We start from the raw sequence: 57,671 nt of genomic DNA, 5'->3' as shown, positions 1-57,671 counted from the left end.
TCTACAAATGCGAGGCGCTTACCGATTTCGAAGCTCCCATGCTGACTTCTATCGGGCATGATAATTTTGCTTTCTGTATTACATTACAGCACTTTAAGACTCCTATGCTCACGGCTATCGGGCGGGATAATTTTTTCGCTTGCGCGCTAACCCATTTTGAGGTACCGGAGCTAACTATTATGGAAACCGGAAATTTTGAAGAATGTGATGCCCTGACCAATGTACGATTAGGCAAGTATAATTATACTGTAAAATCAGCAGATAGAGTACTAACCATTATTGAAAAGACAAAAAAACGAAATGAAATACGAATACATACGGGGTTTATTTTTAATAGCTATAATGGAGGAGCTCCCTATCTATCCGAAACTTTTTTAGTCGAAAAAGACGGTTTTTTTGCCCATGGCGAAACGGTAAAAAAAGCAATGGAAGATTTACAGTTTAAAATCGCAGTCGAAAAAATAAAAAAAGAACCGATCTACGAAGATACCTTGATAACGGAGACGTATTATAGAACGGTTACCGGTGCCTGCGAACAGGGAATCAAAAACTGGCGGGAAGAAAATAATATTACCGTGGAATCCCTTACCGCAAAAGAACTGTTGCCGATTCTCGAAAAAACGAATGCTTATGGAATGGAACAATTCAAAGCATTAATCACTTTTGAAAGCATTTAGAATAGTTATAACGGAATTATGGAAATACAATATGGCATCTTAAAAAAAATTGATTCAGGGGATATACAAGACGGCGTACTTTATTTACCGAAATCGATACTATCAATAGGAGAAGCGGTTATTCAAAATCAGCCGGAACTGGTTGAAGTTGTTGCACCCGGATTAATGGCTCTCAAAAGTAAAAATTGTTACCAATGTCAGGCGCTAACCCGTTTTGTAGCGCCGCTGTTGGAGACTATCGGAAACGATAATTTCTATGAGTGTAGTGCGCTAACGAATTTTGTAGCGCCACTGTTGGAGACTATCGGAAACAGAAATTTCTATGAATGTAGTGCGCTTACCGACTTCGAAGCGCCTAGATTAAAGACTATTGGGACTTATAATTTCTATAAATGTAATGCGCTAACCGGGTTCGAATCACCCATGCTGATGTCTGTAGAACACCATATTTTTAGAGAATGTAACGCCTTGATTCACTTTAGCGCTCCGGTTTTGACGACTATCGGAAGTGACAATTTTGGTTTTTGTAAGGCGCTAATTTCCTTCGAAGCGCCTATGTTGATTTCCATGCGAAACGATAATTTTTATTCCTGTGATGCATTAACCGATCTCGTGATTCCGATGTTGATGGACATGGGAATCAAAAATTTTTACGAATGTGACGCGCTAATTCATTTCGAAGCTCCTACGCTGAGGGATATGAGTGACTTTAATTTTTGGTATTGTGATGCACTAACAAGCTTTAAAACACCTGAACTGAAATGGATTAGAGACGACAATTTTAAAAAATGCAGAGCGTTAACCCATTTTGAGGCTCCTATGTTGAAGACTATTGGAGATTTTAATTTTAGGTATTGTTACGCATTAACGCACTTTGAGGTACCCGAACTGGTATTCCTTGGAGACGATAATTTTATAAAATGTGATGCGTTAGCCCGTTTCGGGGCTCCCGAACTGATCACAATCGGAAATTACAATTTTAGGGCTTGTGACGCGCTAACCACAGTACAATTCGGTACGCATAATTATACTGTAAAATCTGCCGATGGATTGTTAACCATTATCGAAAACACCAAAATCTTAAATAAAATACAAATTTATACCGGGTTTATTTTCAATGAATGTAACGAAGGAATTCCTGATCTGACAGAAACCGTTTTAGTCGAAAAAGACGGTTTTTTTGCTCATGGCGAAACGGTAGAAACGGCAATGGAAGCGTTAGAACTTAAAATTGCAATACAATAAACAAAAAGGACTGAAAAAGAAATTTATAGGTTAATTGTATGCATATTGCCTTATTATTTGTTTTTTTATAAATATAAAATAGGGCAAAATACCCTAAAAAAGGGTAGGTGGTTATTATTTAATTGGTTATTTTTAAAATAATAAATGATAACCCTAAAAAAGTATATAATGAAAAAGCTTAACCTTAGAAAGAAAGTAGTTTCGGTGTTAACCGATAGCGAAAAAAGTGCTATTAACGGTGGTGGAGTAGGTCCTGCATTACCTTTTACCTACACCCAATCGGTAATGATTTGTATTGACCCGATGGGACCGCCGGAACTTACCCGAGCTTTTGGTTGTGAAGTTCCGTTGCTAACCAGAGATTGTCCTCCCTTAGAACCATAAACAAAGCTTACAATCTGCCATTGTAAGATGACAAAAACACCCTGTCGGTTTCACCACAGGGTGTTTTTTATTTATATTGGTAAACGGCTAATTGATATCGAAGAAAAAAATTAAAAAGTTTATTGAAAGAATAGCATTACATTTATATAAAAATAGCATTTATATTAAAAACAGATTGCTTAGCTATATTATGTTACAATGTAGCAATCGGATAAACAATTAAAAATAAAAGAAACAGATGCATCATATACCGCGATATGATTTTAGAATTGGATACGTTAAGGAAGCAGATCAGGGAGATTATACGAAAAAATTAGCAAAAGGAATTTTTACATTATTATTAAATCACTTTGTAGACATTCGATTCATTCCCAGGATTGAAAATATTGATGATCTAATAGATGAATATACCTATGACGATACGACCACTCAGGGAGTTCGGATGGCTTGTTTGTTTGAAAGTAAATATGTGGTTACACCCTCCGATGCTAATGAAGGAAAAAATAGAATCATTAGTAAGGCGGTTCTTGCCAAACAATTTAATGTTGCCCTAGAAGACATTGCGTCTGAAATTATCGTATTCTATGTTTCCGTTAAAACGTATAAAAAATACATTCGAGAAGTCAGAAATATATTTTATACCGATAAATATGGTGATTCTACGAATATATTTTATAGACAAAACGCTTTTATGGAAGATTTAAAAAAAGAATATAAGTTACCTGTGTTTTTAGAAAACAGGATTATTAATTCGTCTTATTTCTCAGACTACGAGTTAGCGTTTTTAGAAAGACAGCGCGATAAAGAGGGAAATGTGATTCCTAGGGTGTATTAAAATTTTGTTATACGAAAACAGGAATATAAGAAATATGAAAATAATCGAATTAAGAGAAATTCAAAACACTTCGGAAAACAGTAAACTGCCACCGCTTTATACGCAATTTCAAAAATTGCTGGAAGAATTACGAAAAAAGGAATTACCCGATGCACTTATCGAATCCATTAATCAGGATATTGAAGTGCTAAATACAACCACTTTAACGGATGACAAATTGCGAAAGCTGTTGAAAGACAAGCAGACAAAAATTGTTCAATTGGTTGAAAAAGAAGTAAAAATCGTACCGCAAAAATATTATATGACACTTTGGTTGGCCATTGGAATGTCGGCTTTTGGAATACCACTCGGAACAGTATTAGGACTGAGTTTGGGCAATATGGGCTTGTTGGGAATCGGACTTCCTATTGGTATGGCAATCGGAATTGCGGTTGGTACAAATAGGGATAAAAAAGCACTACAGGAAGGGCGGCAATTGAACGTGGTTATAAAGTATTAAATCGGTTTAACACTATTATAATTCTTACAAAAAGTTTTATTTTCGTAACATTTGTACGCGTTTTTATGTAATACGTTAATTTGGGTTGTGTATAAATACTTATTTTGTTAATTTAGTTTGTATAGTACTTGAAAAATGATTTAAGTTTGACGAATTAAACAACTCAAAAAAACAACCAGCCACCAAAAAATATAGAAACGGGAGTATCGTGTGTAACGTAATAACAATAGTACCCGATCCAAAAACGTACCACCGAAAAATTGCATGACAATACCGTAAAACCTACGATGCGTTGTTGTCTTCAGGCGCTTTTATTTTTTTGCAATGGCACTAACAATTAACTGATTTATGCCCCACAAATCAATTAAAGAAAAATTAGTGCAGCTACGTAAAGAACCCAAATTTACTATGCCGCTTTCCATTTATTATCCGGGTTTGGATAATGAAATGGTACGAGTCGAACTCAGTAAAATCATCGACCGAAGTATTTTCGAAATTTATTCAAAAATAGAGCAAGGACTCGATCGCCTGATGTTGCTGGATATCCTCCATAACACAATGGAAAAATTCAAATGTTTTCATCTCAATGACAACGATTTTATTTATATCCGGCAATACCTCAACCGGATTATCCTTATTGTAGAATGGGATTGTAACCCGGACGATCTTCGAAACCTTATTTAAAACAAATTTAAAACATAGTATGGACAACGATTTTAAGCAAGTATACGGCCAGAGTGGCAGTGAGCTTCAGGACCAAAACGAATTAAACCAAATACTGGCGGGTGAAGGAGGCAAACTCTATCCCGTTTTACGTAATGGTGACTGGATCGGTATACAAAACGGTGCCTTGTTTACACCTTTAATCGGAACGTTTGAAAACCCTAAAATTGTCATCGCATTAGCGCATGATATGCCAAATAATTTAGTTTACGTTCCTTATAAAACAGGGACGCATTATGAGGAGCTTAACAAGATGTACGACGAAGCACAAGCAAATCTGGAAGCCATAAAAGTTCCGTATGAAGTATTCCAATACAACGACCATTTTGAAGTGAATGCCTGCGGACATGAGTTTAGCAGTGAATTTTTATTACACAAGCCATTTCTTAACGAATTGCACACCCTATTAAAATCGGATGAGATATTAGTAGCCGTTCCAAGACGGGGTTACTTTAAAGCGATTGCAAGCAATACATCAAGAGATTTATATAACGGTTTTATCGAAGAGTATGAATTTGCATTCCATAATGACGCCAGTGAAAAGCCGCAAATTACCAATGGTGTTTTTGTAATAAAAGACAGTGTTATAGTACAACGCGGAGAACTGGAAAAATACTAAACCGAATAAAGCTATTATTTTAAAGCATATTATAAAAAGAGAAACTGGTTTTCTCTTTTTTTTTGGACAAAGGCTAACGATGGTTCTAAACGCGACATAGTAGATTTGTAATCCGTAATGATAAAATATGTTGTTACAGAACACTATTGTAATCAGATAATCGTGATAATTTTTAACTTGGCGCGTATTTGAAAAATAAATAGAGATTCGGTTAAAAAATATCAAAATTATTATTTTAAATTTCGCATGACTGAGAGAAAATAAAGTAACAACCATGAATTATTCAATAGAAAACATAAAAGAATTTATTTTAAAATTTTTAGATAAAGAAGCCGAATGCTGGACAAAACGCCAATTAATAGATTTGGATGATTATAACCAATCCATTAAAGCGCTATATGCTATGGCTATTGACGATCTTGACGAAGGTTTGGGAATTTATTATAAGAAGGAATTAGTATTAGATGATAACCCAGTAACATATAAACCACGTCATTTATTTAAACTCAGTAGTTATCAAAATAAAATTTATGGAGATATATGGGTAGCGTATGTTTCAATAACTAATCCAAGAAATGAAATCAATACAAGTCGTATTGTAGATGGTTTTATTATAAGTGAAATTGATAACGAATTTAAAATCATTGGAATAATGGAGGTAAAACTAAGTCGTTCAACTATGGCTGTTATGGGCTGGACAGGAAGTGTTTATAATCCTTCTGATTTAGATATTAAAAAATTGGGCAAATTTGTTGCAACAGAGCGTTATTCTGAACCGAATAGTCAGGATAATTTTTCACTTAAAGAGTATTTGAAAGATAAATAATTAGTTGAATTAATTATGGAAATAAACAAGATACATTCAGATTTAAAAAAAAATATACCAGGACAAAAAAGAGAGCGACCGTGCATTTCTCTTCAAATTTAAGAATGAGGATGAAAATGAAAAACTCATTACTCTTCTGAAAATGGGATTTTGGTCGGTTGCCCCTTTGGGCTTTTATTCGGATAATATATTAGCCATTCGATTAACGCCCGAAAAGCCGTTAAAAAAATCTCCGATAGTGTTTTATAATGGTACCTACCAAGAATGTTATACATTCGCACCAAATTTACAGGCCATCATTCCGATGTCGTACTTAAGATTTATGGGCAAACCAAAACTTATAGCAGAACTTCAGGAAAAGATAGAAGGAGCCGTTACTCTATCGAAGCCTTTTTTTGATTATCTGGGCGGCTGAGACCTCGATTTCCTAAAGCAGTTCTTGCTCTCGGAAGCTAATCAGGAACGGTTGAAAGACGCGGCCAATTTTGAGGATGCGTTTTTCAAAGAATTTTGGGATCATTATTATGATACGCCCGAACAAAAGAAGGCTTTTGAACTGTTTGAGAAATTGAAGGAAAAAAGAACCTATTTTCCCAGTTATGAGCATGCCGATTATGGTCTTTGGAATGAATATGTAGGAAACGTTCTGGCCCAAAGAGGATATGAACTACTCAACATGGAAGATGAATATAAATGGCCACATTATTGGCATTGTGTCAAGTTACCCCATGGTTTCGATTGTGACACTAACGGGTTTCATAAGTATGTGATAAGCTTAGGGAATTCTGGTTCTTTTGTTCGGGATATTGCTGAGGTGTTTGATTCCGAATGGGAAGACAAATATGCCATGTTTCCGGAAGAAGTACAAAAGCACCCACTTTTTGAAGCGACAGAAACCATCAAGTTTGAGGGATACTATGACTATACAGGCGAAAAGCACTTTGCCGCCGCTACGCGCCTGGAAGAAGAATACAAAGACCCTGTTGCGGCATGGAATGCCTTGTTAAGTGCGAGTTATTGGGGCGGAAGGAGAGAACGTTTGGATATTGTAGAAAAAGCATGGCAACAGGCAATCGACCTGTCAGAAAAACAGGGTTGGACAGCGATCAATGAAGTTTTAAAAGAGCAACTAGAGTTTTACAATCATTACAAGGATAACGTTTAATACATGTCGATATGATATCAGAGTGTAAGATGTTGAAATGGGAGCAGAAGTATATCCCACTAATGTGAGTGTAGGAATTGTTAATGGTGACGTAAAAATTATATCCTCAAGAGGGCTTGACTTTGAAAAAAGAAGAAATGAAGAAGTTATCGAATGGGTTTATAACCAACGATCGAATGTCTATATAGACGACATCACGATTAAAAAAGAGGGTACATTAGTAGAAACGCTACGAGTTTTTGAACCGGAGCATCCTACCTGGTTAGCAGATTACAACAAAGGATAATCGTTTTGATTTTAATAATCCGCGACATCGTGAGAATCACCAAGGTTGCACATAAAATATGACAAAAAAATAATACCTACATGGAAGACATTAAAAATTTTATTGAATCTTTTATTAAGGATGAATATGCTTGCAATAAAGCAAATTATGATTTTTCTATTTCTGATGAGGAATATGAAAATATGAGATTAAAATTGGAAGATCATTTTCATACCGTGAATATTGATGAATATTGGAGGGCTTTGGAGGAAGATGATGTGCAAGAGCTTACTATTGAAATGAAGGATTTATATTTTCAAAATGTAGTAAGAGCAATACCGCGTACTTTATTTCAAATTAAGCAATACAAAAATCCAAAAGTAGGAGAAGGATTAGAAAGATGGCTGGTTAATGATGAACTTTTTGCATGTTATACGAGTTATACAGAAAATAATGATTTACCTCTTGATTATGCTACAGTGTTTTATGTAGCACAAACAAATGAAGGTTTGAAAATTATCTATAAAATACGCTATGAAAGTGATGTCCCTGAATGGCGCCACTCACACGATTTAAAAATAAATCAGGTAAAAAATCCGGGCAATCTCATAGCTGTTGAAAAATATCAGGCTCCGGAGGAAACGAATAGTTTAGCGGATTATAATGCTGAATAGAATCCGCGACATCACGATAATAAATTAAAAAGACAGATTCCTAAGAAACGGAACACTAAAAGTAGTTTAAAATGATACATCAACGTTTTAGTAACGTATTAGGAGAACCTAAAATAATTGGCAAAATAGACATCGCCATATTAAAAGAAAAATTTGAACAGCAATTAAGCCACTTTGAAGACAGTGCCGTTCTTTTAGACTATCTGGAACACTATGGAGAAGCTGTTTATCAAGAAGGTTTTTTTGCTTTTATAAATCCTATGGATTATGAAATCCCATTAAAGAAATTTCCAAAATTAAAAGCGCAGTCAATTCTGCCATTTGCAAAAACGGCTATGGGAAACTTTTATTTAATTGGCGAAGTAGACGACGAAGTTTGTCTCGCTTTCTATAACATTCATACAGAAGAATATAAATATGTTGATTATGAGTTCACGTTATTTTTTACAACATTGGCAGGAAATAAATATCATAGTGAGACAGAGGCATATGGACTGATCGAAATTCCAGCATTAGAAAAATACGGACCAGTAGCCATAGACGAGTGCTTGACATTTATTCCCGCCTTAGTTCATGGTGGGGATGAAGATATTAGAAACATCCAAAAAGTAAAATTAAAAGCGAATTTAGAACTACTGGCAAACGCTTTTGGTTAAGCCATTCCTATCCTTTTTTAAAACGGAATTTCTATTTTAAAAGTTTCGTTTCAGGTTTTAAACACAATATTATCAAACCCATAAAAATACGAATTTAATGAGCACGGTTTCCAATCAAAATATACCTATTTATTCCATTTCAAACCTTTATCCGTTGTTTGAATATATGCACCATCAAATTGGTCTTTCTTCCGATCGGTTTAAAGAGCAGAATGAAATAGCACGTACAATCTGGCTGACAATACGAATCGACGGGGAAATTAAAAATGGAGGCATTGAACAGCTTTTCTCCAATCTGGGCGAAGGGTTTACTACTGATTATCTGATTGAAGTGCTGCAAAATATCAAAAGTGAAAAAGGCTTGGAAATTGTACAAAAGTTCCTTGATTTTATTCACCAGACAGACAAACACAAAACATCCTTTTATAGCGACTATGCTTATGTGAGTGGTTTTGATAAAACGCTAAAAAAGTTACACAATGAATTGAGCGACGAATATTATACGCTGGATCCAAGTGTGGAAGCCTTGATTGTGCAATATGCGGAGGAAAACTGGAATGATGCGGCTTTTCAGGAGGCTATAAAAAATGTTGTTTTTAAATCCAATGAAAAAGACGAATCCGCATTAATTGGCGATTTAAATGCTGCAATCGAAAGTGGAAATGTGACAACGATTAAGAAAATTTTAAAGAAGCTAACCACGGTCAATCAAGCTTGCAAATATGGATTTGTACCCCTACTTGAATTAGCACAAGTATCCAATAACGATAAAAAAATAGAAATCTGTCAGTTGCTTATTGATCATGGAGCTGATCTTACTTTTAGAGATCAATACCAGAACTCGGTACTGCACAAAGCGGTTGAAAAGGATAACAGCATTCCGTTTATTGCGTTTTTGCTGGATCAGGGAATGGATATCGAAATCAAAGATAATTTTGATGATACACCGATTTACGGTACCGATACCAATCCTGAAAATTGCAGTCTGTTAATCAGTCGTGGTGCTAATGTGAATGTCAAAAACAAAATGGGTAACTCGCCTCTGACCAGAATGTTGGTTCGTTATTGCAGCTGGAATGGAAATGAGTATGGAAAAGGCTATCAGCCCCAAATAAAGAAAGTTATAGACCTGTTGTTGGCTGCCGGAGCTACTTTTGATACCGAAATTTTAAACATGGAAACTACAGAACTTGCCAAGTTTGCAGAAGATCCAAAAATGTTACAGTACCTGCTAAAACAGAAATCGGTTAAAAATGCGCCTGAGTTTAATCCCAACTACCAAAAATGGTCGGCTGTTTTCGAAGCCAGTTTGAAGGGAAATCTCGAATGTTTAAAATTATTATCTGAAAAAGGAGCTTTTTTAAACCAAACATTGGAGAGGCCGCATTACGAAACCAAAACCTTTAGCGGAGGAACGCCGTTAAATGTAGCGTTGAATGATGAAACACGTGCCTTTCTGACAGATCATAACGTCGTACTTGGAAATAGAAGCAACTATTCTTTATTTCTCGAAACAAGAGGGAATGACGTAGCAGCGGTCGTTGATTTGATTCAGCAAATAAAAAAGATAGACCAGAAAGAAGCCGTACGATTCTTTCACACCGTTAAAAAGGAAATGGATGAAAGCTACGAAAGAATAGATGGGGAGTTTATTTTTTACAAACCGTTGTTTTTGACCAGTGCCGAGAGTGAAGAAGACATCAAAGCGATTGCCTTACAATTCAAGAAGTTCGATTGCGAAATGACCGTTATTTAAATGGTTAACACTTTATTGACAACTGATAAGAAAAACATTAGCAATACTTAAAATGAATATCACATCTGAATATAGTCCGCTTACCTTGGCAGAAATAAAGCAATGGGAACGTAGCAATAGTACGATTCCAGAGCCATACAAAGCTTTTTTGCTACAACAAAACGGAGGAAGTACCGGTGCTAAAAATACGTTTAAAGTTAAAAAGATGTCCGGCGAGTTTGGTTTTCATGCCTTTTTTGGCATTCATGAAGGATTACGTGGTCTGGACTATATACAAACTACCTATACCAAAAGAAATCGCTTCCCAGGTCATTACTTTGCGATTGCTTCCGACGTATCGGGAAATCTCATTCTGATGGGACAAAACGAAAAGAAATTGGGCAAAATCTATTTTTGGTACCACGAAGGCGAAGTCAGTGAAAATGAAAAGCCCTGGGAGAAAAACATTTATGAAATCGCTAAAAATCTGGAGGGTTTTCTGGATTCACTATATGAAGAACCCATAGATGATAAAGAGGATCTGTTGGATTTATTTGGCGGGAGCGATTCCCAAAAACAAATAGCGCTCATCAACAGCGATTGGGATGTCAATAAACCATTAGAGGATTCTACGCAAACCGCTTTGGAGCGGGTTGCTAATTTCGGAAACGATAGTACCGTTTTACAGGCATTATTAGATAAAGGGGCCACCATTGGAAGAGCGATGGATCATGTACGAAACAACCATTCGGATTCGGCTGTCCTTTTTGCAAAAATACTACTCGAAGCAGGTGCCAATCCCGATTATGCCGATGAAAAAGCCAGAGAAGATAAAAATACATTACTCAAATCTGCAGTAAATAAACCCTTACCTAAAATTGAATTAGCAAAGTTGCTTATTCATTACGGGGCAGATGTAACGGTAGAAAATGAGTATGGATGGACCGCATTAAAGGTAGCGCAACGTACATTGGAAGGTGGCGTTCCTGAAATGCAGGAAGTAATAGATTTAATCCATGAAAAAAGTCGTTTCGTATAGTAGGGGTTGAAGACAACCTTAACCGCCAAAAAAACACTAAATTGAACTATGAAAAAAACAATACTACTCCTTGTATTCCTGCAAGTCTTCTTTTCCTGTAACGGACAAAGTACGAAAAGTCCTAAAACTGACTATGTTCAGAAAATGGAATTCGGACTCGAAGGCTCTGTAAAAGAGGCAACTACGTATGTCTGTAAAGTAGAAAATGGAAATATTCCGACAGATAAAACGAAATACTACGGAAAAATGATAAAACAATTTGATATTCAAGGTAATGCACTGAAAATACAGGATCAATGGGATATGGGGGAATTGGGCAAATCGGAGTCATTGAGCATTTATTCCGGTAAAGGGAGAGCTATTTCTTTCAAAGATATAGTGCATTTTAAAGAGGAAGCAGCAACGGAATTGAATTATAAATACGATTGGTCGGATAATTGCCATTATACTATTGCCGCTACAGATAAAAGCCCTTATTTAACCTTTATTACTTTAGATAAAGACTACAGACTAAGTAAAATCGTATTTAAAAATGGAAATGAAATTCAGGTAACACAGGAATTTGAACGGATTTACAAAGAAAATAAAGTATGGGAAATTAAGGAAACGATAACCGATTACAACGATGGAGAAAAAACGATTACGTATCAAATACAGGTAGTGCAAAAATATGATCAATATGGAAATCCTACTGTCGTTTATAGTTACAACGGTCTTGACAAACAACAATTTGAAAATGTATTATTTACGGAATATCAATATTACGAGAAGTGAAAAAATAGAGCGTTACCAGGAAGAAATAAAATCTTCTTTACAGTCTGAATTATAAATAAAAACATGGCATTTAAAATAACCGAACGGTTTCAAAATTTAGAAACAACAACAAAATCCGATTCTTTAGAAGATGTAAATATAAACGCTAAAATCTTTATTCCTGATGAGGAGACGGTTGCCTTTAGGATTAAGAAGTTTACCAAACTGGGTTACGAACACGTGTCGGAGCGTTTTATGGATGTTTTAAATATTGATAAGATTCATTTTCATGCGTGGTTTGAAGTAGCTGATTTTGCTTCTCAGTTGGAGTTTCATATGGAAAATCTGTATTCCGGTTTATCGCTATTAGAGTATGATGAAAAACTTTGGTTTAAAGGACAAACACCCGAAGAAATAGCACTGTGGAAGACATTTCGTATATTCGATACGCGTCCGGAAATTGGCAATGGTAAATTGGCCGTTTACAGTATTCAAAAGGGTGTTGCACCACCAAATGAACCGACCATTTATTATATCAATAGAGCGTTGGCGTATAAAACCAATCTAACCTTGAACGGCTATTACGAAGCGGTTTTGGATCTCTTAGGTATAGCCGATTGGCAGTATCTTTTTACCGAAGTATCCGCAGACGATTTAAAAGCAGACGGTATTTATCAAAACCTTCAAAGAGCATTGGTAGCCTTACAAAAAGCATTTCCGGATAAAGACTATAACCGTTATTTTAAACTTTTAGAAGAAAGATAAAACGAAAAATAATCGTTTAAGCCATGAAAAAATTAGTGTATTACAGCCTTCATGAGGCTACGGAAAGGGAAAAAGTGGGCTGTTGGCCACAATTGGAACCGCCGAGACGTTATTGGAAAGTCGCGAATAATTATGATAAAGTATTGGATTTCCGGAAATTTCCGGAAGAGGTACCTAATCTTGATAATTTTACATTAAAAAACATAGCGAAACGGACAGATGTACTCAGTGCGGAGATGCCGGGTGTTGGTGGAAATGTCGGTATGTTCGTAAATGAAAAATTTAAAACGCTTATAGGGAATTTTGCCTTAAAAGATTGTCGGTTTTACGATTGTAAGCTACTTGCTCCGTTCGATGAAAATTTTAAAAAAAGAAAAGAACCGGAAGTATTTCAGTTTTATTATCTGAATTTGATTCATAAAACAGATCTTGTCGATTTTAAGCAATCGGTATTTGAAGATTTAAAGACAAGTCAAATGGTTACTGTAGAAAATGAAGAGCAAAGGGATCCGTTTTTACGCCCCAGAAAATTATGTCTAAAGGAAGCTCCGGATTTATTTTGTGCTCCTTATGATATCAATATTCTGGTTTCCGAACAACTCAAAACAGCCATAGAAGCAGCCGGAATTACAGGTGTTTGGTTTGATGACCGCATCGTCTGTGAGTTTTATACGAACGAATAAATCGTATAATATACCCGATGAGGTTCAAGCAAAAATGATTTTTTTAATATAAACAAAACCAAAAAATGACTCTGGAAGGATTGAATACCGAAGGCGTACTTATTTTCGCCAATATTACCAAGTGTAAAGCGTATTATTCGGATAAAGAATTTGATTATAATTATCCGGAAGGATTATCCGAATTAGTACAACAAGGAATAGTACATATTATTACCACAGATGAAGCTGTTGAAGTAGTAAATTTTGCCTTTGATACGGATGAAATCGATCTGGATATGTGGGACTATCACGATTCGTACAACTATTTAAAAGTAGACGAAGGGGATGAAATCCGGGCAATTTCTCATGCCGATTTTACGCAAATGTGCCATCATTATAAAGGGGATTTAGAAGCATTCGTAGACAGCTCGTTGACACTTAAAAATATTTTAAACCCGGGCTTCGAGAAAACCAAAGAAGAATATTTTAAATATGAATTACCTTTGATAGCTCTACCGGTTGGCACGTGGAAAATAAATGTTTATTCGCTTAAAGACGAAAACGTACTGGGTTGGATGGAATTCTATATGCACTTAGAAAAAACGGTTACCATTGATGTAGCAAAAATTGCACTAAAACCACTTGAGATTTACGCGTAATTACACATACGATAAATCCATGACATCAGGTGTGTTAGAAACTATTTTACCAAACATCAGAAACGCGAATAAAAATTATGGGACACTATAAAATAACAGAATACGGAGAATATATTCACAATTCAATAGCGTCATTTAATTATGATTTAAAAATTACAGATTATGATCAAAATGTAAAAGGTATTTGTTTAAATCAAGATGCAGATAATATCAATCTGCTTTCAAATTTTAAGTCAATTGAAACCATAAAATGTTTTAGAATTACAAATGATCAAATTAATGAGTTTCCGTTACTTTCATCCGTAAAGTATTTAATGATCAATTGTAACGATTGTTCGTCTTTGGATTTTCTCATCAAATTTCCAAACCTTATCTATTTAAATATTGATGGATTTGATAGTTTAGAATCATTAGAAGGTATAAAAAACCTTAGGCATTTAGAATACCTATCGTTACTAAATAACAAAAAACTGGTTCATTACGATGAAATAGAAACGCTTACGACCTTAAATAATTTAAGAATTGAAGGTGGTGTTTCCAGTAGCTATAAAGTAGGGAATTTAAATTTTTTAAAAAATTTAAACCTTTTCAGATTGGATTTACAAAATGTTTCCGTTAATAAAAATAACTTACTATTAATTGCAAATCTCAAAAACTTACAAAAGCTTGGTTTGGCAATAAACTTTAAAGTAGAGGAAATAGCCTATCTAAAAGGTGCTTTGCCAAATGCCAAATGCTATGACTTTGAACCCTATCATATTGCATCAGATAAGTATGATAACATAATGAAATGTACCGTTTGTAACGAAAATATGATAAAGCTAACCGGAAAAGTAAAACCACAAACAATTTGTCCGAAATGTGATGTCGATACCTTAAATTCACATCTTAAGACTTTCAATACATCGTTTGAAAAAGGTCAAAAACATATAGTAGTCTAGAACCGATGTCGCGGATTTACTTCGTCTGTTGCGCTAAATCCAGATGTCGCGGATTTGCAATCCGTGACAATACTGATAGTGCGGATTTACTTCGTCAGTTCAGCTAAAGCCTCGGGTGTAATCCGTGACATCAAGAAAACCATCTATAATTAAAAAAAATACACTGTTAATGAATAAAGTACTAACTTTTATTCCCATTCTAGTACTACTATCTTGTGGAGCAACGCAAACAACCATAATCGAAAACGGAAAAGAAGCCAAAGGGCATTTAAAAAACGGACTAAAAAACGGAACGTGGACGTTTTATAAAGCGGGAAAAGTAGATGCTGTTGGAACGTTTGTAAAAGATCAGAAAAATGGCGATTGGAGCTATTTCTACGATAATGGGAAGTTGCATCAAAAAGGGGAATTCCGAAACGGCAAACAAAATGGAATTTGGCAGTATTATTTCGACAACGGATCATTTATGGGAATGGGAGAACTGGTCGATGGCAAACAAAACGGAGTATGGAAATGGTACCATAAAAACGGAAATTTATATACCGAACGTTGGTATGTCGATGGTAAACTGATGGAAATAAAATCGTGCTTCGACAGCCGTAAAAATGTACTGGATTGCGGAACAATCAGCAATGGAAATGGGACGATGCTTTTTCACGATATAGAGAACGAATCCGATACCATTCAGGAATTTCAATATAAAAATGGCGTAATAAAAAACGAGTGATGCCAAAGGTTTTATAAAATGGTACGTAAATTGTAAATTTTGCACTTGTCTTTTGAAAGGATGTTATCTGAGAACGTTTTTACTATCGCAATCAAAATCAACTAAATAAAAATCAGAAATGAAAAAGGTTTACTTTATAGTGCTGTTTTTTTTCTTGTTGAATGCTGTTTTCAGTCAAAATAATGCGGCGTTTTCTACTGAAGAATTACGTTTCCAAAATGTTGAAACATTAGGGAAATCCATACCCGTAAATGAAATCCATACTTACAAAATAATTGATTCCATATCGAAGCCTGAAGCGTATTTAATACGAAATTTTGACAACAAAATAGGAACACTATCCATTGCGATTAAAAATAACGAAGTGTTCCACGTCTATGAACTCTTTTCAAATGGTTATGTTATGGATACTTTAAATGCAAAGGAGAAAAGTAAGGCGTATAGGATGATAACCGAACCATCTCTGGAAATTGTTGACGTAAAAAGATGTAAACTCGACAACTTTAAAAGTGAGGAATTAATTGTAAAATTTTCCTATACAAGAGTGGGTTGTCCCGATTGTAATCAAACGCAGGCGACAATAATAAATGGCTATATTCTATTTGATTTTGATAAGCTTCAGCTTTTAAAGCTAATCAATTTAGATAGGACAACTTTAGTACAAAATCTAATAAACTTGAAAAACTTAGAGGGTTTTAAAGTTGAATTTATGGATGGCTATATAAAAATGAAAAAAAGAAAATATTACTATAAAGACAACAAATTAATTGCGGACTAAACTACACGATCTCGCGTATTTGCAATCCGTGACAACCAGATGTCGTGGATTTACTTTGTCAGTTCGGCTAAAGCCTTGGGAGCAATCCGGGACAATAAAATAGAAAAATTATTTTTAGATAACTATAAAATAAAAAGCCTGCTCCGATAAATCGAAACAGGCTGTGAGAGATTCTTATGCTATTACAAATCGGTAATAGCAGTCAAAGATAGTATAAGTGGTATTTGTAAAATAGGAACATAGGCATCGGTAACCGAATAAGCTGTAAGTGTAAAGCTAAAGATACCGTTATTCTGTTGCGGACTGGTACTATTCATCCAGTTTGTAATACCGTCGGTTAGCATATTGGCTATGTTAGCACCATGCGCGGTTACATCTACTGCGGTTGGCGTTAACATCACCACCGGAACATCGATCGTAAAGGTTGTTCCCGGTATGCTATAGGTATAATCGCATTGCATTTTGATGTTAAACGCGGTAATCGAAGCATCAATATTGAGTGTTAAAGCGTCAAATAAAGCCAGCAACTGATTCTGTAACGTTCGACTTGGTGCTGCCGGATAACTTGGTGTTGTGATTTGAGCGATATTGATCGCGTTATCGGTATTCAACAACGGAATAAGTTTGTTGTAGAACATCACCTGCGGCGTCTGGTAAATAAACAACGGATTGGTCGTTTGCCAGCTACCATCTTTATTTTGAAGTAATTCTTCATTTCGGATTACAGCAACGCTACTCCATGCATTTTGCGCACTCAGAATATCCAGATTGTCCAACACTACATTTCGCGAAGGATTGGTGTTTCGGTCTTCATACAACAGATAAACACGCTGTCCGTTGTTATCCAGTTGGTAATAACGATAGGCAAGTGTATCACCCGGAATCAATTCGTTAGTATAATTATCGATCGTCACGGTGATATTGGCATCCGCTGATTTCTGATCTTCCGGAATAATGGTTATAATCAGATAATCGGTTTCTTCCTCATAACTCTCGGTAATTGTATAGCCTAATGTATACGGCGGTGCCGGAGTAAAGTCCGCTTGCATAGCCTTGTTAACCGTTTTTCTTGGATTTACCTGGTTGGTAACCGACCATTGTGCAGCGACCTGATTGATGATGTCAATAAAGGCAAGCATGGCATAACGGGCATCCTGAGCCAGTTCCGAATTTGCATCCATGGTGGCAGGCGTTAGCATCGCAAGACAGTTGTCAAAATCGGCATTTAATGACGGATAGGAATCGATAAACTGTGCCAAAGCCTGATACATGCCCAGATTTTTGGTATTCATTATCGTATAATCACTCTGGTTTTCATCGGTCACATTAAACTGAACTTCCGTTACAATGGTATCCTGTGCTGCCGAAGTGTTCTGATAGGTGTAGTAATACACCCACTGACGGGCTTCTTCAATCGTTGGTGAAGCATCGTCGTTGGCCGGATAATTAAAGTTCTGAGCCGTAACCGATGGCGGCGTAGGATAGGAGCGCAACGGAACCGGAATGGTGGTTTCGCCCACATCGCCCATTTGTGCCAATGGTGTGACTTCGGAATTGATTTCACCGCTTAACGGAACGATAAACGTCAGCCATGAGGAAGCCAGATAATTGTCCAGATCCGGAATTTCCGTGATGTCAAATTCCATATGACTTACGTTGTATTGCATATCGCCAAAAGTAAAGCTACGGCTTTCGGCACTGTCTTTGGCTTCAAACATATACGTTAGCCAGGAAGCACCGTTTGCGGTTGGTACTTTTGCGGTCGATAAGGAATATTCGGTGGATGTTGGAATTTCGTCCGTACCCGAAAGTGTCGGATCGAGACCCAGCATTTTTCCATATAAATTCGGTACAAATGGCGCATGTGGCGGATCATTGTTCGCATCGGCATATTCCGGACCGCTATACGACGAACTGATACTGGCTGTGGTTTGTACGGAAGCGACATAACGATAAGCATTCGAAAGCTGAATCAGGATTTGTTGTTTCCATTTTTCCTGCGCATTGCCAATGTTAGACGGGTCTTTTGCCGTACAAGGTGGCGATGTTTCTCCGCTACAAGGATCGATGATAAAGTCGATGGTGCCTTCGATAGCTTCGGCAATGGTTTGCTTGGCATCGAGTATTTGTTGCAGATAGTCCGGATCGTCCGGGAATACTTTATAGGCTGTTAGTAAAAAGGCCGGAACGGAATAGGCCGGACTTAGGAATTTATCGACCGCCTGAAGGAATTGTAATCCCCAGCTATCCATATCGATGCTGTTGAAGTTTTTAACCACACTACCGTCCGGAACGCCTTTGTCGTAACTGACAATCGAAGCGGAGAAGGATTGTAAACTTGTAGCCAGCGGAACCGGTGCAAAATAATAGGTTTGGTCTTTATTAAATCCAAAACGCAATCCGTTGGCACCCGTACTGTCAAAACGGACCATCCATAGCGGAGCATTGGCAGTGGTATCACTGTTTCCTTTGGTAAGGTTCGCTCCGGTTGCGGCTTTTAAAATAATACCGGTATAAGGCTGATTCAGGAAGGCCATTTCAAATTGTTGTGCAAAATAAGTCAGCGCCAACATGCTGTTCTGACTGTTGTCGGATAGCGGCTGAATTTGAGTTGTCGCTTCGGCTACACCGGCTACACCCACAAAGTTCGGATCGAGATAGGCCGTACGAACCATACTAAAACGGGTTGTAATTAACGCAATTTCCGGCAGACTAACCAGGTTTGTGGTGGTCATTTGCGTATTGAGCGTATAGGCCTGTACAGCTACTGCGGCTTCTCCGGCCACTACGGTTTTTAAATATTCGATTATCGGATTGATAAATTGTGTCAGCAGTACCGAATTCGCCAGCTCGTGTACCATAGGCGTGGTGTTGCCTTGGGCATCAACAGTGTCTTCTACGGTAGTGGTATAACGAAGTGCCATATTCGGGCTATCCAATTGATAATACAGGTTCATATAGGTCTGTAAATCGATCTGAGCGTTGTTTTGCGCGCTTTCGCCTTTATAACGGGATGTGTTAAAGTTAAAGGTCAGACTTAGATTTGGCGCACCTGAAAGTAAGCTAAATAAATACGATACCGATACCGATGGCCACTGACTCAGGGCGATGATCGCATCACTGTATAATACTTGCATAGAAGTATGTAAAGGCTGCGTATCGTTTGGCGGAATATTACCAAACATATCCTGCCAGTTTAAAACCATTTCAACCGTATCGCCAATTCCGGCATATGGATTCGGATATAACGGATCGGTTCCTTCCGGTTGTACGTATTTGTAATATGGAATCACGGCATTATAGTTCCAATCTTCCAGATCGTCGTTGTCGGAGGTGTTGCCATCTTCGGTGTTGGAAACGGCTTCGTCGTCGGTAGAATCGACCGGACCGGCCGGAGTCGGGTTTATATAATCCGGGATAGCAGGTACCGCCAGACCTATCAGGTTGAATTGGGTTTCCAGATAAACCTGATCTTCGGCTAATGTCGGTACCGGTTGTGTTGGCACATAATCACCCGGATTTTGTCGGGAGACTTCGTAGCCGACGGTTCCCGGTAGTAATGTGGCAATACGGGTGGTATACTGCTGATCCAAAGGTGCTGTTACCGGCGATTGTACGAATACGGAAGTAATGGAAGTATCAATCGAATCACCAATAATTACACTATTTACAAACGGACTGTTAATTAGGGTGTTATACGTAATTTGTATCGCAAGATTGGCCACGCCGGTTCCGGCAAATAAGGAATCCGGTAAGCCATTAGTGGCATTGTTTTCATAGTAGAAATAGTAACCACCACTGCGAACGGTACTACATTCCCATAATAGTTTGACAAAATCACCGGCCGTATTTAAGGTATTGTAAGTGCCTTCCGGAGTTGTTTCCATAACCATCATGCGCATCATACTTTCGGCAGGATTGGTTTCGGTGGAAAGATTCGCCTGAATAATAGCCGTTTTATAGTCGCCATTGGCATCGGACAGATAGCCGCCATTGCTATTTTGTGTCGGATCCGGTTGGTAGATAACCTGGATTTGTTGTATTGTACGGGTTCCGTCGGTATCGCCTATGGTGTTTAGATAGGTAAGGAGTTCCTGTAAGTAAACCGTACTCGCATCGTCGGCACCTACCAGATTGTACATATTTCCGGAAAGTGGTGTGACCAACCCGGATTGTGCCGTTATTTTTTGTAGCGTAAAGTTAATCGTTGTTCCCCATGTATAATTTTGCACATCAGCCTGCGTGGTTCCGCTGGCTGTTGTGGTGAGCGATTTGACTACAAATTGCCAGTTGTTGCCTTGTTCGGAGAAAATAGTCGTCAGGTTGGACGGTAATTTCCAGATATACGGCTCATTGGTAACGTCCGGATAATAATCGCCCGGATATTGCCATAAGGCCGGACTTCCCAACGAGAAGGTTTGCGGGGTATCGTTATAGTTGATCAACGGACTCGGACCATAGGTTAGCACCGGACTAAGCGAAATGGCAGCGATATCGTGAATGTGCTGTATTTCGTTGTTGTCGATGGTAACGGTAAGTTTGTTGTCAGTTCCGGATACCATATTGATCCAGGATTCGTCCGGGTTTTCCAAAACGATAGAATATACATCACCTTGTTGTAACGTACTCGGAATGGCGAGTTGTTGACCTGTTAATACATAAAGTGGTTTCGTTACTCCGGTTGCTGCATCCGGTGGTGCCGGTAAACGCATTCCGTGTAACATAAATCGCGAAGCCATACCGCTGATACCGTCGATACTGTCGGTTACCGCATGATTTACGACATCACTCACCGTTCCGGAGAAGGTTTCCTGAGTGTTCAGGTAGTCCAACGCCGATTGTAAGGCTTGTTTGGCCAGTAGGGCTACGAAATCGGTAAACATAAACGTCGGAAACGATAAATTATGTTGCTCCTCGTAGGTCGGATCGGATATATTTTCACAATCGGTTGGGGCATAGTAATCCGCGGTCATTTCCGATTGGTAATCGACACTGGTCGAGGCCAGTAAGGCGGTGATATCGCTAATATAGTCCTGATCGCCAGTCATGCTTTCCGTGGCAAAGTCGATCGGGTTTCCGGCCGTTCCGTTTAAAATGGTATTCAGCAATAATTCCGGAACAACCGGGAATACGGCGGCATCCATAGTGCCTTCGGTATTGGCATCGACCGCGCGGATATTTAATTCGAAATAGGTACTGAAAAAGGTTTTGATATCGTCCTGAGCCGCATTACTATAGTTAAACGGCGGTTCGTGATTCGGACGCGTATTAAAATAGCAGAGCATACTGTTGATCTGGTCGGCAGTGATGGTTTGATTTTTAAGCCAATCCAGTCCTGTATTGTCTGCTGTATTTCCAATTAAGGCATTGATTGCCCAATATAAAACCCCTTCGGTTACGCCAAAAAGGCTGTTATTGTCCGGATCGGTGTTAATATAAAGCATGGCAATATATTGCGGACCGGAGGCGCCGCTTTCGCCGGAAACGGTCAATTGCGGGAAAAACATTAAATCCAATGGTACCTTGGTGGTGGTTTGTAACGGTTGCCATTTTAAAACAACCGGAGTGGTTTCGGCCAGGCTTAAACGTTGCAGACTTCGGTAGTTTTGCGGTAATGCGCCTTTGGCCAACGAATCTTTTGTCGGACATAGGTTCCACGGTGCAGAGGCCGAAGTGTCGCTTCCTACTATAAATGAAGCGCTGATGGTGGTGCTGAATCGAAGGGATACTTTGATGGAGAACAATCCCAAATGGATTTTTACGGTTAGTTTTACCGAAACACCGGCTTCAAAGGTAATCGGAATTGGCATATAGCTTTCGATCGTCATCGTGATATAGGCATAGGCCATAATATCCACTTTGGCCGAAATAATCGCAAAGTTGACTTCTCCGTAAATATGTCCGGTCAGACCAAAAGTTCCCTGTACTTTATAGTAGGTGTCGTCGTAGGTATCGAGGTTTGGATTCGCGCTGAAAAATCCTAATACGCCCTGAAAAATTCCAACAGCGGTAAGGGATAGTCCGGCTTTTAAGATTCCTTCGTCTACGGTTTTACCTACACCAAGCGAAAGGCCAAGTCCGAATTCGATTACCGGGTTAAAGTTTCCACAACTTGTCGTCGGTACGCTATTGGACGTTGCGCCGCTGAGGTATCCGAAGTAGAAACCTCCGTATCCTAAAAACGGGAATACCTGTATGGAAAACGAACGCGAAAAATCGGTAATACTGGCCGGAAATCCGAAATCGAGATAGAAGTTCCCGTTGGTGTAAATCTGTACGCCAATAATCGGTAAACTGATGGATACTTCGCCAAATTCAAAATGTCGGAATTCATCCGGCAATTGTAAATCCAGTTGGTACATTCCGATCGAGTCATTTATTTTTTTATAAAGGATTTCAAATTGTAAATTTTTAAAATAATTCGATTCCGGGCTAACGCCAATTAACAAGCCGTAGAGATTTGGATCGTTAAAAACAGTCGCCACACGATAGAATTTAGCCACGGTAAAATCGGCGCCAATTAGCCAGTTGCTGTTTTGATCAAATACCAGCGTACCGGGTTTGGTATCGGGTGTTGCGGCCGGAACCGGAATCGTACTGTCACCGGTATTGGAAGTCGTGGTAAAGGCTTCTTCCAGTGCCGTGATGGCTTCGTCAACCGAGTTGAGTTCCGGCGAATCATAGAGCGATACGTGTTGCCCCATGGCCAGAAGTTTTAAATCGAAAAATTCTTCTCCCATTCCCGGTACTGGTGGCATTTGTGTGGCATCGCTACCTTTTCCGTCTTCCTGTAACGGCGAATCGGGTTCGATTGGCAGTCCTAAAAAGGTTCCGGTAAAGTACAGATACACACCGCTGCTACTGGCATTTTCCGCATCTTTGGTGATTTTTAAAGTTTCGATATTGATAAACCCAAGATCGATATGAAGCGGGATCGTGGCTACAATACTACTTTTGTTGTTTTCTTTATAACGGGTATAGGTAAATTCAAATCCGGACAAATCGATGGTATCGAGTAAATTCCACGGCGCCGACAGTGAAAATCCAGGGCTAAAAGTGCCTACAAACGTAGTGATCAATTCACCCAGTGAAATTTTATCGAATTTGATGTCGATGCTGTCATAGTCGGTGTTGCCAATATAAGTGATCTTACAGGCGAATTCAGGCATGTTGAGGTACACCTGCGTGTCTGCGGTACCAAATTCGTAACCGACTTCAAAGGTAAGCCCCAGCATTTGACGGGCATCGGCGATTCCGGCAATGGTTCCCGACGTACCGTTTTCATCATATTTTATCGCCACATTGGCGTCGAGTTCCAAATCGAAGGAACTGTATTGCAAATGCCAGTTGACGTCGCCACTCACATCGTAGGTGGTGACTTTGGTTTTGTCGTCCGGAACAACGGTTACAAAATTGACATTGCTGATGTTCGGTAAATTATCGGTTACCCAACTTGGAATGTCGGCCATGCCAAAGGCTTTTAGAAACGTATAAGCGATCGATCCCAACGATATGGTTTGATCGGTACCGGTACTGGCGCCAAAAGTCCAGGCGGTAGCATCGTATCCGGCGTAAATGGTGAGATCAACACCGGATTGATCATCTGGTCCGATATGGAAAAAACCGGCAATCTGTCCGGTAGTCGTTCCCTGTAGACTATTGACATCTAAGTTGAGTCCTGTCATGGTAAAACTCAGACTCGGATCGTTTATCGTAAAGAAAACCCAATTGCTCACAATGGAACAATTGAGGGTATAATTTTGAGAATCGGGGTCGATTTCGATATTTAAAACCTGTATTTCCGATTCCAGATCAATTGTGGTTCCGCTCCAGAACATCGTAAGCAAATCGCCCAGTTGGATGGTTCCTTCAATGAGTTGGACACTGGCTGTGAAATTCGGATAATGTGCCGTAAGGGCTATCGTATTGGAATCGGGTGGCCCGATGGTAAAGGTTCCGTTAATGGTAAAATCGGTACTGCTGGCGCTGGACGTACTAAAACCGGAAACGATACAGTAAATATCGATACCGGTAATGGCAACACCGGGTAAGATCTGCCAGATATAGTCGGGCGGCGTACTGATTTCAATGCCCATATAGTCGACGATACTATTAGCGGAATCGTAACTGATATCGATCGATTTTAAACCTAAGGTACTCAGCGTACTAAAAGGTTGTGGTAAAGCGGTGGTAAGGTTAATTCCGCCGGCCAACTGGTAAAAATTGGAAATACTCGGATACGGATCGGAAAAAAGCCCTTGAAACATCCAGATATTATCGGTAACAGGATAGCCCATAGCGACCTGTAGCGTCACTCCGGTGTTGATGGTTCCGCCAACGATACCCACTACGGGTAATTCGGCTTCGGCAATACAAAGCTCGTAATACGGTAGCGTAACCGAAAACCAGTTAACGCCCGGTAAGGCTATGGTTTCGCCTAAAAGCGTGATATAAAAGGTTGAGTTAAGAATTTCATTTTCAATGTAAAACTTTACAAAACAATCGCAGTCGGGTATCTGGAACGAGGACGTTACTCCTTTTATAAGAATAGTGTTTTCGTCTGGCATTGCAATCACAACGGCATTGATAATTAATTGTCCGTCCGGTACAAATTGTTTGTAACTGTTTGAGGTGATCGGAAGATCGAGCGCAGCAGTGGCATTTACAAAGTAAAGTTGATCATCGTTGTTAACCTGTCCTTGTAAGCCGGTATAGAGTTGTTGTAGTTGTTGCGTATCCATAATGGTAGTGCTTTAAATGGTGTTTAGGGAGTCTTTATAACTGATAAAATAAAGAAGTCCCAGATATAACTTATCCTGCTGCTGGTTTTGGAAAAATGCTTGTAAGTCGGTAAAATAGGTATTCAAGGCATCAGAGGTGTTGTATATTCTTGCGATATAGTCGCTAATGATATAGGCAGGGGTGGTTTTAAAACCATCGGATGGCGGATCGAGACTAAATGGATTTTCTTCCATTTTGGTATTCATTGTTGCGGGCGTTACTTTAAACGAAGCAGAAACATTATTACAATCTTTTGCCTGTTGACAATCTGCTGTTGCGTTTAACGGTAGCGTAGGATATACGACTTTACTATCTTTTAAAATGTTGAGATAGGGGATATTCATATTTAATACCATATTGGCTGTTGCCTTTCCTTCCAGTACACAAGGGAGTGTACTTAGAGAATACATATAATTAAAAGCACTCACCGGAATACCGCCCATTTTAACCACCAGTATTTTATAGGTACCATCAGTACCATTTAAAAGTGCTATTTTATCGGCTAATGCCGGATTGAAATAGTCGATTATTTCAACCGAATGGGTTGCTAAATCCCCTTGAATGGCCGGTAGTTGTGTTACCATTTCATTTAAGGTGGTAAGGTCTGGCGCTGCTCCGGTTAAGAGTTCATTTAAAGAGTCGTAGGCCGTATCCGGTATGTTGGCAATGTTTACAATAATAGCACCTCGTTGCTGATTTCCGGAGCCAAAACGTTGTGCATAACGAACAGCTGTAATCAGATCGAATAATACATTTTGAGATCGGATATTCGGGCTGGCATCTGTTACTCCCGATGCTTCGCTTCCACCAATTCCGTAGACCGGTAGCAGGTTAATTGGATTTTCAGTTGATTTGGAAGCGTTTATGATGGTTTGATACGGAACATATTTGTCTTGGCTGGTTCCGGTAAAAGCATTTTGCGGTGGCGGTTGTGCCGGATTGATGAAATAACCTCTTTTTTTTTGATATGTAGCAGCTCCTAATACAGCTACCGTTTCAAGTAAGATAGGGTCTGCTATACCAAAACGTTGGATCGTATTTTGTTGTGGCCATTGATACGGTTGTAGTTTTAAAAAGAAGCTTACATTCACACCCGGATCTGTATTTGTAGGAGCATTAGCCAGATTGGTACTTTTTTTGTCATAACCTCCGGTAAATCCAAAATATTTAATCGGGTAGTCGGCAATATTCGTTTTAAAATAAGTTAAGGGAATCATGGAGGCATCTACCTTGGGATCGGTACTTAAGGTTACAGTTACCGGATTGTTGCCATCCGGCATAAATCCGGGAATCAATTTGGAAAGTTTATTGGCAGTTAGATTGTCTCCTTCACTTTCGGCATAGACGACTTCGAAGTTATGGTTAAAACCCAGTTGGATTAAACGATACATGATCATCACGGTATTGGACTGATGTCCCATTCCGGAGGTATCGGTGACATAAACCCGGATTATTTGATTGTCGGTACTCGATAGAAAATCGGCTATTAACGTGCGTTGTTCCTGTGCGCTGTCTTCAGAAATAGCAGTAACATTGTCAACTAATATTTTTATTTGGTCGGTTAAAGACATGGGGTTCTGTTTTAATTATTTAACTTTTGACATAGGCACCATACCAGCCTAAGCTTTCAGGTTTGGCATCGGAGGCCGGATTTCCGAATAGCATAAAACTAATGTTACCACCCGGTGGAAACGAAAGGCTAAAGACGTCTAAAGCGATATTGTTTATTTTCATCAGATAGGCGATACTATCGGTTCCGGTAGCCGTTTGTAGCAGGATCGAGCCGATATTGAGTTTCAGTACACCCTGTAAGCTAAAAGACGGTGCCTGCGGATTGACGCCCGGGAGTTTTACACCGGCCCAGGCTCCTTTGGCTCCCACGCACCACGCCATCATAAAGGAGGAGGTGAAACCGGCCGAACTGGCCAAAGCTCCTAATGTCCCCATATTGAGGTTAAAGACCAGGGCATACCATTCGCCGCTCACACTTTGCTGGTTTTGTAATTCCGGCATTGAGACATTGAGGTAACCCTGTTGCGTTGGCGTATCGCTGTTGTTACCCCAACTGATTCCCGAAAGTTGTAACGGAAAATGGGAATACAAACTGTCGGCACGAGGGGTACTTTGTCCGATGTCGAAGGCCATTTGTCCGATGTCGAAGGTAAATGTTTTGACCGTTGGGGTTTCCAATTGGAACGTCAGGTCAATATACATATTGGAATAGGATAGTCCTTTAAAATGATTGTTCTTACTGTCGTCGGTTCCAAAAGAAAACAGATCAAAGCCATCCAGTTTTTTATAATTGATAAAGCCCCAGAAGGAGAATTTAGAGTACACGGTACTACTGCCTTCATCGTCCTGTGGCACTACGGTTACAAAGGTGGTTTTTATGATTTCGACTTCGGTAATGATGTTGGTGTTAACCAGATTCAGAATGTTATCGGACGTATTCATAAACGTATACGACAGTACACCATTACTGTTTTCGTAGGTTCCGGTTAATATGATCAAATTATTTCGATTACTGGAATCGATTTTTTCGCCAAATAATTTATTGACAGTCAGCGCCAGATAACTGTTATAGTTGTAAATCTTACTATTGGTAAAGACTATTTTTAATTGTAGGACAACAAAATCATAATCGACTGCACCGTTAATAGGCGCTTTGGCTTTATAGACATCCGGATTCGATCCCAGTCCGTAAAAGGTTTGATCCTGATAGTCGATCAGCGCAAACATCGAACTACTCGGCTGCATGGCTACTTTTCCGTTATCGTTGTTGACAATGCTGATGTCGATTCCGAAATGATGGGCATAAAAACGATTCAGGTCGATTCCGGCTAATAAGCCTTGTAGTTCCACCGGGAAATCCTGTACGCTAATGTCTACCGCCAGGGATATGACGCCTTGCCAATCGGGATTGGTAGCGATATTGTAAAAATTATAATAATCGGAATCGTTCCGAACGGTATATTGATCCATACCGCTTTGTATGTATTGTTGCAGCCACATACTCAGATTGGGAAGGCCGCTATTGCTGGTGTCGTTAAACGTATCGGGCGAATTCCAACCTTGTATGTTTTGCACTTTGTCGAGTAGTGTGCCGGTACAGAATTTAAAAATCAATACGTTTTTGTATTTTCCGTTGGCCGGTTCTTTCGGAACGTTAAGAATAAAAGGCCATTCGGCGATTTCCATTTCATTACTGAAATTATCCAGTACATAGCTGCCATCTTCGAGCTTTTCATTGTAGGAGATCACCAGAAATAGCTGGTTGGATTGCAAAGCGGTTTGTAAGGTCGAACTCGCCGGCGTAAACTGTAGGTCAAATATTTTGGATAGTGTACCGGCCGAGGTCATAAACTGATTACTGGCCAGTTGCAATACATCCCAAACGCCGGTTTGTTGGTTTACATTGACATAAAAACCCTGCGGACTTGTAGAGTCTATTCCACTGTCTTCGGTGGCCGCACGAGCACTGTGTAATCCGTTTGGCGAAGCGGGGATATTCTGTTTTTGCATGGCCTGTGCAATGAGGTTTTTCCGCGTGGGATTTAAGATTTGTTTTTCAAATAACGAATAATCGACGGTGGCCGATGAGCTGGTTTGTACACTTCCGTATGGAACCATCGGGACGTAAATGGTTTCCTGAGCATCGGATAAGACACCGGAACCGGTAACAAGATGATCAAATAACGGAGAACTGCTATCCTGTGTCGGTGCGAATAAAGCAGAACCCTGAGGCTGCGCATGGTATACAATTGCGGTGTTATTTGCATTTGCCATTACAACCGCACTCCAGGCGGTATCATATAGATAGGACAACCATTCCTGAGTGGTGTTGCTTCCAACGACATTTTGCGTCGCCTGAATGGGAAACTGAGGCGCATAAGCACTTTGATTCGGAATAAAATACAGCCAGTCTCCGGTTCCGGTTACGGCGAGGGAGGCATCTATAAATTGCGGGGTAAAGCTAATGGTTTCCGTAGCACTAAGTCCACACATGAGTTGCATTTGTCCCTGAGTGTCTGCATAGGTTTTGTAAGCACTGTCCAATGTCAACGTAAGGGCGCCCTGTGGCACCATATACCATATGGCCGATTGGTTACCGGGGCTTTGCTCACTAAAAACGAGTAGGCCGCAATTGGCTTCCGGATAGTTTTTGGACGTGCCGATATCGGAAAAATTGGTATACGGAATCAATTGTATCGGATAGCCAAAATTGGTCTGATAATAGGAAGAAAGTGATGTAAGCCGGGAGGCTTTTGTATTGGTATTATAGGTGGTTCCTAAAAAGGCCAGATAGGAGTTTAATCCGTTTTTGTTTAATAAATCACAAGGGAAAATACTGGCTTGCATCTGGATCAGGTCATTCATATTACCGGGAACGATTTGCGAATAATTGATCACGGTAGGGGTATTATTATTGGAACTGTCTAAAAAACAATACTGTTGGGCGACGTTAAAACTCGTAAAATCGGAAGCGGCATAAAATCCGAATATAAAGCGAAAATGCCCCTGACCTTTTCCGGTGAGTGGTATTTCGATAGTGCTCATGATCTGGGACGATGAGGATTTGTTATTCGGACGGAAGGTATAATTGGTAATACTAACCGGTCCGGATATCACAAATGTATTGGTAGTAAAATCTATGTTGAGTGCTACGCTGCTATTACTAATATACAGGGTAGCATAGTTGTTCCCAAAGTTAAAATTGTAAGTACTTAAAACAGAATAAGCACCATTGGTGCCGCCTGTTAATATAAGTTGCGTGGTATTACTGGTTGTAAGAGTGGCATTCGGGTCTTTAAACCAGACTACCGAAGCCGATTGATAGGTTTGTAAAGGGCCTAAAAAGGTGTAGACATTGTTTACGAACGTGTTCGCGTCCAGTGTTGGACTACTATAAGCAAATAAAAAGTAGCCGTTATAATTGGATAATTCTTCCAGAGTCAGGGTATTGCTTTCCGGAATGGAAACACCTTTGGCCAGTAAATAGGCAAACCAGTACGAATTATCGCTGGCAACATATAAAGCGGCATTTCCGGATGAGGTATTGGTAAATTGTAAACTTGCCATATCGGTAATGAACTTAGGTTAAGTAAAAAATAGTCCGCTAGTTCCGGCAAGTTTGTTTGCGATTCAGTTTGGAATATACCAGCCTACCAGATCGCCCATAAAGGGATAACGGGTATTGTTGGCCGAAACGGAATAGCTAAAATCACCTTTTAAAGTGGCAATTAACGGAGGATAAACAAGATTAAGGGTTAGGGTTCCGTTTGCCGAACCAAGTCCGGCTTTTACGTTAAATTGGTAAACAGGATTGGTTCCGGTTAAAGAAACGATTCCAACGATTACCGTATTGAGTGTTAAGGTGCATACTACAATTTTACCGGTACTGTCGATATTGTATTGTATCGAAAGATCGCCGAAATAGCGAATGCCTCCCGTACCGGGTTTACTAATCGCGGTACTATCCTGATACGTATAGGAAGTTTCCTGAGCTGTGGTAGTCAAAGGCAAGCCTGTGAGCATGCCCAAAAGCAATACCCAAAAGACACAAGTATGAAGCCTGTTAGCAACAGGCTTTGTGATCTTAGTGGACAACATTTGCAAAACCCAGGAAACTATCCGGTATATTAGTCAGGATTATGACCAGGTTGCGATTTGTTTAGAGAAAGCAGCTTCGTTCTCACCAGATTGATCGGTTCCACGTCCACTGGCAAATACTTGTCCGGCGTCAAATCCGAATTGTGCCGTAAAAGTCATGGAATCGATTTGTAAGGTTTGTAACCCGGACTTAAATTCAACATTTTTAGCCGTTGGCTGTACCGGAGAAAGTGTAATGGTGCCTAAATTACCTGCTGCTGACGAAAAAACAGTACTCGATACCTGCATTCCACTTTGAATGGATACTGTTGTTGTCGCCTGAATACTGTTTACTAGCATTGATGTTTGGGTGTAAGGATAAGTTGCCATAATTTTTTTGTGTTTGTTGGTTGATTCTTACTCGTAAGGCTTTTCAGTAACGCCCCGTTTTTTAAGTGGTTTCTGGACTCCACGATTTGCGATGTTAAAAGAGTAAATTTGAGCGCTTATTGCTAGTGCAATGTAGAATCCTTTTAAAAAAAGAGGTAACGTAGAATTACCTGTTTTTAATTATTTTTAAACGAATTGCGATTTTTAAATTTTATTTATTTCGCAAAATGAGGTTTTTACAAGGTAGATCGAAGTGTTTTAAAACAAAAAGTCATATTTTGTGTTAAAATGTAAAACAGCTTTATCTTTTAGAAAAGTATCTGACAGCCAAAAGGCTTTGCTATAAAAAGATCTTCTTTCATATTTTAAAATACAAACCTAAGCGTATTTCCAGCTCTTACTGACGACACTAGTTACAACCGCAGCAGACGGATAAAGTGTAACTAAAAAATAGAAACGATCTGATGGTATTACAATAAAAAAACCGGCACTGCCGGTTTTTGCTATTCTACACATTTCAGGTAGTTTATAAAATAATTTTCGGGATTGTAGACCGTCTCTTTAAAAGCGTCTGATCGGAGTTCCTTATGCATGATATAATCGATGGTTTCGGAGGCAAATTTAATCCGGACCAAAGTAATCGGGTATTTTTTCAGATCTTCATAACCGTCTTTTGCAAAAAGGAAATAACTGTTGAGAATCGAAATATTATCGCGTTCGGCCGAGTTATAAGTCAGGTTGCTACAATTTTCATCCGAACTATTGATCAATGTAACAATTTTACCATTGGACAATTGTATAAAAATTCGCGAAGCAGCATTTAGACAGGTCGCTTTGATAAAATCTTTACTCTTTTTAAGAATATGAAGGTTTAAATAAGGCGTTCCGTCCGAATTAACTAATGAGAAAAACACAAAAGTGGAGGTTGTTCCAAATACGTTTTCATGAATCAGGTAGTCCGGCGTTTTTTTGATCAACGTGGAATCCGTTTTTTCATCGTAATCGTATTCACATTTAATCGTTTGCGAATAGGAGTATAGGTTTAGGAAAAAGAACAGGCTTAGAAAAAGTTTTCTCATGGTAATCTTAAATTTTGCTGCAAATTACTATAATTTTTTCATTGTCGATGTTCGTAGTAAAAAAACAATACGCATTTCCACCGTCTTTAAGCTTCCATTTTTTACGGAGTTCTTCGACCGATAACGGGAAATTACGGGTGGTGATATTTAATTGTTTGCCTTCGATATGGTTTTTGATTTCGGTTTTCTGATAGGGTATCACCATTTCAATCCGGAAACGACGTCCTGGAAAATCAAGTGGCGCATCGGAAGTATACAAATGCGAATGCGGATGTAATTTTCCGATTTTATAAATAGCACTAACCGCATCGAAAGCACCGGTTTTAAGGATCGCGCTATTGGGTTCGTACAAATAGTGTGTCGGCATGGAATAGGTTGCCGGCATTGATTGATCATAAATAGTACTAAAGACGGTTTCGCGATCTTTTGAAAGCGCAACGGCATGGATTTCAATCGGACCGGTATAGTCCTTTTCAATTTCCCATAGCAGTTCTTTTACTTCATTGTCGAGCGCAATAACATGAATTTTGCGTACAAAGCGCAGTTCGGATAAACCGGCTTTAATATCCAGTAAAGGTGCTGTTTTGATCAGTATATGGTCACTATATTGAAAATAAAACGTCAGCGAATCGGGTACGTTTGGCAAACAATCCCGTAGCATAAATACTTTGCCTTTGGCATCGTTACGACGGGAAGGATCAATATACATCCAATCCCACCGGGTATTTAACTTTTGAATGATAGCGTGGCTGTCACCTTGTTGACAATCAATGTTTTTTATATTAAGTTGTGTATAATTATGCGCAACGATTTCCGATAATTCCGGATTGATTTCACAATGGGTAACCTGTTTAAAGTGTTGCGCAAAATAATAGTCATCGATACCAAAACCACCGGTCAGATCGATCAGTGTATTGCCTTGAATCAGGGTTGCTTTATAAGCGGCAGTTTGCTCCGATGACGTTTGCTCGATCGATATTTTTTGCGGATAAATGATATTTTTAGCACTAAACCAGGTCGGTAGTTTATCTTTTGCCTTGCTTTTGGCTTGTAACTGATTTAAAAGATCCGGCCAGCTGATTTCCGGAAACGGGTTCCGGCGCAATGCCAGTTTTTTAAGATCCGCAAGGTAATTCTGGTTGATAAAATCCTGTACGTCCGGTTGTAACAACGCTGCTATCAATACTAAATGTTTTTAGTGAAAATTTTAATAATCTGGTTATCCGGAAAAAATTCTTTCCCGATTACTTTTAAAACGGTATAAATAGGAACTGCTACAATCATTCCGAATACCCCAAAAAGTAGCCCAAAAATAAGAATTACCAGGAAAATTTCGAGTGGATGCGACTTAATACTGTTTGAAAAAATTATCGGCTGACTAATATTGTTGTCGATTAACTGTACGACCATAAATCCGATCATGACATAGATCGCGGTTGGCAGCATTTCGGTTTTAAAATCGGTTCCGAGATTGCTAAGCAATGTTAATGTAAGCGCAAGCACGGTTCCAATTAGCGGACCGATATACGGAATGATGTTTAATACGGCACATAAAAACGCGATCACAAAGGCGTTTTCGATACCAAAAATCAATAAAACAATCAGATATAAAACGAATACAATAAACAATTGCAATAACAAACCAATAAAATAGCGGGAAAGTAATTCGTTGATTTTTTCTACCGACGACAGGATTTTGTCTTCATGTTGATCCGGTAGTATTTTTTTTGAAATCGAAATAAAAAGATCCTGGTCTTTTAAAAAGAAAAAGGTGATAAAAAATACCGACGCAATGCCAACACCAAAACTACTTAGCGTCCCAATCAGGGAATTTAAAAAATTCGGAATAAGGTCAAAGTTGATTTTTGAAGTCCAATTTGAATTTTCCATCAGTTTTCCGGCATCTATGTTATGATCATTCAGATAAGAGCTGATCTGAAAAATAAGATTATTAAAATCCTGTTCCATCGAAGCGGTGTTCAAAAGAGACAGATTTTGCCCTTGTGACAGTAATAAAGGAACAAACATCATGATCAAACTCACAGCGATCAGAATAAAAATGATCATCGTGGTTACCACGGCCAACGTATGACGGAATTTTAAACGCTTTTTTAAGATATTCATAATCGGCGTTCCGATCAGGCTGATTACCAGTGCTACCAACAGATATATAAACACGGATTGTACCTGATAGATAAAAAATAACAATAAGGTTATCAGGGCCAGTTTTACCGCGGCACCTACAATTCCATTGGAGATTTCTTTTGCGTCCATAGCGTTCTTTATTAGGAAAACTAAGATAAAAAAAAACTCGCTATTACAGCGAGTTTTAAACTTTTTAAATCGGAAGTTTACGGTTGTGCAAACGAGTTACGCGGTCCGCCACTGGCAAAAGTAGCCAGCATTCTCGATTTCTGACCGTTACTAAACATATACATTGCTGCATCGTCTACATAATCCATATAGTTCATGGTCATTTCAACCGGAGTTCCCGAACAGGTGCTGTAGTGTGGATAAGCCGGAACACCGTAGTTTGGTGCGTTATGCGTTGGTGTATCGGCTACTAAATCGTTTCCGCAGGTTGCATCGCCCCAGATATGTCTCAGGTTCATCCAGTGACCTACTTCGTGAGTAGCCGTTCTACCTTTGTTAAACGGAGCGGTTGCGGTTCCGGTTGTTCCTAAATATTTAGAGTCGATTACTACACCATCAGTTGCAGATGATCCGCCCGGGAATTGGGCATATCCCAGGATTCCACCACCAATAGTACATACCCAAAGGTTCAGTTTGGTTGTTGGAGATGTAGGATTAAGTCCTCCCTGTGCCGTTTTTTTCATCGCATCGTTAGTTCCCCATGAGGTTTTGGTAGTCGATTTACGATTCACCACATCCAATACAAACGAAATACCAACGTTGGCTTTTACGCCGGAAAATAATGCTGGTACGGATCCGAAATCGCTGTTTGTGGCATTAAAATCTTTATTTAATACGTCAATTTGGGATTGGATTTGTGCCAGTGAAATGTTTTCAGCGGTAGTACGGTACAATACGTTTACCACTACCGGGATTTCAATCTTTCCGTTTACAAGTCGGTTTTGTAGTACGGCGTTTTGTGTAAACTCTTCAATTTCATTCATTCTAATTGCCAGGCCTGGGTCGTTGCGTAATTGCTCTTCCAAAACCTGGTGCGAAGCACATCCTCTTTCGGTTAGTTTTGCTCCGGATGTAGTGTTGTTTACACTCGCTTCCTCTTTGTCACACGAGACTAAGAATAACAGCATGGCTGCTGATAATAATAGTTTTTTCATAATAAAATTGTTAAATAGTTATGAGATTTGGTTAAATATTAACACAATAATATAACAAAAAAATATATTATAAAAAGATTATCTTAAAAAAGTGAGTAAAAAATATAAAAATCTATAAAAATGTGATTTATCTATAGTTTGTTGGTTATTTCGAAAAGTGCGATTCCGGTGGCCTGAGCGACATTGATACTGCTGTTTTTTCCAAATAGTTCAATATGAATGGTTTGGTCGGAATTGGAAAGAAAGGTTTCACTAACGCCGGAAATTTCGTTACCAATAACTAAAGCAATTGGGGTATCGGTTTTCAGACTAAGGGAGCGTAGTGGTATGCTTTTATCGGTAATTTCAAGAACAATGATCTGGTAATTGTTGTCTTTTAAATAGGTTACCGCATCGGAAGCTTTTTCGATTATTGCATACGGCACCATATGGTGTGTACTACGAGAGGTTTTGTTGATTTTTCGTGATGAAAATACCAGTAGTTCGCCGGTTAGGATAATTTTCGCTACGCCAAATGCTTCACTGATCCTAAAAATGGAACCAATATTAGACTGAAAGTAAATGGCATCGCAAACTACGGTTACGGGGAATGTTTTTTGCTGAAACGAGGTGTTTTCGTGGGTGAGTTGTTCCTGCATGCTTAGTTTTTGAAAGCGTAATTGATAATATTCGCACCCATTTTTAAGGCTTTTTGGCGTACTTCGAACGGATCGTTATGGACTTCCTGATCTTCCCATCCGTCACCAAGGTCGGTTTCATAAGTGTATAAACATACCAAACGGTTGTCGATAAAAATACCGAAAGCCTGCGGACGTTTATTGTCGTGTTCGTGTATTTTAGGTAAACCGTTCGGAAATGGGAAAGGTTGCTGATAGATAGTATGGTTGTTAGGGATTTCCGTTAAAGGATTATTGGGAAAAACCCGTTTTAGTTCTTTCCGAATATATTGATCCATACCATAATTATCGTCAATATGTAAAAAGCCACCGGAAGTCAGGTAGTTGCGAAGATTGGTAATATCATTATCGCTAAAAACAACATTTCCGTGACCGGTCATATGAATAAAAGCATATGAAAAAAGATCCGGGCTTCCCACTTCGACCACAGCCGTTTTTGTGTTTATTTTGGTCTGGATGTTCTGGTTGCAAAACTTAGCCAGATTGGGTAGGGAAGTAGGATTCCCGTACCAGTCGCCGCCGCCGCTGTATTTTAAAACGGCGATTTCCTGCGAAAAAGCCAATGTTGTAAATCCGATACTTAAAAGTAAGAATAATTTTTTCATCCCAATCGCTGTTATTCGTTAGCGTATACAATACTATGGCAGGCTACAATAGCTGCTGTTTCGGTGCGTAGTCGCGTATTACCCAATGAAACGGGCATATAGTTCAGTTCCAGTGCGCTTTGTATTTCTTTTTCCGAAAAATCGCCTTCCGGACCAATTAGAACGGTGTATTTTTCGTTGAGCCTGATAGTGTTTTTAAGTAATGTTTTGCTGGTTTCTTCACAATGGGCAATACATAAATTCCCTTCATGTTTTTGTGCTAAAAACTGCTTAAAAGGTAGTGGTTCGTTTAGTTTTGGTAAATGAAACTGTAACGATTGCTTCATAGCCGACTGTATGATTTTGTCAAAGCGTTCGGTTTTGATCGTTTTTCGTTCTGAATGATCGCAAATAATCGGAGTGATTTCGTTTACGCCAATTTCCGTCGCTTTTTCCAAAAACCATTCGTAACGATCATTCATCTTGGTTGGTGCGACAGCCATATGGATATAAAACCGGTTCGGTTCAAAAAAGTCGGAATGCGTAATTTTTACGGTACATTTTTTATCGGAAGCGAGTATGATTTCAGTTGTAAATAAATACCCTAAACCATTGGTTACTTTTAAAATAGCACCTTCCTGTTTGCGCAAAACTTTAACAATGTGTTTACTCTCTTCCTTGTCGAAAGAAAACTCTTTTTGTTGCGCGTTTATTTCGGGAGTATAGAATAACTGCATATTAAAATTCGATCCGTGCTTTCGATACTACTGAAGCATCGTTAAACTGGTTTTCCAAAAATTTATGATAGCCCACAATTCCAATCATCGCGGCATTATCGGTTGTATATTCGAATTTAGGAATAAACGTTTTCCATCCGTATTTTTGTTCGGCTTCTTTCAAAGTATTTCGGATTCCCGAATTGGCCGATACACCGCCACCAATGGCTACCTGTTTGATTCCGGTTTCCTTAACAGCCATTTTAAGCTTGTCCATCAAAATTTGAATAATCGTATACTGAATCGAGGCACAGATGTCTTCGATGTTTTTTTCGATAAAATCAGGATCTTGCGCGACGTTTTTTTGTATAAAATACAAGATCTGCGTTTTTAATCCACTAAAACTAAAATCCAATCCATCCACTTTGGGTTTGGTAAACGGATAGGCTTTCGGATTCCCGGTTTGTGCATATTTGTCTACCAGGGGGCCGCCGGGATAGGGTAATCCCAGGATTTTGGCACTTTTATCAAAGGCTTCACCTACAGCATCGTCGGTCGTTTCACCAATAATGGTCATGTCAAAAAAGCTGTCTACGCGGACAATCTGCGTATGACCGCCCGAAATGGTCATGGCCAGAAACGGAAATTCCGGTTTATCGTAGTTTTCTTCGTCTATAAAATGCGCCAGAATATGGGCGTGCATATGGTTCACGGCAATCAGCGGAACATTTAATGCCATGGCCAGCGATTTCGCAAAGGAACTGCCTACCAATAACGATCCCATAAGTCCGGGACCTTGGGTAAAGGCTACGGCCGAAATCTGTGCTTTTTCAACGCGGGCTTTCTTTAGCGCCACGTCGATTACAGGGACAATATTTTGTTGGTGCGCACGCGAAGCCAACTCCGGAACCACACCGCCATATTCTTCGTGAACCGACTGTCGGGCAACGACATTCGACAGGACTTTATTGTCCATTAAAACAGCCGCCGCGGTATCGTCGCACGAACTCTCGATAGCTAGTATATATACTGGTGATTTTGTCATAAAAAAGGCACGAAATTTGAATGTATTTTCCATCGACTGTATTATCTTTGAAATGTAAATTCGGGCAATAAAAAAATAATAGTTTTATTCCTACGAATTGCTTAAATTTACGAGTCGATCCGACAAATTTAAAACAAATAGGACTATCAAAAAATTAAAAAAAATACTATTTCGTGTAATTGTAGGCTTAATCCTGTTTTTACTACTGTTGGGTATTGCCCTGTCACTACCTTTTGTACAAACCGAAATAGCAAAATATGCGACCAAAGAACTAAATAAGGAATTTGGAACCGATATGCATATCGATAAAATTGCCATCACTGTTTTTGGAGGCGTAAAAATCAAAGGAATTTATGCGGCCGACAAGCACAAGGATACGCTATTTTATATCAACCGACTACAGACGAATATTCTCGACTTTAAAAAACTTTCCAATGGTAAACTGATTTTCGGAAAAACCAGTATTGACGGTTTGAATCTGAAAATGAAAAAATACAAAGGCGAGGATAAAACCAACCTTGACGAATTTATTGCAGCTTTCGACGATGGTAAACCCGGAACCGGAAAGTTCCTGATGAAAGTGGCACAGATGAATGTAACGTCCAGTCGCTTCCGTCTGATCGATGAAAATCTGGAACATCCGAAAGTACTCGATTTTACAAAGCTTAACGGTCAGTTGGATTTCTTTAAAATCAAAGGTCCGGTGGTTACTGCCGATATCAAACAACTGTCATTGTTGGATCACAGAGGTTTGCTGGTGGAAAATATGGTGACGAATTTTACCTATTCCAAAGAAAATATCCGTCTGGAAAAACTAAATCTGAAAACCAAGGAATCAACTTTGGTAGGTGATGTGATCCTGAAATACAAACCGAAAGACTTCTCGGATTTTAATAACAGAGTTGTGTTTGATGTCAATATGGAAAAAGCTTCCGTTTCGTCGAACGAACTGAATTATTTCTATAATGAATTCGGGAAAAACCTACGTTTCTATCTTTCAACACATCTTACGGGAACACTAAATAATTTTACCACACACGACCTTCGATTGTTGGATACGAACGATTCCGAAATTATTGGCACGGTCAACTTTAAGAACCTTTTTAATAAAAAAGGGGAGTTTTATATGAAAGGGAATTTCGATCGGGTGACGTCCAATTATACCAATTTAAAAGGAATTCTGCCGCGCGTATTGGGGAAAAGTCTGCCGGAAACACTCCACAAATTGGGGCGCGTGGATTTGGTTGGGGGTATTGAATTGACCAAAACAAAGATTGATGCCGATATTTATCTGATGTCCGGATTGGGCGAACTAAACACACAGTTGGCCATGACCAACATCAATAATATCAATAATGCAACCTATAAAGGCGTTATTTCCCTGAATAATTTCGATATCGGAACGCTTGCCGGTGAAAAAGATCTGGGAAGAGCGACATTGGATCTGGATGTAAACGGAAAAGGATTTAATAAAAAATATCTTGATACCAAACTTAAAGGAAAGGTTCAGAGTCTGACATATAACAAATACACCTACAGGAATATTACGATCGACGGTGAAATGAAAATGCCTTACTTTAAAGGCTATTTGAACAGTAATGATCCGAATCTGAAAATGGATTTCAATGGATTGGTGGATATGAGTTCGCGTATGAAAAATTATGATTTTCAGGCGCAAATCGATTATGCTGATCTGCATATGTTGAATTTTATGAAAAAAGATACCCTTTCTATTTTTAAAGGGGAATTAAAATTCAACGCCAAAGGAAATACACTCGACGATCTGGCCGGGAAATTAAATGTGATCAATGCATCCTATCAGAACAGTACCGATAGCTATTTCTTTCAGGACTTCGTGGTGGAGTCAGTTTTTGACGAACAAAAGGTACGAACGATAACCATCAATTCGCCTGATATTATTCAGGGGAAAGTGGTGGGTAAATATGAAATCAAACAGGTGCGTAAGATTATCGAAAATGCGCTGGGAAGTTTGTATGCCAACTATTCGCCGAATAAACTCAAACCCGGACAGTTTCTGGACTTTGACTTTACAATCTATAACAAAATTGTAGAAATCTTCCTGCCAAAGGTAATCGTTAGTGAAAACACCATTCTAAAAGGAAAAATCGATGCCGATAAAGGCGATTTCCAGCTGGACTTTTCATCGCCGAGTGTGGTGGCCTATAACAATACGTTTGAAAATATCCGTATCGATGTGGATAATAAAAACCCCTTGTATAATGCTTATGTCGAATTGGACAGTATTAAGACAAAAGGCTATAAAATCTCGGATTTTAGCCTGATTAATGTGACGATGAACGATACGCTTTTTGTGCGTTCGGAGTTTAAAGGCGGACCGAAAAATCAGGATTTCTTTAACCTGAACCTGTATCATACGATCAATGAAAAGAACCAGTCGGTTGTGGGGCTTAAAAAATCGGAAATCAATTTCAGGGATTATCTGTGGTTCCTGAATGAAAAAGATACCAAAGACAATAAGGTTGTTTTCAATAAAAAATTAACGGATTTCTCGATCGAAAAAGTCATCTTGTCGCATAATGACCAGAAAGTGGAACTGGAAGGTGTTTTAAAAGATTCGACCTACAAACAGTTGCGCCTGTCGTTTAACGATGTCGATCTGGAAAAAGTCACACCGGCTCTGGAGAATATGTCGTTTGGTGGAAAATTAAACGGTGAAGTCAATCTCGAACAAAACAAAGCCATTTATTTGCCAACAGCGGCTTTAACTGTCGATTCCCTTCGCGTAAATAAAGTCATGATGGGGGATCTGAATCTGGAAGTAACCGGAGAAGATTCATTCCGAAAGTTTAATGTCAATTCCTCAATTATTAATGATCACGTGGAGAATTTCTTCCTGAACGGTAATATCGAGATCATCAATAAAGAAAGCATACTAGCGTTGAATGCCGGCTTTACCCGATTTAACATTAGTCCGATCGGGCCGCTTCTGGGAAGTATTTTTTCCGATATGCGCGGTTTTGCCTCGGGTAGGGCGTCGATTGCCGGAAGTGTCAAAAATCCGGAAGTAGATGGTAGCCTTTACCTCAATGAAGCCGGGATGAAAGTCCCGTATCTCGGTGTGGATTATAATTTCGAGGAAAATGCCCTGATCAACCTGACAGAGGACCAGTTTATTTTTAGGAATATCGAACTCACCGATACCAAGGAAAAAACCAAAGGAACACTTAACGGCACGATCCGACATAAAAAACTCGAAGACTGGCAATTGGACTTAAAGTTACGATCAGATAACCTACTCGGACTTGATACGCAGGATCACGAAGATGCGATTTATTATGGTAGGGCTTTTATCAAAGGTGAAGCTTCGATTACCGGTCCGGTAAACAACCTCTATATCGAAATGGATGCGGAGTCGAATAAAGGAACCAATATCAAGATCCCATTAAACGATGCACAAGGTATCGGAAATAACTCGTTTATCCACTTCCTGAGTAAAAAGGAAAAAGAGGCCAAGCAAAAAGGATTGGAAGAAGTGGTGCTGAACAAGTTTAAAGGAATTGAACTTAAATTCGAATTCCGGATCACCCGTGATGCCGATATCGAAATCATTCTCGACAAAAATACCGGTCACGGAATGAAAGGAAGAGGAGAAGGATTTATCACGATGGAAATCAATACCATGGGTAAATTTAATATGTGGGGCGATTTCCAGACCTATAAAGGAGAATACAACTTTAAATACCTGGGCTTAATCGATAAGAAATTTGAAGTAAAAGAATACGGAACCATTCGTTGGGATGGAAATCCGATGAATGCGGCTTTAAACCTTCAGGCGGTATATAAAACCGAGGCCAATCCGGCGGTTATTTTGGACAATGCGTCCTTTAGCCGTAAGGTGCCTACGGAAGTTTATATTATGTTAAACGGTAACCTGAGTAACCCGGAACCGGATTTCCGAATTGAATTTCCGAGTGTGAGTTCGGTATTGAAGTCGGAAATCGATTATAAACTTAGCGACCGGGATATTCGCCAGACACAGGCATTGGCTTTGTTGGGAACCGGTGGTTTTCTTTCGGCCGAAAGTGCTTCGAGCTCGGTTTACGGTAGTTTATTCGAAAGAGCCAGTTCTATTTTTGATGATATTTTTGCGGGTAGTGACGATAAAGTGAAAGTCGGTTTTAACTTTGTTCAGGGCGACAGGACGCCATTTGCCCAAACGCAGGGTAAAGTTGGCGTGACGGTGTCATCTCAGATCGACGATCGTATTACAATTAATGGTAAATTTGGGGTACCGGTTGGCGGTAATCAGGAATCGGTTATTGTAGGTGATGTCGAACTCCAGTTACGACTCAATAAAGACGGATCCTTAAAAGCCAGAGCCTTTAATCGTGAAAATGATATTAATTATATCGGAGAAGGTATCGGTTATACACAGGGAATCGGACTTTCGTATGAGGTCGATTTCGATACGATGCGGGAATTATGGCGTAAAATCTTTACCAAAGTTAAAGAAAAAGACACCACCAATCCGACCGACCGTTTACCGGATTCGGATCTCGCACCGGACTTTATTAAGTTTATCGAAGATCGTAAGAACAAAAACGCGGATGAACCGAAAAAAGAACAGCAACGCGTGCCGGAAGTCGATTAAAATAACGGCCAACAACTAAACAACAACACTTCTTATTTTACAACATTTTTGCTGCGTTACGAATGTTAGGTTTTTGCTAAATATACCTATATTCTGTAAGGTATCTCGTGTTTATTTATTAAATTTACAATAAACGAATATATGATGTCAGAAACAATAAAGAAGATCGGTGTGCTTACATCCGGTGGGGATTCGCCGGGTATGAATGCAGCCATCCGTTCCGTAGTGCGTACCTGTGCCTACCATAATATTGAATGTGCCGGAATTTACCGCGGTTTTCAGGGAATGATTGAAGGTGACTTTAAAGAAATGGGACCACGATCGGTTAACAATATTGTAAATAAAGGCGGAACGATTTTAAAATCAGCACGATCAAAAGAATTTATGACACCCGAAGGGCGTAAAAAAGCCCACGATAACCTTAAAAATGCCGGAATTGATGCTTTAGTGATTATTGGTGGTGACGGAAGTTTTACCGGCGGACTTGTATTTAATAAAGAGTACAACTTCCCGATTATGGGAATTCCCGGTACTATCGATAACGATATCTTCGGAACCAGTCATACCCTCGGATTTGATACCGCTTTAAATACCGTGGTGGAAGCGATCGATAAAATACGCGATACCGCCAGTTCGCATAACCGTCTGTTTTTTGTGGAAGTAATGGGGCGCGATGCCGGTCATATTGCTTTGAATGCCGGAATCGGTGCCGGAGCAGAGGATATTCTTATTCCGGAAGAAAACCTGGGATTGGAACGATTACTGGAATCGCTGCGAAAAAGCAAGACGTCCGGAAAATCGTCCAGTATTGTAGTAGTCGCCGAAGGCGATAAAATCGGAAAAAACGTTTTTGAATTAGGGGATTATGTAGAAGAAAATATGCCGGAATACGATGTTCGCGTATCGGTTTTAGGGCATATGCAACGCGGTGGATCACCGTCCTGTTTTGACAGGGTATTGGCCAGTCGACTTGGTGTAAAAGCTGTAGAATCCCTGTTGGAAGGGAAATCCAACTTTATGGTTGGGTTGCTCAACGATAAAGTAGAACTGACGCCATTGGAACAAGCAGTGAAGGGACATTCGGAAATCGACAGGGAACTGTTACGTGTTTCTGAAATTGTTTCGATTTAATAATTTTTAAGAAAGAATGTGATGAAAGTAAAATTAGGAATTAACGGATTCGGAAGAATCGGACGAATTGTTTTTAGAGAAACCATTAAAAGAGATAATGTTGAAGTTGTAGCAATTAACGATTTACTGGCTGTGGATCATTTGGCTTACCTTTTAAAATACGATTCGGTTCACGGTCGTTTCGACGGGAAAGTAGAAGTAAAAGACGGCCAGTTATATGTAAACGATAAATTTATCCGTGTAACGGCCGAAAAAGACCCGTCGTTATTAAAATGGGATGAAGCTGGAGCAGCCGTTATTGCCGACTGTACCGGTATTTTTACAACACTGGAAAAAGCGGAAACACATATTAAAGGAGGTGCTAAAAAAGTAGTGATTTCAGCACCATCGGCCGATGCACCAATGTTTATCATGGGTGTCAATCACGATAAAATGACCGCTGCGGATACGATTATTTCGAATGCGTCTTGTACAACAAACTGTCTGGCGCCATTAGCAAAAGTTTTAAATGATAATTTTGGAATCGTAGAAGGATTAATGACAACGATTCACGCGACTACGGCAACGCAGTTAACGGTTGATGGTCCGTCTAAAAAAGATTTCCGCGGGGGACGTTCGGCTTTGGTAAACATCATCCCGGCATCGACCGGAGCAGCCAAAGCGGTAACAAAAGTTATCCCGGAATTAAAAGGGAAACTAACCGGAATGGCGATGCGTGTACCGGTAGCGGATGTTTCGGTGGTTGATTTGACTGTAAAACTTCAAAAAGAAACGTCGTATGCCGAAATTATGGACGTATTAAAAAAATCGTCTGAAAATGAAATGAAAGGCATTATCGGATTTACCGAAGACGATGTGGTTTCTCAGGATTTTGTGTCCGATACGCGCACCAGTATAGTAGATGCTAAAGCCGGAATCGAATTGAATTCAACGTTCTATAAAATCGTTTCCTGGTATGATAACGAATACGGTTATTCTTCTAAATTAATTGATCTTGCGGTGTATGCCGGACAATTGAAATAAGAATAATAGTCCTACAATAAAAAAGCCTTTTCACTGTGCAGTGAAAAGGCTTTTTTATTTGACTATAGTACACCTGACAGGTTTCCAAAACCTGTCAGGTGTAGCAACTATTAGTTATTCTTTAAATGCAAATCGAAATAACGGGCGATTTTTTCATTTAAGTGAATACGGTCTTTACCGGAGACATTGTGTTCGTGCGTCGGATAAAGGAAATAATCCACTTGTTTTCCGGCTTTAATACACGCTTCGATAAATTCCATACTTTGTTGTTGTACGACTACCGGATCCTGCGCTCCGTGAATCACCAATAAATCTCCTTTTAATTGGTTTACTTTATTGATCACGCTCGATTTTTCGTAACCGTCAGGGTTTTCCTGTGGCGTATCCATATAACGCTCACCGTACATTACTTCATAATATTTCCAGTCGGTTACCGGTCCACCAGCTACACCTACTTTAAACGTTTCGCTTTGATTTAATAGTAATGAAGTGGTCATAAATCCTCCGAAACTCCATCCGTAAACTCCGATTTTATCCGGATTTACAAATGATTTTGATTTTAAGAATTCAACACCTTTCATCTGATCTGCCATTTCATTCTGACCTAATTTTCTATGGTTTACATGACAGAAATCTTTTCCTCTGGAATCACTTCCACGGTTATCCAATGTAAATACCACATAACCCTGTTGTGCCATATAATTGTCGAAAAGATTGGCACCACCCAACCAACGGTTGTTTACCAACTGCGCGTGTGATCCACCGTAAACATATATCATTACCGGATATTTTTTAGTAGCGTCAAAATTAGCAGGGTAAATCAGACGTCCGTTTAAAGGCGTTTTTCCATCTGCAGAAGTGATTGTTACCAATTCCATTTTCGGCATGTTGATTTTACCGGCATATGGGTTTTCAGCACTGATCAATGAAGTCGCTTTTTTAGATTTAACGTTTACAATAGCTGCTTCGTTTGGCGTGGTTGTATTGCTATACTGATCGAAATAATACGCTCCGTTTGAACTTAAACTTGCGGCGTGTGTTCCGCTAACGGTTGTTAACGTAGTTGTTTTTCCCGATTTAAGATCTACTTCATATAACTGACGGTCTAATCCGTTGTTTGCTGTTCCGATATAGCTGATTTTCGTTCCTTTGGCGTCAAAATCCAGCAGGTCTTTTACCACTACATCTTTATAGCCTAATTTTTTGATTAGTTTTCCATCCGTATTATAAAGGTACAATTGGTTATAACCTTCATTTTCGGTCTGATATAAAAACTGATTTGGATTGTTCGGTAAGAACGTCAAATCGTGTTGTGGCTCTACATAAGTGCTGGCTTTTTCTTCGAATAAGGTTTTTACCAACGCACCGGAAACCACATCATACTGGTTTAACTTCAAATGATTTTGCTCACGGTTTAATAAACCTACATAGATAAATTTCTCATTTGGATCCCAGGTTACACAGGTCAGGTACTGTTCTTTAGGTTCACCTGTTTTAAGTGTTACTTTAGTATTGGTGTTCGCGTCAAAAATTACTAAAGTAACTTCTTCGCTCTTCATTCCGGCCATAGGATATTTGATATCTTTTACCTCGGCAACGCGGGTTCCGAAATCAACCAACGGATAATTGGTTACCATTGTTTCATCTTTGCGGTAGTACGCCAATTTATCACCGGATTTGTTCCACCACATTCCCTGGTGAATTCCAAACTCCTGACGGTGTGTATAGTCACTGCCGTTTACGATTCCGCTGTCGGTATCGTTGGTTACTTCAATGGTTTTTCCATTTGCATCGGTAATACGGATGTTGTTTTTGTTTAACCAGGCTACACGATTTTTAGCATCAGTTGCCAATTGATTACTGGCATCAGACGGAATCGATAAGGCTTTGGAAATACTCTTTTGTGTCGCGTCAAATTCGACGATATAATTTGCTTTTTTACCGGCTACTTCAAAAGCCATGATATTGGTGCTTTTCCACTCATAGGCAAACGGGAACATTCTTAGATTGAACTCGTCCTGTGGGAATTTGGCGCGTAAAGCGTTCTGAACATCATCTTTGGTCAATAAAGTGGTTTCTTTCCACTGGTTGTTTTCGTTGCGGGTTACCAGATTCTGGTAGGTGTTGTCCAGATACGTAATCGCACTTACGTCTTTTCGCCATTGTGTGGCCAACATCGATTTCGGTGCATACGTACGCATGCCTGTAGTTGCTTCTTCGATCGTCAGGTTACGTTGCGCATACGTCATCGAACCGGCTAAAAGAAACAGAAAAGTGAACTTTTTCATTTAGTACTAGAATTTTAAAAGGCTAAATTTATTTAATCTTATAGGATTATCGTGTTAACATCGACACAAAAAACACTACTGTTAGCATTAGTTGCAGGATTGTCCATTTTGTTACAAACAAAAAATCCGCCTAAGACATAAAATCTTAAACGGACTTAAACTAAAAAAAACTAAAAACTTAATTTAAAATCGAAAGTTCCTTCATACAATCTTTCATCATCTGATAGGTTCTCTCAATATCGTTATCCAATCCGATGGAGAAACGGATTAATCCGTCTGTTAAGCCCATTTCGGCTTGTTCTTCCAATGGAATTTCGGAAGATGTTGATGTTCCCGGTGCACTGAATAAGGTTTTGTAAAACCCTAAACTTACGGCCAGGTATCCTAAATTACGGTTTTGCATCAATTCCATAAGCGCATTGGCTTTATCCAACGAACCTACGTCAATCGTTAACATACCCCCAAATCCGTATTCAGGATTGATCATATTTTTATAAAGTTCATGGCTCGGGTGACTTGCTAATCCCGGATATACGGTTTTAATTCCGTCTTTTTCAAATTTTTCAGCCAGATACATAGCGTTATGACTGTGTTGTTTCATACGGATATGTAACGTTCTCAGATTTTTTAAAACACTGGCCGAACGCAAACTGTCCATTGTCGGGCCTAAAAGCATGCTGGCTCCGTCGTTTACATTTTTTAAGGCGTTGATAAAGTCATGTGTTCCGCAAACCACACCGCCAACTGTATCGCTACTTCCGTTGATGTATTTTGTTAAACTGTGAATCACCACATCAGCTCCTAATTTCGCAGGCGCTACCGATAACGGCGAAAAAGTATTGTCAACAACCAAAGTAAGGTTGTGTTTCTTAGCCAGTTTGGCAAGGCTTTCAATATCGGCTACTTCCAATAAAGGGTTACTCACAGTTTCGCAGTACAACACTTTTGTATTAGGTTGGATAGCGGCTTCTACCACGTCCAGTTTCGTAATGTCTACAAATGTTGTTTTAATACCTAAACGAGGTCCGAAATTTTTAAGGAAAGCATACGTTCCACCATAAATGGTACGGCTGGATACGATGTGTTCTCCGTTTTGACATAGTTGCAAAAGGGTTGGGGTGATCGCGCCCATTCCGGATGCCGCTACGTTGGCCGTTTCGGTTCCTTCCATCGCAGCCAACGCTTCACCTAAATATAAGTTACTAGGGGAAGAGTGACGGGAATAAAGGTAGCAACCTTCGGCATTTCCTTCGAAAGTATCGAACATGGTTTTGGCCGACAGGAAGGTATAGGTAGACGAATCGGAGATAGATGGGTTAACGCCTCCAAATTCGCCAAAATACTGTAAGTCCTGTATTTTATCAGCAGGGTTGAAATTTTTCATGCTTCTATAGTTAGTTGTGTTATACTATGTAATATAAAAGTCAAAATAAAGTTATTGGTGAAAAAAAGTCAATGATAGTTTTTAAACTTAGATAATAAAACTATTAAAATGTATATTTGTAGTTTAATTTTTTGTTTTAAAGTGATTTATACTATTTTGACCAAATTTTTTTAATTCTACTAACGATCCGTATGAAATTCGATAACATTGATAAAAAATTGCTGCAATTGTTGCAAAATGATTGTAAGCTGACCAATAAAGAACTTTCGCTAAAACTGAACCTATCGGTTACGGCCGTTTACGAACGCATTAAGAAAATCGAAAAAGAAGGCATTATTTCGCGCTATGTAGCACTTTTAAATCGAAATAAGATCGAAAAAGGATTTGTCGTGTTTTGTCATTTAAAGCTAACGCAACATACCCGCGAGTTTATCAGTCAGTTTGAAAAAGAAGTGGTACAGCTAAACGAAGTCCTGGAGTGCTTTCATGTGAGTGGCGATTACGATTATATCCTTAAAATATGTGTAAAGGATATGGAGGAATACCGGGAGTTTATGGTTACAAAACTGACTACGTTGCAACATATTGGTAGTACTCATAGTACTTTTATGATTGGTCAGGTTAAGAATACTACATCTTTTGTGATTTAAAACCTGTTTTTTATATTTATTTGTGTTGCATATTGCGAATAAATTCTTATTTTGGCAAATAATTAATCAAACCAAATAACTTATGAAAACAAACCTTTTAAACATCTCGGGTGTACAAGTGTTATCGAAAGAGAACCAAAGACAAATTTTTGGACAAGTATTCGTTGAAGAACCAATCGATTTATCGAAATGTGGTTGTTCTTGTAGCGGTGCCGTAACCGGACCAGCTTATTGTGATCGCTATTTTGGTTGTCCTCAGGTATACACTTGTGGTGAAGTATAAGATAATTTAAATACTATCAAATCGATTTAAGTATGAAAACAAATCTTTTAAATATTTCAGGTGTACAGGTTTTATCTAAAGAAAACCAAAGACAAATTTTCGGACAAGTATTTGTGGAAGAAACTGGTGACATTTCCAAATGCGGATGTTCTTGCAGCGGTGCCGTAACCGGACCGGCTTATTGCCAACGCTTAATTGCTTGTCCTCAGGTGTACACTTGTCCTCAGGTATAATATAACCAAATCAATTTAATATGAAAACCAATCTTTTAAATATTACAGGTGTTCAGGTTTTATCGAAAGAAAACCAAAGACAAATCTTAGGACAGGTATTGGTGGAAGAACCGCATGATCTGTCCAAATGTGGATGTTCTTGTAGTGGTTCGGTAACGGGACCAGCCTATTGTAGCCTTTATATAGGTTGCTTACAGGTGTACAATTGTGGTGAAACGAAAGTATAATTAGAATCCTAACTATTTAACCTCAAAACTATGAAAACTAATCTTTTAAACATTGCCGGTGTACAGGTGTTAACCAAAGAACACCAAAAAGCCATTACCGGAGAGCAACTTGAAATTATTAACCCGGATCTGTCCCTATGCGGATGTTCGTGCAGTGGTTCTGTAACCGGACCGGTGTATTGCCGCAAATATATTGCTTGCCCGCAAGTGTATACTTGTCTGGAAGTAATGTAACCAATACCAACAACAAAAAATAGAGGAACCCTGAATTTTCAGGGTTTTTTTATATCTAGGCTTACGAATATCGCTACAAAATCAATGGCTATTTAAAAGGATAGCACAACATTTTTATTTTAAAAAACCAAAAACTTAAAATAATATGAAAAAAAATAAATGGACGCCCTATCGACATCCAAACGATGAGGAACAACAGATTTTTCAGGAATTGCTAGGCAATGAAATCAAAGTGGAGGCATTATTAGTTTCTAACAATGAACATCAGGTTTATACGGAGTATATCTTTTTGTACAATCATCCTAATGATGATAATAACAACCTGGTTTCGTTTTATGCTAAAGTAGATCTGAAAAAAGAGTTGATCAAAATTTCTACAGCGCAACTAACAGAGAAGATGATTCTTCGAAATACAAAAGAAGTTGCTGCTGGTTTTCCACTGCTAGAAAATGTTACCAAAAGTATCGGCTTAAAATACAGTGGTCAAATATTTCTAGACCATGACATTTTAACTGTTCCAAACTATCGTACTTCTTCTCAGGCCACGTATTTTTTTGATTGTGACGGGAATGGCTTCAATAGTAATGGAACCATTAATGAAGACAGCCCAAAAGGTTCCTTCTGTTGTATTTTAAGCAAAAAGAATGAGTACTATATACTTACTGCAGCGCACAATCTGAAAAAAGTAAAAGGAGCGAAAGAATATCGACTCATTAGGGATAAAAAAAATGTTGTTCCACTACAGTTTGTGGAATACTATATAGACTCAAAAAATGATGCTGCAATATTAAAAATAGGGGAAAAAGTACCGGAAGATCTTTGGAATAATAGAATTTCGTTTCATTCTGCTGAGATCCCTGAAAATAAAATTCCGGTAGTAGTGGTTGGCCACGAGGAAAAAGTGATTGAAAGTGCAGTTGTAGATTCATCAGAAGATACAACACCGTATCACTTTGGACTCAGTAATGGAGGAGAGTATGGTATGTCGGGTGGACCGGTTTTTAATAAAACGAATAACTCTAAACTTTATGGTATGTATCTGGGAACGGGGAATACCGCTTGTGTAAAATATTTAAAAATTGAGAATAAAAACAGTAAAATTTCTAAAGACTATACATTATGCTAAACAGATTTATTTTTACAGTTATTGCATTACTTCTAAACGTGTATTGTTTCGCAATTGAAAATATTTATATCGATAGTTTTCCACATAAGGAGATTATAAAGGTACGAAATGGTGACATTATCAATTTGAAAGCCGATCTGGTTAATCAATACCAATACATTAAACTTGTTTGCGGTAAAAAAAGCCTTGTATTGAATAAAAAACAGCTTAAAAAAGGGAAAAAACCAGAATACTACGCCTTGGTCGTATTTGCAGATGAAAATTATATTAGCAACTATGAATATGAAAATAAGGAGGTTGATTTTCGTAAAATTGGGATTACGACTACATCCACCACTAAAATAATAAATAATAAGGGTCAAGTTATAGCTACCATAAAGTTTTTGGACGGGAAGGAAACGATAGTAGATCCTAAACCGGATACTCTGAAACAAGTGATGCCGTCATCAAAGCAAACAGTCATTGCAGAGTTTATTGAAGGACAGAATATACTTGCTGATGCGAAAACGTTGTTATATGGTAAAAACGAGGAGAAAAAAGAGACAATTTTAAAAATGTACGGTGCCAAGAATACTGATCCTTTTTTATCACAGATAAATACTGATACCGAACATTCCAGTAGTGGTAAATTGGGAGAAAAAATACTAAAGGCCGATGTAACGAATTTGGCAACAGGTATGGCGCGTTTTTTAGCGGAAAGAGCCAAAGAAGAATTAAACGAAAGTTTTTTTGTGGAGATGTCCAAACAGATGGAAAAAATCCCGGAATTACAGTTTTATTTCCCGGAATCGTATCTGGTTTTACAACATTATAGGGATAGTAAGAGTCTGTATCTGGATTTGGAACTTTTAAAGGCAAGGTTTGAGAGTGACATACAAAAATTACCCCGTAATATCTATTTAACGACGCAGGATGTCGCGGCATTGCAATCGATGCCGTATCTGCAATCGATAAACAATTATCTGCAAAATGATGCTGTGGGGCAATGGATTAATTATGGATTGCAATCTGTTTTTGTGAATGATGGTCATTTGAATCCTAAGGATTTATTCTATGATTTTGTTCACAATGATAACGCGCTAAAGAAATTTGAAAATAAATTAGATTCTTTATCGCCTGGAAGAAATCTTTTAAACGGAATTAAATTGGCAGAGCTTATTTCCAATAGCTTGCTATCGAGTGATTCAAATCGTTATTGGGTTACAAAAGAAGAACTGAATGGACTTTTGACGGATGAAAAATTATTCCAAACCTATATTGGCTTAGTATTGGCCAAAAGTGACCTCAAAGAGTATAAAATTGTTTTTAATAATAAAACATTTAAAAAACTGGTAGAAGAAAAATTTTTAGACTCTAACAAGCAAATTAAAAACCTGTCAAATCTAAAAAACCTGATCCGTAATCTACATACGGCTTATTTCCAGGTAGATCAGGCGGTAAAGCAATGGGAGGGAAGTTCTACGGATCAAGTGATCAAGAGTTCGTACAATATCTTCAATGTTTTTAAAGAGAACATCACTATTATTTCGTCTCATATCGGTATGCAAAAAATATTGGGGTATGATATCGCTTTTGATACAGCTATATTGTATAAATATATCACACCAGCGGTAGATATCGCTTATAATATTCAAATCAAAAAGTATAATCTGGCGATAAAGGATTTCGTATTACTCTTAAGTAATTCTAAGAATAGCATCAGTATCGAACAGCTTTCTTTATTAGATGTAGCGGCTCGGAATGCTGTTTTGGAAGGGTATATTAGAAACGCCTATGAGTCGAAATATCTCGAAAAATCAGCGCTTTTTAAAAAATTAAAAGATAGTAACGTAATTGTGGTTACAGAAGTCAATGGTAAAAAAGAAATAACAATACATCAGGAAAATATCAATTTTGACCAGTTAAAAAACGATAAAGATTTTCAGGATTTTATAGCAAACGAAAGCAAAGGATTGAATGTGTTTTTAACGAGGTTTGAACGTTATGGTACGCTGATCGCTAATGTCGCCAATGCTGAGAATTCGGATGAAGTTAAAGCGGCTATTGAAGCGTCTGTTTTACCTGTTGGTAGTAGTCGGGCGAAACGCTATTCGAATTGGTCGCTTACGGTAAACTCGTTTGTAGGGGCATTTGGTGGTCAGGCATTTTATAAAGAAGTAAACGGTGGCAGTACTGAAAATAAATCCATTGCAACATTTGGTGTTACGGCTCCGATAGGAATCAGTATCAACAAAGGGTTTATTAATGGTAAGGATTCACCGTCGGCTTTAGGGTTTATGTTACAGGTTATTGATCTCGGTGCTTTGGTTAATTTCTATATTAAGGAAGGGGATGGCGCTGCTTTACCCGAAGGTAGTAAAATACAATTGGGAGATATCATCGCCCCCGGAGGTGTATTTACCTATAGTATTGGCGATACTCCATTTACGTTATTAGCAGGAGTGCAGTATGTACCCAATCTGAATAGAATGGAGACGATACCGACTAATGATAATTTTAAACCCGTCTCGTGGCGCTACAATTTTGGAATTGCAATCGACATCCCTTTGTTTAATTTAAAAGTATGGCCGAAATAATTAGCGTTTAAGCGATAATTGCAAACTCTTACAATAACAAACCCGACAAGCGATTTAATGACTTGTCGGGTTGTTTTTTATTTAAAAAAGGACTAATAAATACTTTTGCTCCGACTAAGTCAATATCAAAAAATCACTTACTTTTAGGCGTTTTTACAGATGCATATGTTAGAGATTATTTATCAGGACGATTATTTAGTTGCCATCAATAAACCACACGGTCTTTTAGTACATCAATCTCCTATTGCAAGAGATGCTTCAGAATTTGCTATTCAGTTGTTGCGGGATCAAATTGATAAAAAAGTATATCCGGTTCACCGAATTGATCGTAAAACTTCAGGGATATTACTTTTTGCATTGGATAAAGAAGTGAATAAAAATCTTACGGAACAGTTAACGCTAAAAACTGTTGAAAAAAAGTATTGGGCCATTGTAAGAGGTTATACTCCCGATGAGCAGCTTATAGATTATGCTTTATACAAGGATAACGGGACTTTACAGGAAGCACAAACAATGATTAAAACTTTAGCAAAAGTAGAAATCAATATTCCTTCGGGTAAACACAATACATCCCGATATTCGTTTGTGGAGGCTTCACCGCTAACAGGTAGAATGCATCAGATTCGAAAGCATATGGCTCATATTTTACATCCAATTATTGGTGACCGTCCTCATGGATGTAACAAGCAAAATAAAATATAGCTTGAAAAATTTAAGATGAATACCATGTTACTTCATCCTCAAAAGTTGGTTTTTACACATCCTGTAAGCAATGAAACAGTGGTGCTTACCGCCCGCCCGCAAGAAGAGTTTATGCGAGCAGCAGAAATTATAGGCTTTTATATTGATGACAAAAATGGCATTAGTATTGGGAGTAAATAGTTTTGAAACGTGCCTCATGAATATACCAATAAAAAGGCAGTATAAATTTAGTTTTGATTACACGTACTTGACCCTGGGTTTTAACCGAACGGACAAAGTAAATCTGAGTGATCGGGAGAAAATATATCATGCACCAACAACAAAAACTAGTGAAATCCTGAATTTTCAGTTTTTTTTTAGGCCTTGTTTTTACGAATACCGCTTCGAAATCCGTTGCTCCTTAAAGGAACGTTAAAAGCGTTTTTATTTTAAAAATTTACGGATTAATACTTTAAGCTGGAAATCAACATGTTGTGTCGATTGTAGAAGTAATTAGGTAACGATTTAGTAACGGTTCTTATTACACTGTGTTTCAATATGTTTCCACATAACTCATTACAAATATAGGCATTATCTTATATGTTAAATGGTTCTTTAGTTTTTTTTAATATGATAACTTTCTTATGAAAAATCTAGACTTGAAAGTTCATCTGAAAAACTTTTTGAAAATATATCAAAATTATCAACTAAGGTTTCGTTCTTTAATTTTTTTTGAATATAAATATCGAAAGGTATTGAATACATTAAATAGTTGTATATATTTTTATTGGAATGAAAAAGTTTTTTTTGCCTGTCAATTTCTTTAAAGTAAGCTTTAATTAAGTTTGTAAAATTGTCCTTATTACGACTGAAATAACCAAAATATTCTATTAAAGTATTTACATTTAGAATTAATACAGGTTTAACAGTTTGGTATTGCCCTTTAAACTCGGCAAAATCAGCAAAACATTTTTCGTTAACAAAAGCATTTGTTCCAAAAATATTATAATTTGTGTCTGAAGTCAGTAAAATAGGATATATATTCAATTTCTTTGTGCTCTTAATTTTAAGAATATTTGAGACCTCATTATGATTTTGGTTGTCACAAATCTGATGTAACTGATGTAAGATTTGATAAACGCCTTTATTCTTCCCTTTAATTTCTTTTTTGCTAAGAAAATTATCCTCTATTTTTTGTTTAAAAGATTCAAAATTAACTTCTTCTAATGTTTTAGCATTTATTTCCGTCATTTTAGCTTCAATGACAAGTAAATTAGTTGAAGTTGTTTTAACGAGAAAATCTTGATATTTATTGTCACTGTATATTATTTGTTTTCTATGAGCAAATGTTTTATAAATCAATTTTTTACAAAGGAAATCTTCGAAATATTTTATTCCAATATATGACTTGTAACTATTAAAATCTTTTAATTTGGTATTAGAATCTTTTAAAGTTTTTTCAAAAATCCTATAAAAAAATCCTTGATCAATTGTAAATTGAAAAAAATTATAATCAAGAACAATAAGTTCATTTTTACTACTCTCGAACAAAGGCCTAGGGATTATTTCAAAGTTCAATGTTAGGCTCTTTTTTCGCTTAATATATTCTTTATTCAAAGTCCAATCTTTTAGAAAGGCAGCTGGAATAATAGCCTTTTCTAAAACAAATTTGAAATTATTTTTATATAAGTCGATTAAAAATTTGCTGATATTCCAAGGAGAACCAATTCCATAATCTTTACAAAAACTTATAGTTACATCCCGTAGTTGAGAGTCTTTACTTAAGAAATTGCAAATAAATGCAAACTTGACAAGATATGTAACTGGTATTATTGTACGTATATAATATTGTTGCAAAACGCTCAAAGCGAAAACATCATGAAAACTGGTTAAATTGCTTGTGGCTGCTAATTTATTGTTATATTTTTGATTGAAAATAAGAATCGTAATGAAAAAGTCGATTGAAAATTCTTCATAGGCTAAATGATCTTCCTCATTTTCACTATAGTTATTTAATACTTCTTTTATAAGTTCAGATAAATGGGGTGACGCAAAAAAGTTTCCTTTATTTAGCTTGTAATCAAGGTTAGGTATTAGCCTTTTTACTATTAATATTTGACCAAAAAGAACCTCTTCAAAAATTTTTATATTATAATTTCTATTTTTTTCAGAAAATATTATAGCATTGATATGAGCAATTTTTATTAAGATATTTTTTGTTGAATATTTTCGCAATAATCCAAAGGCATCATTTGGTAATGTCAAATTAAATGTATCGGAATAACCATATACAGCTTCTAAGTTTTCCATTTTATATTGTTTTAAATATGAAAAAGCAATCAAAAATAGAGTAAAAGTTCAAATAAATTGTTTTCCATATTTAAGTTGTTTATATAAAAAGTTGTA

General features: G+C 38.3%; 50 protein-coding genes (1 of these 50 running past the window's edge). 34 read left to right on the top strand and 16 right to left on the bottom strand.

Annotated elements, in window-relative coordinates; genetic code table 11:
* The 22 genes from E6C50_RS03035 to E6C50_RS02930 form a co-directional block, all read left to right on the top strand.
* Positions 1-677, top strand: partial view of a leucine-rich repeat protein gene (locus tag E6C50_RS03035; RefSeq protein WP_136401716.1) — the 3' portion only. It extends 631 nt beyond the left edge of the window; only the last 677 of its 1,308 coding nucleotides appear in the window; its start codon lies off the left edge, out of view; its stop codon occupies positions 675-677.
* An 18-nt stretch (positions 678-695) separates the two neighbouring features.
* Positions 696-1,922 carry a leucine-rich repeat protein gene (locus E6C50_RS03030; protein WP_136401715.1) on the top strand — a complete coding sequence of 409 codons (1,227 nt, stop codon included), beginning with the start codon at positions 696-698 and terminating at the stop codon, positions 1,920-1,922.
* 168 nt (positions 1,923-2,090) lie between these two features.
* The gene (locus E6C50_RS03025; protein ID WP_136401714.1) at positions 2,091-2,306 is read left to right on the top strand and encodes a class I lanthipeptide; all 216 of its coding nucleotides are present in this window, start codon (positions 2,091-2,093) and stop codon (positions 2,304-2,306) included.
* Positions 2,307-2,544: 238 nt separating this feature from the next.
* Positions 2,545-3,141 (top strand): hypothetical protein, encoded by a 597-nt coding sequence (locus E6C50_RS03020; protein WP_136401713.1) that lies wholly within the window; start codon positions 2,545-2,547, stop codon positions 3,139-3,141.
* Positions 3,142-3,175: 34 nt separating this feature from the next.
* Positions 3,176-3,640: a hypothetical protein gene (locus tag E6C50_RS03015; protein WP_136401712.1), complete on the top strand. Its 465-nt coding sequence runs from the start codon at positions 3,176-3,178 to the stop codon at positions 3,638-3,640.
* 348 nt (positions 3,641-3,988) lie between these two features.
* Entirely contained in the window at positions 3,989-4,324 is a 336-nt protein-coding gene (locus E6C50_RS03010; protein ID WP_136401711.1) for a DUF4844 domain-containing protein, read from the top strand.
* 19 nt (positions 4,325-4,343) lie between these two features.
* Entirely contained in the window at positions 4,344-4,982 is a 639-nt protein-coding gene (locus tag E6C50_RS03005) for a hypothetical protein (protein ID WP_136401710.1), read from the top strand.
* A 274-nt stretch (positions 4,983-5,256) separates the two neighbouring features.
* On the top strand, positions 5,257-5,808 hold the full coding sequence (locus E6C50_RS03000) for a hypothetical protein (RefSeq protein ID WP_136401709.1): 552 nt from the start codon (positions 5,257-5,259) through the stop codon (positions 5,806-5,808).
* Positions 5,809-5,950: 142 nt separating this feature from the next.
* On the top strand, positions 5,951-6,223 hold the full coding sequence (locus E6C50_RS02995; RefSeq protein ID WP_136401708.1) for a hypothetical protein: 273 nt from the start codon (positions 5,951-5,953) through the stop codon (positions 6,221-6,223).
* A 51-nt stretch (positions 6,224-6,274) separates the two neighbouring features.
* Complete coding sequence (locus E6C50_RS02990; RefSeq protein WP_136401707.1) at positions 6,275-6,973, top strand: hypothetical protein; 699 nt, start codon at positions 6,275-6,277, stop codon at positions 6,971-6,973.
* Between the two features lie 37 nt (positions 6,974-7,010).
* Positions 7,011-7,259 (top strand): hypothetical protein, encoded by a 249-nt coding sequence (locus E6C50_RS02985; RefSeq protein ID WP_136401706.1) that lies wholly within the window; start codon positions 7,011-7,013, stop codon positions 7,257-7,259.
* Positions 7,260-7,339: 80 nt separating this feature from the next.
* Positions 7,340-7,912, top strand: a complete 573-nt coding sequence (locus E6C50_RS02980) for a hypothetical protein (protein ID WP_136401705.1) — start codon at positions 7,340-7,342, stop codon at positions 7,910-7,912.
* 71 nt (positions 7,913-7,983) lie between these two features.
* Entirely contained in the window at positions 7,984-8,568 is a 585-nt protein-coding gene (locus tag E6C50_RS02975) for a T6SS immunity protein Tdi1 domain-containing protein (protein ID WP_136401704.1), read from the top strand.
* A gap of 97 nt (positions 8,569-8,665) precedes the next feature.
* Entirely contained in the window at positions 8,666-10,324 is a 1,659-nt protein-coding gene (locus E6C50_RS02970) for an ankyrin repeat domain-containing protein (protein ID WP_136401703.1), read from the top strand.
* A gap of 52 nt (positions 10,325-10,376) precedes the next feature.
* Entirely contained in the window at positions 10,377-11,342 is a 966-nt protein-coding gene (locus tag E6C50_RS02965; RefSeq protein WP_136401702.1) for an SMI1/KNR4 family protein, read from the top strand.
* Between the two features lie 48 nt (positions 11,343-11,390).
* Complete coding sequence (locus E6C50_RS02960; protein ID WP_136401701.1) at positions 11,391-12,116, top strand: hypothetical protein; 726 nt, start codon at positions 11,391-11,393, stop codon at positions 12,114-12,116.
* Between the two features lie 63 nt (positions 12,117-12,179).
* Positions 12,180-12,860, top strand: a complete 681-nt coding sequence (locus tag E6C50_RS02955) for a hypothetical protein (protein WP_136401700.1) — start codon at positions 12,180-12,182, stop codon at positions 12,858-12,860.
* Positions 12,861-12,883: 23 nt separating this feature from the next.
* Positions 12,884-13,543, top strand: a complete 660-nt coding sequence (locus E6C50_RS02950) for an imm11 family protein (protein ID WP_136401699.1) — start codon at positions 12,884-12,886, stop codon at positions 13,541-13,543.
* 65 nt (positions 13,544-13,608) lie between these two features.
* Positions 13,609-14,181, top strand: a complete 573-nt coding sequence (locus E6C50_RS02945) for a hypothetical protein (RefSeq protein ID WP_136401698.1) — start codon at positions 13,609-13,611, stop codon at positions 14,179-14,181.
* A 77-nt stretch (positions 14,182-14,258) separates the two neighbouring features.
* Entirely contained in the window at positions 14,259-15,122 is an 864-nt protein-coding gene (locus tag E6C50_RS02940) for a leucine-rich repeat domain-containing protein (protein WP_136401697.1), read from the top strand.
* Between the two features lie 169 nt (positions 15,123-15,291).
* The gene (locus E6C50_RS02935; RefSeq protein WP_136401696.1) at positions 15,292-15,849 is read left to right on the top strand and encodes a toxin-antitoxin system YwqK family antitoxin; all 558 of its coding nucleotides are present in this window, start codon (positions 15,292-15,294) and stop codon (positions 15,847-15,849) included.
* Between the two features lie 118 nt (positions 15,850-15,967).
* A complete protein-coding gene (locus E6C50_RS02930; RefSeq protein ID WP_136401695.1) occupies positions 15,968-16,627 on the top strand; it encodes a hypothetical protein in 660 nt (219 codons plus the stop codon).
* Positions 16,628-16,809: 182 nt separating this feature from the next.
* Here the strand turns inward: E6C50_RS02930 and E6C50_RS02925 are convergent, their stop codons facing one another.
* The 13 genes from E6C50_RS02925 to tsaD all read right to left on the bottom strand — a co-directional run bounded on the left by E6C50_RS02925 (position 16,810) and on the right by tsaD (position 38,796).
* A complete protein-coding gene (locus tag E6C50_RS02925) occupies positions 16,810-25,368 on the bottom strand; it encodes a hypothetical protein (protein ID WP_136401694.1) in 8,559 nt (2,852 codons plus the stop codon).
* Between the two features lie 12 nt (positions 25,369-25,380).
* Positions 25,381-26,979: a hypothetical protein gene (locus tag E6C50_RS02920; RefSeq protein WP_136401693.1), complete on the bottom strand. Its 1,599-nt coding sequence runs from the start codon at positions 26,977-26,979 to the stop codon at positions 25,381-25,383.
* A gap of 19 nt (positions 26,980-26,998) precedes the next feature.
* Complete coding sequence (locus E6C50_RS02915; RefSeq protein ID WP_136401692.1) at positions 26,999-30,487, bottom strand: hypothetical protein; 3,489 nt, start codon at positions 30,485-30,487, stop codon at positions 26,999-27,001.
* Positions 30,488-30,550: 63 nt separating this feature from the next.
* Positions 30,551-30,925, bottom strand: coding sequence for a hypothetical protein (locus tag E6C50_RS02910; protein WP_211089515.1), 375 nt, complete (start codon positions 30,923-30,925; stop codon positions 30,551-30,553).
* Between the two features lie 132 nt (positions 30,926-31,057).
* On the bottom strand, positions 31,058-31,387 hold the full coding sequence (locus tag E6C50_RS02905; protein ID WP_136401690.1) for a hypothetical protein: 330 nt from the start codon (positions 31,385-31,387) through the stop codon (positions 31,058-31,060).
* A 503-nt stretch (positions 31,388-31,890) separates the two neighbouring features.
* Positions 31,891-32,466: a hypothetical protein gene (locus E6C50_RS02900; RefSeq protein WP_230978946.1), complete on the bottom strand. Its 576-nt coding sequence runs from the start codon at positions 32,464-32,466 to the stop codon at positions 31,891-31,893.
* A 7-nt stretch (positions 32,467-32,473) separates the two neighbouring features.
* Positions 32,474-33,649 (bottom strand): THUMP-like domain-containing protein, encoded by a 1,176-nt coding sequence (locus E6C50_RS02895; protein WP_136401689.1) that lies wholly within the window; start codon positions 33,647-33,649, stop codon positions 32,474-32,476.
* Positions 33,650-33,651: 2 nt separating this feature from the next.
* Entirely contained in the window at positions 33,652-34,740 is a 1,089-nt protein-coding gene (locus E6C50_RS02890; RefSeq protein WP_136401688.1) for an AI-2E family transporter, read from the bottom strand.
* A gap of 77 nt (positions 34,741-34,817) precedes the next feature.
* A complete protein-coding gene (locus tag E6C50_RS02885; protein WP_136401687.1) occupies positions 34,818-35,774 on the bottom strand; it encodes a zinc metalloprotease in 957 nt (318 codons plus the stop codon).
* Between the two features lie 131 nt (positions 35,775-35,905).
* The gene (locus E6C50_RS02880) at positions 35,906-36,412 is read right to left on the bottom strand and encodes a TrmH family RNA methyltransferase (RefSeq protein WP_136401686.1); all 507 of its coding nucleotides are present in this window, start codon (positions 36,410-36,412) and stop codon (positions 35,906-35,908) included.
* Positions 36,413-36,414: 2 nt separating this feature from the next.
* Positions 36,415-37,056: a DUF4159 domain-containing protein gene (locus tag E6C50_RS02875; protein WP_136401685.1), complete on the bottom strand. Its 642-nt coding sequence runs from the start codon at positions 37,054-37,056 to the stop codon at positions 36,415-36,417.
* A gap of 11 nt (positions 37,057-37,067) precedes the next feature.
* Positions 37,068-37,772, bottom strand: coding sequence for a 16S rRNA (uracil(1498)-N(3))-methyltransferase (locus tag E6C50_RS02870; protein ID WP_136401684.1), 705 nt, complete (start codon positions 37,770-37,772; stop codon positions 37,068-37,070).
* A 1-nt stretch (position 37,773) separates the two neighbouring features.
* Positions 37,774-38,796, bottom strand: a complete 1,023-nt coding sequence (gene tsaD / locus E6C50_RS02865; protein WP_136401683.1) for a tRNA (adenosine(37)-N6)-threonylcarbamoyltransferase complex transferase subunit TsaD — start codon at positions 38,794-38,796, stop codon at positions 37,774-37,776.
* Positions 38,797-38,893: 97 nt separating this feature from the next.
* Here tsaD and E6C50_RS02860 point away from each other — a divergent pair, with 97 nt between their 5' ends.
* The 3 genes from E6C50_RS02860 (at position 38,894) to gap (ending at position 45,583) form a co-directional block, all read left to right on the top strand.
* On the top strand, positions 38,894-43,429 hold the full coding sequence (locus E6C50_RS02860) for a translocation/assembly module TamB domain-containing protein (protein ID WP_230978945.1): 4,536 nt from the start codon (positions 38,894-38,896) through the stop codon (positions 43,427-43,429).
* Positions 43,430-43,573: 144 nt separating this feature from the next.
* On the top strand, positions 43,574-44,560 hold the full coding sequence (gene pfkA / locus E6C50_RS02855) for a 6-phosphofructokinase (protein WP_136402066.1): 987 nt from the start codon (positions 43,574-43,576) through the stop codon (positions 44,558-44,560).
* Positions 44,561-44,581: 21 nt separating this feature from the next.
* Positions 44,582-45,583 (top strand): type I glyceraldehyde-3-phosphate dehydrogenase, encoded by a 1,002-nt coding sequence (gene gap, locus E6C50_RS02850; RefSeq protein ID WP_136401682.1) that lies wholly within the window; start codon positions 44,582-44,584, stop codon positions 45,581-45,583.
* Between the two features lie 110 nt (positions 45,584-45,693).
* On the opposite strand, the gene E6C50_RS02845 is transcribed toward gap, so the two are convergent.
* Both E6C50_RS02845 and E6C50_RS02840 read right to left on the bottom strand, forming a co-directional pair.
* The gene (locus E6C50_RS02845; RefSeq protein ID WP_136401681.1) at positions 45,694-47,871 is read right to left on the bottom strand and encodes a S9 family peptidase; all 2,178 of its coding nucleotides are present in this window, start codon (positions 47,869-47,871) and stop codon (positions 45,694-45,696) included.
* 178 nt (positions 47,872-48,049) lie between these two features.
* A complete protein-coding gene (locus E6C50_RS02840) occupies positions 48,050-49,255 on the bottom strand; it encodes an aminotransferase class I/II-fold pyridoxal phosphate-dependent enzyme (protein ID WP_136401680.1) in 1,206 nt (401 codons plus the stop codon).
* 191 nt (positions 49,256-49,446) lie between these two features.
* Between E6C50_RS02840 and E6C50_RS02835 the strand changes: the two genes are divergently transcribed.
* From E6C50_RS02835 to E6C50_RS17920, 9 genes are all read left to right on the top strand, one after another.
* Positions 49,447-49,905: an Lrp/AsnC family transcriptional regulator gene (locus E6C50_RS02835; protein WP_136401679.1), complete on the top strand. Its 459-nt coding sequence runs from the start codon at positions 49,447-49,449 to the stop codon at positions 49,903-49,905.
* 82 nt (positions 49,906-49,987) lie between these two features.
* Positions 49,988-50,188, top strand: coding sequence for a hypothetical protein (locus tag E6C50_RS02830; RefSeq protein ID WP_136401678.1), 201 nt, complete (start codon positions 49,988-49,990; stop codon positions 50,186-50,188).
* Between the two features lie 32 nt (positions 50,189-50,220).
* Positions 50,221-50,421, top strand: coding sequence for a hypothetical protein (locus tag E6C50_RS02825; RefSeq protein ID WP_136401677.1), 201 nt, complete (start codon positions 50,221-50,223; stop codon positions 50,419-50,421).
* Between the two features lie 20 nt (positions 50,422-50,441).
* On the top strand, positions 50,442-50,648 hold the full coding sequence (locus tag E6C50_RS02820; protein ID WP_136401676.1) for a hypothetical protein: 207 nt from the start codon (positions 50,442-50,444) through the stop codon (positions 50,646-50,648).
* Between the two features lie 30 nt (positions 50,649-50,678).
* Positions 50,679-50,882, top strand: a complete 204-nt coding sequence (locus E6C50_RS02815; protein WP_136401675.1) for a hypothetical protein — start codon at positions 50,679-50,681, stop codon at positions 50,880-50,882.
* A 145-nt stretch (positions 50,883-51,027) separates the two neighbouring features.
* Complete coding sequence (locus tag E6C50_RS02810) at positions 51,028-52,008, top strand: S1 family peptidase (RefSeq protein ID WP_136401674.1); 981 nt, start codon at positions 51,028-51,030, stop codon at positions 52,006-52,008.
* The gene (locus E6C50_RS02805) at positions 52,002-54,584 is read left to right on the top strand and encodes a hypothetical protein (RefSeq protein WP_136401673.1); all 2,583 of its coding nucleotides are present in this window, start codon (positions 52,002-52,004) and stop codon (positions 54,582-54,584) included. The genes E6C50_RS02810 and E6C50_RS02805 overlap by 7 nt, the downstream gene beginning before the upstream one ends.
* Before the next feature lie 165 nt (positions 54,585-54,749).
* The gene (locus E6C50_RS02800) at positions 54,750-55,286 is read left to right on the top strand and encodes a pseudouridine synthase (RefSeq protein WP_230978944.1); all 537 of its coding nucleotides are present in this window, start codon (positions 54,750-54,752) and stop codon (positions 55,284-55,286) included.
* A gap of 15 nt (positions 55,287-55,301) precedes the next feature.
* Complete coding sequence (locus E6C50_RS17920; protein ID WP_230978943.1) at positions 55,302-55,466, top strand: hypothetical protein; 165 nt, start codon at positions 55,302-55,304, stop codon at positions 55,464-55,466.
* A 441-nt stretch (positions 55,467-55,907) separates the two neighbouring features.
* On the opposite strand, the gene E6C50_RS02795 is transcribed toward E6C50_RS17920, so the two are convergent.
* Positions 55,908-57,575, bottom strand: a complete 1,668-nt coding sequence (locus E6C50_RS02795; protein WP_136401672.1) for a hypothetical protein — start codon at positions 57,573-57,575, stop codon at positions 55,908-55,910.
* Between the last annotated feature and the right edge of the window lie 96 nt (positions 57,576-57,671).

The sequence above is a fragment of the Flavobacterium supellecticarium genome, from assembly GCF_004801375.1.
Taxonomy (GTDB): domain Bacteria; phylum Bacteroidota; class Bacteroidia; order Flavobacteriales; family Flavobacteriaceae; genus Flavobacterium; species Flavobacterium supellecticarium.
Note: the sequence above shows the minus strand (reverse complement) of the source record. Positions and strands in the feature narration are given on the sequence as shown.

What these genes read in the sequence shown, in the direction of transcription:
- E6C50_RS02820 (WP_136401676.1), top strand. Translation starts at nt 50,442, where the DNA reads ATGAAAACCAATCTTTTAAATATTACAGGTGTTCAGGTTTTATCGAAA.
- E6C50_RS03000 (WP_136401709.1), top strand. Translation starts at nt 5,257, where the DNA reads ATGAATTATTCAATAGAAAACATAAAAGAATTTATTTTAAAATTTTTA.
- E6C50_RS02930 (WP_136401695.1), top strand. Translation starts at nt 15,968, where the DNA reads ATGAAAAAGGTTTACTTTATAGTGCTGTTTTTTTTCTTGTTGAATGCT.
- gap (WP_136401682.1), top strand. Translation starts at nt 44,582, where the DNA reads ATGAAAGTAAAATTAGGAATTAACGGATTCGGAAGAATCGGACGAATT.
- pfkA (WP_136402066.1), top strand. Translation starts at nt 43,574, where the DNA reads ATGTCAGAAACAATAAAGAAGATCGGTGTGCTTACATCCGGTGGGGAT.
- E6C50_RS02945 (WP_136401698.1), top strand. Translation starts at nt 13,609, where the DNA reads ATGACTCTGGAAGGATTGAATACCGAAGGCGTACTTATTTTCGCCAAT.
- E6C50_RS02845 (WP_136401681.1), bottom strand. Translation starts at nt 47,871, where the DNA reads ATGAAAAAGTTCACTTTTCTGTTTCTTTTAGCCGGTTCGATGACGTAT.
- E6C50_RS02890 (WP_136401688.1), bottom strand. Translation starts at nt 34,740, where the DNA reads ATGGACGCAAAAGAAATCTCCAATGGAATTGTAGGTGCCGCGGTAAAA.
- E6C50_RS03025 (WP_136401714.1), top strand. Translation starts at nt 2,091, where the DNA reads ATGAAAAAGCTTAACCTTAGAAAGAAAGTAGTTTCGGTGTTAACCGAT.
- E6C50_RS02980 (WP_136401705.1), top strand. Translation starts at nt 7,340, where the DNA reads ATGGAAGACATTAAAAATTTTATTGAATCTTTTATTAAGGATGAATAT.
- E6C50_RS02965 (WP_136401702.1), top strand. Translation starts at nt 10,377, where the DNA reads ATGAATATCACATCTGAATATAGTCCGCTTACCTTGGCAGAAATAAAG.
- E6C50_RS02810 (WP_136401674.1), top strand. Translation starts at nt 51,028, where the DNA reads ATGAAAAAAAATAAATGGACGCCCTATCGACATCCAAACGATGAGGAA.
- E6C50_RS02805 (WP_136401673.1), top strand. Translation starts at nt 52,002, where the DNA reads ATGCTAAACAGATTTATTTTTACAGTTATTGCATTACTTCTAAACGTG.
- E6C50_RS17920 (WP_230978943.1), top strand. Translation starts at nt 55,302, where the DNA reads ATGAATACCATGTTACTTCATCCTCAAAAGTTGGTTTTTACACATCCT.
- E6C50_RS02880 (WP_136401686.1), bottom strand. Translation starts at nt 36,412, where the DNA reads ATGCAGGAACAACTCACCCACGAAAACACCTCGTTTCAGCAAAAAACA.
- tsaD (WP_136401683.1), bottom strand. Translation starts at nt 38,796, where the DNA reads ATGACAAAATCACCAGTATATATACTAGCTATCGAGAGTTCGTGCGAC.
- E6C50_RS02800 (WP_230978944.1), top strand. Translation starts at nt 54,750, where the DNA reads ATGTTAGAGATTATTTATCAGGACGATTATTTAGTTGCCATCAATAAA.
- E6C50_RS02920 (WP_136401693.1), bottom strand. Translation starts at nt 26,979, where the DNA reads ATGTCTTTAACCGACCAAATAAAAATATTAGTTGACAATGTTACTGCT.
- E6C50_RS02830 (WP_136401678.1), top strand. Translation starts at nt 49,988, where the DNA reads ATGAAAACAAACCTTTTAAACATCTCGGGTGTACAAGTGTTATCGAAA.
- E6C50_RS02975 (WP_136401704.1), top strand. Translation starts at nt 7,984, where the DNA reads ATGATACATCAACGTTTTAGTAACGTATTAGGAGAACCTAAAATAATT.
- E6C50_RS02875 (WP_136401685.1), bottom strand. Translation starts at nt 37,056, where the DNA reads ATGAAAAAATTATTCTTACTTTTAAGTATCGGATTTACAACATTGGCT.
- E6C50_RS02995 (WP_136401708.1), top strand. Translation starts at nt 5,951, where the DNA reads ATGGGATTTTGGTCGGTTGCCCCTTTGGGCTTTTATTCGGATAATATA.
- E6C50_RS02955 (WP_136401700.1), top strand. Translation starts at nt 12,180, where the DNA reads ATGGCATTTAAAATAACCGAACGGTTTCAAAATTTAGAAACAACAACA.
- E6C50_RS03020 (WP_136401713.1), top strand. Translation starts at nt 2,545, where the DNA reads ATGCATCATATACCGCGATATGATTTTAGAATTGGATACGTTAAGGAA.
- E6C50_RS03030 (WP_136401715.1), top strand. Translation starts at nt 696, where the DNA reads ATGGAAATACAATATGGCATCTTAAAAAAAATTGATTCAGGGGATATA.
- E6C50_RS02950 (WP_136401699.1), top strand. Translation starts at nt 12,884, where the DNA reads ATGAAAAAATTAGTGTATTACAGCCTTCATGAGGCTACGGAAAGGGAA.
- E6C50_RS03010 (WP_136401711.1), top strand. Translation starts at nt 3,989, where the DNA reads ATGCCCCACAAATCAATTAAAGAAAAATTAGTGCAGCTACGTAAAGAA.
- E6C50_RS02935 (WP_136401696.1), top strand. Translation starts at nt 15,292, where the DNA reads ATGAATAAAGTACTAACTTTTATTCCCATTCTAGTACTACTATCTTGT.
- E6C50_RS02925 (WP_136401694.1), bottom strand. Translation starts at nt 25,368, where the DNA reads ATGGATACGCAACAACTACAACAACTCTATACCGGCTTACAAGGACAG.
- E6C50_RS02885 (WP_136401687.1), bottom strand. Translation starts at nt 35,774, where the DNA reads ATGAAAAAACTATTATTATCAGCAGCCATGCTGTTATTCTTAGTCTCG.
- E6C50_RS02815 (WP_136401675.1), top strand. Translation starts at nt 50,679, where the DNA reads ATGAAAACTAATCTTTTAAACATTGCCGGTGTACAGGTGTTAACCAAA.
- E6C50_RS03005 (WP_136401710.1), top strand. Translation starts at nt 4,344, where the DNA reads ATGGACAACGATTTTAAGCAAGTATACGGCCAGAGTGGCAGTGAGCTT.
- E6C50_RS02940 (WP_136401697.1), top strand. Translation starts at nt 14,259, where the DNA reads ATGGGACACTATAAAATAACAGAATACGGAGAATATATTCACAATTCA.
- E6C50_RS02840 (WP_136401680.1), bottom strand. Translation starts at nt 49,255, where the DNA reads ATGAAAAATTTCAACCCTGCTGATAAAATACAGGACTTACAGTATTTT.
- E6C50_RS02905 (WP_136401690.1), bottom strand. Translation starts at nt 31,387, where the DNA reads ATGGCAACTTATCCTTACACCCAAACATCAATGCTAGTAAACAGTATT.
- E6C50_RS02835 (WP_136401679.1), top strand. Translation starts at nt 49,447, where the DNA reads ATGAAATTCGATAACATTGATAAAAAATTGCTGCAATTGTTGCAAAAT.
- E6C50_RS02795 (WP_136401672.1), bottom strand. Translation starts at nt 57,575, where the DNA reads ATGGAAAACTTAGAAGCTGTATATGGTTATTCCGATACATTTAATTTG.
- E6C50_RS03015 (WP_136401712.1), top strand. Translation starts at nt 3,176, where the DNA reads ATGAAAATAATCGAATTAAGAGAAATTCAAAACACTTCGGAAAACAGT.
- E6C50_RS02915 (WP_136401692.1), bottom strand. Translation starts at nt 30,487, where the DNA reads ATGGCAAGTTTACAATTTACCAATACCTCATCCGGAAATGCCGCTTTA.
- E6C50_RS02900 (WP_230978946.1), bottom strand. Translation starts at nt 32,466, where the DNA reads ATGAGAAAACTTTTTCTAAGCCTGTTCTTTTTCCTAAACCTATACTCC.
- E6C50_RS02825 (WP_136401677.1), top strand. Translation starts at nt 50,221, where the DNA reads ATGAAAACAAATCTTTTAAATATTTCAGGTGTACAGGTTTTATCTAAA.
- E6C50_RS02970 (WP_136401703.1), top strand. Translation starts at nt 8,666, where the DNA reads ATGAGCACGGTTTCCAATCAAAATATACCTATTTATTCCATTTCAAAC.
- E6C50_RS02985 (WP_136401706.1), top strand. Translation starts at nt 7,011, where the DNA reads ATGGGAGCAGAAGTATATCCCACTAATGTGAGTGTAGGAATTGTTAAT.
- E6C50_RS02960 (WP_136401701.1), top strand. Translation starts at nt 11,391, where the DNA reads ATGAAAAAAACAATACTACTCCTTGTATTCCTGCAAGTCTTCTTTTCC.
- E6C50_RS02870 (WP_136401684.1), bottom strand. Translation starts at nt 37,772, where the DNA reads ATGCAGTTATTCTATACTCCCGAAATAAACGCGCAACAAAAAGAGTTT.